Here is a 56,376-nt window from a genome sequence, read left to right on the forward strand (position 1 = left end):
CCGAGAAACTCATCGGCGCGGGCTGCGTATATTACGCTTTTCGCCCTGAGAGTCAACCGTTTATTTCGCTTTCCTCTCGCTGACCCGGCGACTTGTCAGTCGTTGTTCCCGGTCAGTGGAGGCGCATTATAGGGAGTTCTCGGCGGGCCGCAACCCCTATTTTCAATATTTTTTCCGACCGTTGAATGTTTAACCAAAACACCGTTAAAGCGGCAGTTTTTTCAACGATTTAAAGCCGTAGCCCTGCAAAACGGGCAATAAAGCGTCAGTATCTTCATTTAACGCCATGCAATACGCCAGATTCTCTTCCTGGCTTGAGACCAGATTTTCCTGCGTCGAGATGAGCCAGGCGGTACGACGGGCAATCGCCGCACCGGAATCCACCAGCCGGGTGCCTTCCGGCAACACCTGCATCAGCTCTTCAGCTAATAGAGGAAAATGAGTACAGCCCAGCACGACGGTATCCGGCGGCTCGCGCATGCTCAGCCACGGATGCAGGATCTTCTTCAGCACCGGCAGCGGCACGGCTTCGCCGTGCAGCTTGGCCTCCGCCAGCTCCACCAGCTCTGAAGAGCCCAGCAGCTCAATCTTGCAGTCGGTAGCGAAACGGGAAATCAGTTCGTGGGTGTAGCTGCGCTGTACGGTGCCGCGAGTCGCCAACAGGCCGACAATGCCATTGACGGTAAGACGGGCGGCAGGCTTGATGGCGGGTACCACGCCCACGACCGGGAAACTGAAGCGCTCGCGCAGGGCCGGCAAAGAGACGGTGCTGGCAGTGTTACAGGCAATGACGACAATCGCCAGAGGATGCCGCTGCTGCACTGCGCCGACAATCTCCACCACGCGCTCAACGATAAACTCTTCGGACTTCTCGCCGTAGGGGAACGCCACGTTGTCGAAAGCGTATATATAGTGGAGATCCGGCAGCAACTGCCGAATCTCTTGATATACCGACAGCCCGCCGACGCCGGAATCGAAAACCAGCACCGTCGGGCGAGGTGTGGCGGTGCTGTTAGAAGGTATAGCTTCCAGTGAGGTAGTATTCTCTTCCTGGAGTAGCGTAGCCATAGGCCGTCTCATAATCTTTATCAAACAGGTTGGCAATTCTACCACGAACTGTCAGATGAGATGTGACCGGATACGAAACTGCGAGATCCCACAGGCTCACGCCGCCAAGTTTAACCGTCGGGCTTGGATAAACGCCATAATCCTTGTCGTAGCGCTCACCTAAGTATTGATAGGTCACTGCCCAGTCAAAGTCGTACAGCTGCCAATCCAGCTCATATTTCACCTGTTGTTTCGCGCGGCGCAGCAGCACTTCGTTGGTTTTAGCATTGCGCGGGTCGACATAATCGTAACCAATCTGATGCGTCAACGGGCCGGTTTCAAAAGAAGCGGTGGCCTCTACGCCCTTAATGGTCGCCTTACCGATATTGTAATAACGGTAACTCACCGGATCGCTGTCAATCAGGTTATCGATATCGTTGCGATAACCGGAAACGCGCCAGGTCACCGGCCCGGTCAAACCTTCGAAGCCGCCTTCCCACTGTTTGCTTTCTTCCGGCTTCAAGTTGCTATTGCCATAAGTGGTACTAAACAGCTGGTTCATGTTTGGCGCTTTAAACGCGGTGCCATAGGAAGCGATGAAGCGGTATCCTTCGATGAACTCCCAGGCCGCGCTGGTTTGCCACGTGCCGTGCCAGCCGAACTCCGAATTATCGTCGCCGCGCGCGGCAGCCTCAAGCGTCACCGGCCCCACCAGTTGCTGCCCGGTCAGATAGATGCCGGTATTGCGCTGGCTTCTCTCGCGGCTGACGGACGCGGTGCCCGGTTTGATCTGTTGATCCTGCCAGTCGGCACCCGCACTGACGGTGCCTTGAGCCACCTTGAAAGTATTGCCCCACTGCAGATTGTATTGCTCCGAATCATCCAGGCTGGAGGAGATCGCATACTGCCCTTTGCGCGGATCGTAATTGTAGTCTTTGCTGTGGCTATAGCTTCCCACTAACTGCGTGGCGTAAATCCCTTCCTGATAGCGCAACCCGGTGTCCCAAGTTTGACTATACAGTTTGCGCGTATCCGGCAGACCGGTGATATTGAAATTTTTATCGTAAGAATAAAAGCCGTCGTAGCCCGTACGGTTGTCGTAGCCATATCCACGCACAAAGCCGCTGATTTGCTCGTTGAACCGGTGCTGTACCGCCCCATATAGCGATTTGCTCATGAAGCCATCGCGATCGGGCTGCGGAATGCTGGTGTTGCCTTCAGCCACCACATCATACCCTTTGGTATAAGTGTAATTCCCTGCCACCGTCGCCACGGTGCTGTCGCCCAGCTGTTGCTGGGTCGACGCGTCATAGGCCTGATAGCCGTTGGAGCCGACGCCTGCAGAGAGCGTAGTACCGTTCTTTTCACGCGTGGTGATGATGTTGACCACGCCGCCGATGGCGTCGGAACCGTACACCGCCGAGCGCGGGCCGCGAATGTATTCGACTTTCTGCACCAGCGAAATCGGGATTTGGCTGAGATCGGAAGAGCCGCTGACGCCCGCCTGGTTAAGGCGAATGCCGTCGATCAATACCAAGACATGGCTGGAGTTGGTGCCGCGAATAAACAGTGAGCTCTTTTGCCCCAGCCCGCCGTTTTGGCCGATGTCCACGCCCGGCAAACGGCGCATCACGTCGGTCAGGCTCTTGGCCTGCCAACGATCGATATCGTTACGGGTGACGATAGAAGTCGGCGCCAGCACGGAAGAAACCGGCTGCGGGAAGCGGTTGGCGGTCACCACCAGGTTATCGCCATTCGTGGCTGTCGTGTTGTCTTGCGCCCATCCAGAAAAAGCCGTGACGGAGGAGACCACCGCCAGCAGCGTATTTTTTGTAATTGTCATGAGAAAAGCATCCAAACTTAATTGGCGGATGCCGCAGGATCATGGCCGGTAGATCGCGACGGCCACGGACATTGCGACGTAACACCGGCAGGTCTTCGGGCTTGGGATTTGCGGGCCGCGGGGTGCAACCGGCAACGGGCGATGACTTCCCATCCTGCAGTGGACAGTGTCTGCGTCGAAACGCTATCGCCGTGACTTCCCCTTACCGCTGCGCGTCAGCTCCGGATTCACACCGGATTCCCTTTTCACTCGCTGCTTGAGGCCGGACGGCAATGCTACGATCAATGAAAATAGATGTCTAGACTGCTACTAATGTTACAAATAATAAACGCGACAAAACTGGACTTCACGGGCTGATTCCCTACAATCCCCGCTGATCAAATTTGCCTGACGAGAAGACACACATGACGCCCGAGAATTTGCCTATTGAACGTTACGATGACCAACTGGCGGAGAAAGTCGCCCGCCTGAAGACGTTGATGTCACCGTTCGCGGCGCCCGAGCCGGAAGTGTTCCGCTCGCCAGTCGCCCACTACCGCATGCGCGCCGAATTCCGCATCTGGCACGACGCGGACGACATGTACCACATCATGTTCGATCAGCAGACCAAGCAGCGTATTCGCGTCGATCAATTCCCGGCCGCCAGCGAACTGATCAACCGCCTGATGAGCGCCCTGATCGCCGCGCTGAAACCGGAGCCGATCCTGCGCCACAAGCTGTTCCAGATCGATTATCTGTCGACGCAAAGCGGCAAAATCATCGCCTCGCTGCTGTACCACCGCAAGCTGGATGACGTTTGGCAACGGCGCGCCGAGCAGCTGCGTGACGAACTGCGCGCTCAGGGTTTCGATCTGCAGCTGATCGGCCGGGCGTCGAAGACCAAAATCATGCTCGACCAGGATTATGTCGACGAAGTGCTGCCGGTCGCCGGCCGCGACATGATCTACCGCCAGGTGGAAAACAGCTTCACTCAGCCCAACGCGGCCATGAACGTGCAGATGCTGGAATGGGCGCTGGCGGTGACCGCCGGTTCCAAAGGCGATTTGCTGGAGCTGTATTGCGGCAACGGCAACTTCTCGCTGGCGCTGGCGCGCAATTTCGAGCGCGTCCTGGCGACCGAGATCGCCAAACCGTCGGTGGCAGCGGCGCAATACAACATCGCTGCCAACCATATCGACAATGTGCAGATCATCCGCATGGCGGCGGAAGACTTCACCCAGGCGATGAACGGGGTGCGCGAATTCAACCGGTTGAAGGGCATCGATCTGAGCGGCTACAACTGCGAGACGATTTTCGTCGATCCGCCGCGCAGCGGGCTGGACGATGAAACGGTGAAGATGGTGCAGGCCTACCCGCGCATTCTGTATATCTCATGCAACCCGGAAACGCTGTGCGCCAACCTGGAAACGCTGCAGGCCACGCACCGGGTCAGCCGCCTGGCGCTGTTCGATCAGTTCCCGTATACCCATCACATGGAATGCGGCGTGCTGCTGGAAAAGCGCTGCTGATACGACAGGGGCGCCATCATGGCGCCCCGGTGCATTACGACTCTTGAGTCGGCGCATCCGGCGCCTTGCGCGCCTTCAGTTTTACTCCGATCCACAGTACCAGCGCCACGCAGATCACCGACGGCAGGAAGTTGGAACCGATCTGCGGGTATTCGGCGCGCACGATGGCGCTGTACATCAGCAGCCCCAGCAGGAAACAGGCCGCCGCCAGCTTCGGCATGCCGTCCGGCATAGCGCGGTTCAGGTAACGCTGATGCAGGCAGTACACCGCCAGCACCAATGCGATCAGCGGGAAGATCGAAAACGGCACCACCGAGCTGAACAGCGCGGCAAAGGAACCGTTGATCGAAAGGCCGGCAATCAACGCCAGCAGTAAGGTGCCATTTTCACGGCCTGGTTTTTCCATCACTTTTTACCTTTTTTATACGTGGGACACAGAAGCTTTTTCTTGTTCGCGGCGATACCAGTAATACGCCCCTTTGGAGATCATCCGCAGCTGCAGCACCAGCCGTTCTTCCAGCTGCTGCCGCTGCTCGACGTCGATATCCAGCGCTTCCGCGCCGGCGCTGAACACGATGGTGACCATCGCCTCCGCCTGCGCTTCGGTAAAGCTGCGCGGCATGTGGTTTTCCAACTCGAGGTAGTCCGCCAGTTCGGCGATGAAATGCTGGATCTCGCGCGCCACCGCCGCACGGAATGCCGCCGACGTGCCGGAGCGCTCGCGCAGCAGCAGGCGGAAGGCGTTCGGGTTGTTGCCGATAAATTCCATAAAGGTGGACACCGAGGTGCGGATCACGCTGCCGCCCTTGGCGATGCGTTGGCGCGCCTGGCGCATCAACTGACGCAGCATCAGGCCGCTTTCGTCCACCATGGTCAGCCCCAGCTCATCCACATCGCGGAAATGGCGGTAAAACGACGTGGGCGCGATGCCCGCCTCGCGTGAAACTTCCCGCAGGCTCAGGCTGGCGAAGCTGCGTTCGGCGCTCAGCTGGCTGAATGCGGCTTCGATCAGGGAACGACGAGTCCGTTCTTTTTGTTGTGCTCTGACGCCCATATGCATATCCGGATAGGTTCCATTCTCTCAGTCTAACGCCCTAGACTCGGCAATATAGCAAATTTTATTGCAACAGCATTTATACTAACGCGCTCTATCACACTTCCGCCCTGAGCCGATTGTGCTTTGCCTCAAAAAGCCTAATGGTGATTGGGTGAGCAGCGCTATGATGTTAAGATACCGTTGTAATCTTGTATAAAAAAACAGGTCTCTCCTACATGCAACAGCACTATCAATTTGATGCCATTGTGATTGGCTCGGGCCCTGGTGGTGAAGGTGCCGCCATGGGGCTGGTGAAACAGGGCGCCCGCGTGGCCGTTATCGAACGGTACAACAACGTAGGCGGCGGATGTACCCACTGGGGCACCATCCCTTCCAAAGCCCTCCGCCACGCCGTCAGCCGCATTATCGAATTCAACCAGAACCCGCTTTACAACAACTCGCGCACGCTCAGCGCGACCTTCCCTGACATTTTACGCCACGCCGATAACGTCATCAGCCAGCAGACCCGCATGCGCCAAGGCTTCTATGAGCGGAACCAGTGCAAACTGTTCGCCGGCGACGCGCGCTTCATCGACGCCAACACCGTCAGCGTCAGCTACATGGACGGCACCCAGGACACCATCCGCGCCGACCACATCGTGATCGCCTGCGGCTCGCGCCCTTACCATCCGGCCAGCGTCGATTTCAATCACCCGCGCATCTACGACAGCGATTCCATTCTCGAGCTGAGCCATGAACCGCGCCACGTGATCATTTACGGCGCCGGGGTGATCGGCTGCGAATACGCGTCTATCTTCCGCGGCCTGAACGTCAAGGTGGATCTGATCAACACCCGCGATCGCCTGCTGGCGTTCCTCGATCAGGAGATGTCGGATTCGCTCTCTTACCACTTCTGGAACAACGGCGTGGTGATCCGCCACAACGAGGAGTTCGAGAAGATTGAAGGCACCGAAGACGGCGTGATCGTACACCTGAAATCCGGCAAGAAGGTGAAAGCGGACTGCCTGCTGTACGCCAACGGCCGTACCGGCAACACCGATTCGCTGGGGTTGGAAAACGTCGGCCTGGAATCGGACAGCCGCGGGCTGCTGAAGGTGAACAGCATGTACCAAACCGCGCTGTCGCACATCTACGCGGTCGGTGACGTGATCGGCTATCCGAGCCTGGCTTCCGCCGCCTACGATCAGGGCCGCATCGCCGCGCAGGCGATCGCTTCCGGCGAAGCCAGCGGTCACTTAATCGAAGATATCCCGACCGGCATCTACACCATTCCGGAAATCAGCTCCGTCGGCAAAACCGAGCAGGAACTGACGGCGATGAAGGTGCCGTATGAAGTGGGACGCGCCCAGTTCAAACATCTGGCGCGCGCGCAGATCGCCGGGATGAACGTCGGCAGCCTGAAGATCCTGTTCCATCGCGACACCCTGCAGATCCTCGGGATCCACTGCTTCGGCGAGCGTGCGGCGGAGATCATCCACATCGGTCAGGCGATCATGGAACAGAAAGGTGAAGGCAATACTATCGAGTATTTCGTTAATACGACCTTCAACTATCCGACCATGGCCGAAGCCTACCGGGTGGCGGCGCTTAACGGCTTAAACCGCCTGTTTTAACGCGTTGTCGATGTAGCCCTGCATGTGCTCGCGGATCGCTTCGGCCAACTGCTCATAACGGCTGCGCAGTGGGGAACCGGGGCGATACACCAACGCGATGGTGCGCTTCGGTTCCGGCTTGTAGCAATCCAGATAGCAGACGCCGTCGCGTTCGCGCTGCGGCGGCACCGCCAGTGACGGCAGCAGGGTAATGCCGCTGCCGGCCGCGACCATATTGCGCAGCGTTTCCAGACTGGTGGCGCGGAAGTGGGTATCCTCGTCCGCGCCCGCCTGGAAGCAGAAGCCCATCGCCTGATCGCGCAGGCAGTGGCCATCTTCCAGCATCAGCAGCTTCTCTCCCGCCAAATCCGGCATCGCCACGCGCTCGCGCTGCGCCCACGGGTGATCGGAATACACCGCCAGCTTCATCGGTTCATCGAACAGAGGCACTTCGATAAACGCCTCGGTTTCCTTCACCAATGCCAGAATGGCGCAGTCCAATTTGCCGCTGTCGAGTTGCGCCAGCAGTTGCTGGGTTTGCGCTTCGTGCAGGTACATTTCCAGTTTCGGGAAAGTTTTGTGCAGCGTCGGGATGATCTGCGGCAGCAGATAAGGCCCCACGGTCGGGATCAGGCCGATGTGCAGCGGCCCGGACATGGCTTCGCCCTGCTGGCTGGCCATCTCCTTCAATACTTTCACTTCGCGCAGCACGGTACGCGCCTGCTCCACCAGCAACAGACCCGCCTGGGTGAACAGCACCTTGCGGCTGGTGCGCTCGAGCAGCATGACGCCCAACTCGTCTTCCAGCTTGCGGATCTGCCCGCTCAGCGTGGGCTGGCTCACATGGCATGAATCGGCCGCACGGCGGAAGTGCCGGTGCTCGGCCAAGGCGACCAGATACTCTAAATCACGAATATTCATTGTTTCCCTCCATTCCATGATAGCTCATGGCGATAGATAAGATAGCAATGAGCGATTAGATCTATCAAGCCCCAGCGACAATAATGTGTCCCAACGAAGCGATATCGCGCTAAATGCTAAAAATTACTTTTCCTAATTAAGGGGTTAATCAATGTTTACCAGTCAAGAAGGCAAGAAAGTTCCTCAGGTTACTTTCCACACCCGTCAGGGCGACCAATGGATTGATGTGACCACTGATGACCTGTTCAAAAACAAAACGGTCATCGTGTTCTCGCTGCCGGGCGCGTTCACGCCGACCTGCTCTTCGAGCCATCTGCCGCGCTACAACGAGCTGTCCAGCGTATTCAAACAGCACGGTGTCGACGGTATTCTGTGCGTCTCGGTGAACGACACCTTCGTGATGAACGCCTGGAAAGCCGATCAGCATGCGGAAAACATCACCTTCGTGCCGGACGGCAACGGTGAATTCACCAAAGGCATGAACATGCTGGTCGAGAAAGCGGATCTGGGCTTTGGCCCACGTTCATGGCGCTACTCGATGCTGGTGCGCGACGGCGTGGTCGAGAAAATGTTCGTCGAACCGAACAAACCGGGCGACCCGTTTGAGGTGTCCGACGCCGACACCATGCTGAAATACCTGGCGCCGGAATTCAAAGTGCAGGAGTCGGTCTCCCTGTTCACCAAACCAGGCTGCCCATTCTGCGCCAAAGCCAAACAGATGCTGCAAGAACGCGGCATTCAGTATGAAGAGATCGTGCTGGGCAAAGACGCCACCACCGTCAGCCTGCGCGCCGTCAGCGGCCGCGCCACGGTGCCGCAAGTGTTCATCGGCGGCCGTCACATCGGTGGCAGCGACGATCTGGAAACTTTCCTGTCAGCTTAATAAGTAATAACAAAGCCAACGTGAACTTTGGCGGGCTACGGCCCGCCCTTTTTTTACCTTTCAGGAGCGGATATGAAACTGTTGAACGTTGATGTCGCGGTCATCGGCGGCGGCACCGCAGGGCTCGGCGCCTATCGCGCGGCCAAACGGTCTACCCCCAGCGTGGTGATGATCGAAGGCGGGCCTTACGGCACCACCTGTGCGCGCGTTGGCTGTATGCCATCCAAGTTGCTGATCGCCGCTGCCGAAGCGGTGCATCAAATCGAACGCGCGCCGGGCTTTGGCGTGCACCCAACCGGTAAAACGCGTATCGACGGGCGCGAAGTGATGGCGCGCGTCAAGCGCGAACGCGATCGCTTCGTCGGTTTCGTGCTGGAAGGCGTGGATGAGATCCCGGCCGGCGACAAAATTCAGGGCTATGCCCGCTTTATCGACGACAACACGCTGCAGGTCGATGACCATACGCGCATCGTGGCGCAGCGCATTGTGATCGCCACCGGCTCCCGCCCCAGCTGGCCGGCGCCGTGGAGCGAACTGGGCGATCGTCTGATCGTCAACGACGACCTGTTCAACTGGGATGATTTGCCGCAGTCCGTAGCGGTATTCGGCCCCGGCGTCATCGGGCTCGAGCTGGGGCAAGCGCTGCACCGCCTCGGCGTCGACACCAAGGTCTTCGGCATCGGCGGCGCGGTCGGGCCGCTCACCGACAGCGCCGTGCGCGACTACGCCGTCAAAGCACTGGGGGAAGAGTTCTATCTCGACGCCGACGTGAAGGTAGAGATGATGCAGCGCGAAGGCGACAAGGTGTTTATCCGCTATCGGGACCTGCAGGGCCAACCGCAGGAGATCCTGGTGGACTACGTGCTGGCCGCCACCGGCCGCCGCCCCAACGTCGATCGGCTGGGCCTCGAAAACACCGGCTTACAGCTTGACGCCCGAGGCGTACCGCTGGCCGACCGCCTGACGATGCAAACCAGCGTGCCGCATATTTTCATCGCCGGCGACGCCAGCAACCAACTGCCGCTGCTGCATGAGGCCAGCGATCAGGCACGCATCGCCGGTGCCAACGCCGGCAGCTTCCCGGAGATCAATCCGGGCCTGCGCCGCAGCGCGATTTCGGTGGTGTTCTCCGATCCGCAGATCGCCATGGTCGGCTCAACCTTCCGCGAGCTGAGCGAGAAGTTCAGCGCCTGCGGCTGCTTTGAAGTGGGCAACGTCTCGTTTGAGAATCAGGGTCGCTCGCGGGTGATGCTGCGCAACAAAGGCATTCTGCACGTCTACGGCGAGCAAGGCACCGGCCGTTTCCTCGGCGCGGAAATGATCGGCCCGGACGCCGAACACATCGCACACCTGCTGGCCTGGGCGCACCAGCAGCAGATGACCGTCGATCAGATGCTGGACATGCCGTTCTATCATCCGGTGATCGAAGAAGGTTTGCGCACCGCGCTGCGCGATCTGCAGGCGAAGCTCAAACTCGGCACGGCCGAAATCGAGCGCTGCCAGCGCTGCCCGGGCGAATAACCTCTCATTCTCCGTTCATCCCCACCGGGCCTTCAGGCCCGGTTTTCTTGCACAGCACTTCCCTCCCTCCTCTTGCCTCACGGCCCTTCTGCGCTCATTTTTTATGCGCCGACATTGAAATGATACCAATATTGATACTAAAATGAAGAAAGGAGCCAGAATGGAGGAAGAACATGGAAAGGCATGAACACTATACCTATCGCATCACCTGGTCAGCGGAAGATCGTGAATATGTCGGGCTGTGCGCCGAATTCCCCTCGTTGTCCTGGCTGGCGGCCACGCGTACCGGCGCACTGGAGGGTATCGAAAAAGTCGTGAGCGAAACGATCGCCGATATGCTGGCGCAAGGCGAAACGCCGCCGCAGGCGCTGGCGGAAAAGAACTTCAGCGGAAAACTGGTGCTGCGCATGACGCCGGAACAGCATCGCCAGCTGGCGCTCGGCGCGATGGAGGAAGGCGTGAGCCTGAACCGCTATCTGTGTGCACGTCTGGCGGGGTAAAGGTTCAAGGGCGGCGCCGGGCCGCCCTTGTCGTCGTCAGGCCAAACGCTGTTTCGCTGCGGCGATTGCCGCGGCCACCTGCTGCGGTGCGACGCCACCTTTGGCCGCACGCTTGTCCAGGCAGGATTGCAACGCCAGGATCGGGTAAACGTCGTCACCGATCGTCGCGCTAAACTGCTGCAAGTCCGCCAGCGGCAGCGCTTCCAGCGGTTTACCCTGGCGAATCGCTTCTACCACCGCCTCGCCGACGATGTGGTGCGCTTCGCGGAACGGCACGCCCTTGGCGACCAGGTAATCCGCCAGCTCTGTGGCGTTGGCATAGCCCTGCTCCGCCGCTTCCTGGCAGCGCGGGCGTTTCACCTGAATGCCGTCCAGCACCAGCGCCGCCATCTGCAGGCAGTCCATCCAGGTGTCGAGCGCGTCGAACAGCCCTTCTTTGTCTTCCTGCATGTCTTTGTTGTACGCCAGCGGCAGGCCTTTCAGCGTCATCATCATGCCGGTCAGCGCGCCCTGTACGCGGCCGCATTTGCCGCGGATCAGCTCCAGCGCGTCCGGGTTTTTCTTCTGCGGCATCAGCGAAGAGCCGGAGGTCACGCGGTCGGACAGCTCGACAAACGCCGCTTCGCCGCTGTTGAAGAAGATCAGATCTTCGGCAAAGCGCGACAGGTGCACCATGCTGATGGCGGCGTTGAACAGCAGCTCCAGCACGTGATCGCGATCGGATACGCTGTCCAAGCTGTTGCGGGTCGCCGAGGCGAAGCCCAGCCAGCTGGCCAACTGCTCGCGATCGATAGGATAAGCGGTGCCGGCCAGCGCGCCGCTGCCCAGCGGGCTGACGTCCAGCCGTTTCAGGGTATCCTGCAGACGGCTCTCATCGCGCGCCAGCATCTCGACATAGGCCAGGCACCAGTGCGCGAAAGTCACCGGCTGCGCGCGTTGCAGGTGGGTATATCCCGGCATCACCGCATCCTGGTTGGCTTCGGCGGTTTCCACCAGCGCCTGCTGCAGCTGGACGATCGCCTGATGCAGATCGCCGATCTGCTGTTTGCACCACAGCTTCAGATCGGTCGCGACCTGATCGTTGCGGCTGCGGCCGGTGTGCAGCTTCTTGCCCAAATCACCGACCTTCTCGATCAGCTTCTGCTCCACCCAGCTGTGGATGTCTTCGGCATCGCTTTGGACGATAGCCAAAGGATCGGCCTGGACCTCCGTCAGTAGCGCATTCAGCGCTTGCTCCAGCTGCTGTTGCTCCTTTGCCGTCAACACGTTAACGGTCACCAGCGCCTTCGACCAGGCCACCGAGCCCACGATATCCTGCTCCGCCAGGCGATAATCGAACCGCAGCGAATCGTTGAGTTGCTTGAACCGCTGATCCGCCGCCTGAGTGAACCGTCCACCCCAAAGTGCCATACCTTACTCCTGTCCCCGTCATACTTCGAGCCGCAGGTGTGTTGGCTGCGAGCGCTCACCCGAATCACTTACCGATGTAAGCTCATCGGGACTCTCGCCCTTGCCGCCTTCCTGCAACTCGAATTATTTAGGGTATGAATTTTATACGAAAAGGCGCAGCATGCTGCGCCCTTGCAGAGTCACGCCAATCGATTATTTATTCTTTTTCTCGTTCAACGCGCGGATGCGTGAAGACAGAGAGAACAGGCGAATAAAGCCGCCCGCGTGGCTGTGATCGTAAACTTCGTCTTCGCCGAAGGTAGCGAACTCTTCGGAGTACAGGCTGTTGGCCGATTTCTTCTGGGTCGCCGTCACCTGGCCTTTGTACAGCTGCAGCACGACTTCCCCGTTCACCTCTTCAGCCAGCGCTTCGGCAGAAGCCTGCAGCGAGCGGCGCAGCGGCGCAAACCAACGGCCGTCGTACACCACATAGGACATCTCCAGGCCCAGCTGCTCGCGCCATTTGAAGCTGTCGCGATCCAGCACCAACTGCTCGACGGCGCGCAGCGCCGCCACCATGATGGTGCCCCCCGGGGTTTCATAGCAGCCGCGGGATTTGATGCCCACCAGGCGGTTTTCCACGATGTCGATACGGCCGACGCCGTGCTTGGCGCCCAGCGCGTTCAGGGTTTCCAGGCACTGGTACGGCGACAGCGCTTTACCGTTAACCGCCACAACGCGGCCTTTCTCAACGGTGACGGTCACCTGCTCAGGCTGGTCCGGCGCTTCCTGCGGATCGACGGTCCATACCCAGCAATCTTTGTTCGGCGCATTCCACGGGCTTTCCAGCACGCCGCCTTCGGTGGAAATGTGCCAGGCGTTTTCATCGCGGCTGTAGATCTTCTCCAACGACGCGGTAGTCGGGATGTTGCGCTCTTTCAGGTAATCCAGCAGCGCTTCACGGGAACGCAGGTTCCACTCACGCCACGGCGCCACCACTTTCAGCTGCGGTGCCAGCGCGGTGTAGGTGGTCTCGAAGCGCACCTGGTCGTTGCCTTTGCCGGTCGCACCGTGGCACAGCGCGTCGGCGCCCACTTTCAACGCCAGCTCGACCTGCGCCTTGGCGATGATCGGCCGCGCCATCGACGTGCCCAGCAGGTAGCTGCCTTCGTACAGGGCGCCGGTCTGCAGCACCGGATAAACGTAATCGCGGATAAATTCTTCACGCAGATCCACCACGTGACATTCAGAGGCACCGGACTGCAGGGCTTTTTGCTCCACGCCTTCCAGATCGCTGCGCTCCTGACCGATGTCCGCCACGAACGCCACCACTTCACAGCCGCCGTAGTTCTCTTTCAGCCATGGAATGATGGCCGAGGTATCCAGGCCGCCGGAGTACGCCAGAACGATTTTTTTGATGCCTTGGTTTTGCATGATCTATTCCTTTCTAATTCTAAAATTAAGCGAGGATCCGGGTGCCAATCGACACGCCGTTAAACAAAGCAGGAAGCTGATCGGCATGGCGCCAGCTGGCGATATCCACCGGGCGGCCGAGGGTGCGGGCCGCGTCGAGCGCTGCATTCACCTTCACCACCATACCATCGGTGATGATGCCTTGCGCGATCAGTTGTTCCGCTTTTTGCGCCGTCATTTCCGCAATACGTTGCCCCTTGCCGTCGAGGATGCCGCTGACGTCCGACAGCAGGATCAGATCCGCCCCCAGCGTCGCCGCCAGCGCCGTCGCCGCCTGATCGGCGTTCACGTTCATTAACTGCCCATCGGCGGTGATGCCGATGGAGCTGACCACCGGCAGATAGCCGGCACTCAGCAGGGTATTGAGCAGCGCGGGCGAACCGGGCTGCGCGTTGCCGACGTGGCCCAATGCCGGATCGAGCGGGGTCACGACCGCGCTGCCGCCGTCCGCCAGGCTCAGGCCGACGGCGTTGATTTGATGTTTAATCGCCCACGCCAGCAGCGTTTTGTTAGCGGTGCCGGCCAGCGCGCCGGTGATGATGTCGATCTGATCGGCCGGCGTGACCCGCAGGCCGTTCTTTTTCACCACCGGCAAAGAGAGCTGCTTCATCAGTTCGTCTACCACGCAGCCGCCGCCGTGCACGATCACCAGCGGGCGCTGATGCTGCTGGCGGTAGCTGTCCAGCGCGGTAAACAGACGCTCCAGCGCTTCTTCACTGTCTAATAACACGCCACCTAACTTGATAATTAACGGGTTCATTGCTGTTTACTCACGCTGGTTTAAAGGAGTGACTGGGTTTCCGGGAAGCCGAAACGGATATTCAGGCATTGCACCGCCTGCGCCGCCGCGCCTTTCAGCAGGTTGTCTTCCACCGCTACGGCGATCAGATGCTCGCCCTGCACCGCAAAACCGATGTCGCAGAACGGCAGCCCCACCACCGCTTTCAGCGCCGGCACGCCCTGGTCGTACAACCGCACCAGCGGCTTGTCGTCATAGGCGGCGTGATAGGCGGCTGCGACGTCCTGCGCGGTCACGCCGGCTTTCAGGCGGCAGGTGATGGTTTCAAGGATGCCGCGCGGGAAATTGCCCAGGTGCGGCGTAAAGATGACCGGCACGCCCAGGTGCGCGGCGATCTCCGGCTGGTGCCGATGAGTGAAAATACCGTATGGCTGCAGGCTCACTTCGCAGAAGCTGGTGGTCATGCTGGCCTTGCGCCCGGCGCCGCTGACGCCGCTGGTGGCGTTAATCACCGGCCACTGGTCGAGGTTCAGCAGCTGTTTTTCGATCAACGGTTTCAGCGCCAGCTGCGCCGCCGTCGGGTAACAGCCCGGTACGGCAATCAGCTGCGCCTGTTTAATCTTGTCGCTCTGCCATTCCGCCAGGCCGTATACCGCCTGCTCCAGCAGGGCGCCATGCCGATGTTCGAAACCGTAGTACTGGCTATAAAAACCGGCGTCCTGCACGCGGAAGGCGCCCGATAGGTCGAACACCACGCAGCCCGCCGCCAGGAAGGCCGGTGCGATATCGTGGCTGACTTCATGGGCGGTGGCGAGGAACACCACGTCGATGCCCTGCGCCGCCTTGGCAACGTCGGTCAACGGCTGCAGCGGCAGATCGACGATGCCTTTCAACTGGGGATGGAGATCGGAAAGCAACTTTCCTGCATCTGCACTTTGCGCTGAAACCGCTAAAGCGGTTATGTTCATGTGTGGGTGGCGATTCAGGTAAGCCGTGAGCTCCGCTCCGGCGTAACCGCTGGCACCAACGATCAGCGTATTCAACATGTGGCCTTTCACCTTCTAAACTGACGTGCGGTCGCTTGAGACCCAGGTAACAGGGCTAGCCAGCGTTGTTGCGCCGTTCACCCACGGAGCCAGGCGTTGATGCTTTTATAAACATCCGGGTGTCGGGTTCCCTTACGCTTCGGCTTACTGTATTTTTATTCAAAATAAATGCATGAATATTGATACTATCCTAACCAAAGGCTGTCAACAGTGAAGATGAAATTACCTCCATTTATTGAGCTGTACCGGGCGTTGATCGCAACGAAGTCGATCAGCGCCACCGATGCCGGCCTCGATCAGAGCAATGAGGCGTTAATCAACTTGCTGGCCGGATGGTTTGCCGACCTGGGCTTTCGCGTCGACGTGCAGCCGGTGCCGGAATCGCGCCACAAATTCAACCTGCTGGCCAGCATCGGCGAAGGCAGCGGCGGCCTGCTGCTGGCCGGCCATACCGATACGGTGCCTTACGACGAAGGCCGCTGGACGCGCGATCCCTTCACCCTGACCGAGCACGACAACAAGCTCTACGGCCTGGGCACCGCCGACATGAAAGGCTTCTTCGCCTTTATTCTGGATGCGGTGCGCGATATCGACGCGAGCAAACTGACCAAGCCGCTGTACATTCTGGCTACCGCAGATGAAGAAACGACGATGGCCGGCGCACGTTATTTCGCCGCCTCCACCGCCATTCGTCCGGATTTCGCCATCATCGGCGAACCGACCTCACTGCAGCCGGTGCGCGCACACAAGGGCCACATGGCCAACGCCATTCGCATCGTCGGCCAGTCCGGCCATTCCAGCGATCCGGCGCGCGGCGTCAACGCCATCGATCTGATGCACGACTCCATCGGCCGCCTGATGGAGCTGCGCAAAACCCTGCAGGAGCGCTACAACAACCCGGCGTTCGCCGTGCCTTATCCCACCATGAACTTCGGCCATATCAGCGGCGGCGACGCGGCCAACCGCATCTGCGCCTGCTGTGAGCTGCACCTGGATATCCGCCCGCTGCCCGGCATGACGCTCGACAACATCAACGAGCTGATGCATCAGGCATTGGAGCCGGTGAGCCAACGCTGGCCGGGCCGCCTGACCATCGAAGAGCTGCACGCGTCGGTGCCGGGTTACGAATGCCCGACCGACCACCGCATGGTGGCGGTGATCGAGGAACTGCTGGGCACCCGCACGCAGGTGGTCAACTACTGTACCGAAGCGCCGTTCGTACAGCAGGTCTGCCCGACGTTGGTGCTCGGCCCCGGTTCCATCGATCAGGCCCACCAGCCGGACGAATACCTCGACACCGCGTTTATCGAACCGACGCGCAAACTACTGGGCCAACTGGTCAATCACTTTTGCCGGCAATAAACCCGACATTTAACAGGGGAAATGCTTTATGCTTTCCCCTACCTCAAAATAAGTAGAAAACGGCGAAATAAGCCACGCTGATAACCGACGCGGCGTAATTAAATTTCAGAAAATGCGCCGATTTTGATGTTTTTTTGCTAAAAATAGTGTCAATTGACGATTGGACAGGAACGCGATGTGATCAGGCTGGCGGTCTGCGCCTGACGCGTGAAATTTATTTACAAGATAAAAATCATACAGAACTGGGTCAGGGGTTATATGAACGAACAATATTCGGCAATGCGCAGTAATGTCAGTATGCTCGGCAAATTGCTCGGCGATACCATCAAAGAAGCGCTGGGCGAGCATATTCTCGATCGCGTTGAGACCATCCGTAAGCTTTCCAAATCTTCACGCGCCGGCAACGAAGCGCATCGCCAGGAGCTGCTCTCCACCCTGCAGAACCTGTCCAACGACGAGCTGCTGCCGGTGGCGCGCGCCTTCAGCCAGTTCCTCAACCTGACCAACGTCGCCGAGCAGTACCACAGCATTTCGCCCAACGGCGAAGCCGCCAGCAACCCGGAAGCGCTGGCGCAGCTGTTCAGCCGCCTCAAAGACAAAAAGCTCAGCGACAAAGAGCTGCAGCACGCGGTGTCGCAACTTTCCATCGAGCTGGTGCTGACGGCGCACCCGACGGAGATCACCCGCCGCACCCTGATCCACAAGCTGGTGGAGGTGAACACCTGCCTCAGCCAGCTCGATCACAACGATCTGGCCGACTACGAGCGCAACAAGATCATGCGCCGCCTGCGCCAGTTGGTGGCCCAATCGTGGCACACCGATGAAATTCGCAAACATCGCCCCTCCCCGATCGACGAAGCCAAATGGGGCTTCGCGGTGGTGGAAAACAGCCTGTGGGAAGGCGTGCCGGCGTTCCTGCGCGAGTTCAACGAACAGCTGGAAAACTCCATCGATTACAGCCTGCCGGCGGAAGCGGTGCCGGTGCGCTTCACCTCCTGGATGGGCGGCGACCGCGACGGCAACCCGAACGTGACCGCCGAAATTACCCGCCATGTGCTGCTGCTCAGCCGCTGGAAAGCCTGCGATCTGTTCACCCGTGATATTCAGGTGCTGGTCTCCGAGCTGTCGATGACCGAATGCACCCCGGAGCTGCGCGCCCGCGCCGGCGGTGACGAAGTTCAGGAACCGTACCGCGAAATCATGAAACAGCTGCGCAGCCAGCTGATGAGCTCCCAGGCCTATCTGGAAGGTCGCCTGAAAGGCGAGCGCGTGCTGAAACCGCACGACCTGCTGGTGAACAACGAGCAGCTGTGGGAGCCTCTGTATGCCTGCTACCAGTCGCTGCAGGCCTGCGGCATGGGCATCATCGCCAACGGTCAACTGCTGGATACCCTGCGCCGCGTGCGCTGCTTCGGCGTGCCGCTGGTGCGCATCGACGTGCGCCAGGAGAGCACCCGCCATACCGAAGCCATCGCCGAGCTGACCCGCTACCTGGGGCTGGGTGACTATGAAAGCTGGTCGGAAGCCGATAAACAGGCGTTCCTGATCCGCGAACTGAACTCCAAACGCCCGCTGGTGCCGCTGAAATGGCAACCGAGCGCCGATACGCAGGAAGTGCTGGAAACCTGCCGGGTGATCGCCGAAGCGCCGCAGGGCTCGATCGCCGCCTACGTGATTTCGATGGCGCGCACGCCTTCCGACGTGCTGGCGGTGCACCTGCTGCTGAAAGAGGCCGGCTGCCCATTCGCGCTGCCGGTCGCCCCGCTGTTCGAAACCCTCGACGATCTGAACAACGCCGACGACGTGATGACCCAGCTGCTGAACATCGACTGGTATCGCGGCTTTATTCAGGGCAAACAGATGGTAATGATCGGCTACTCCGACTCGGCGAAAGATGCCGGCGTGATGGCCGCCTCCTGGGCGCAGTACCGTGCGCAGGACGCGTTGATCAAAACCTGCGAAAAGGCCGGCGTGGCGCTGACGCTGTTCCACGGGCGCGGCGGCTCCATCGGCCGCGGCGGCGCACCGGCGCATGCGGCGCTGCTGTCGCAACCGCCGGGCAGCCTGAAGGGCGGCCTGCGCGTCACCGAACAGGGCGAGATGATCCGCTTCAAGTTCGGCCTGCCGGAGGTCACCATCAGCAGCCTGGCGCTGTATGCCGGCGCGATCCTCGAGGCCAACCTGCTGCCGCCGCCGGAACCGAAGAAAGAATGGCGGGCGTTGATGGACGACCTGTCCGAGACCTCCTGCCGGATGTATCGCGGCTACGTGCGTGAAAACCCGGACTTCGTGCCTTACTTCCGCGCGGCCACGCCGGAGCTGGAGCTGGGTAAACTGCCGCTGGGCTCACGCCCGGCCAAACGCAAGCCGAACGGCGGCGTGGAGAGCCTGCGCGCCATTCCGTGGATCTTCGCCTGGACGCAGAACCGCCTGATGCTGCCGGCCTGGCTCGGCGCCGGTGCCGGATTGCAGGAAGCGGTGAAAGCCGGTAAGCAAGCGGAACTGGAGGCGATGTGTCGCGACTGGCCGTTCTTCTCTACCCGCATCGCCATGCTGGAAATGGTGTTCGCCAAGGCCGACCTGTGGCTGGCGGAATACTACGATCAGCGCCTGGTGGATAAATCGCTGTGGCCGCTGGGCCAACAGCTGCGCGATCAGTTGGAAAGCGACATCAAGGTGGTGCTGACCATCGCCAACGATGCGCACCTGATGGAAGACCTGCCGTGGATCGCCGAATCCATCGCGCTGCGCAACGTTTATACCGACCCGCTGAACGTCTTGCAGGCCGAACTGCTGCACCGTTCGCGTCAGCAGGAGCAGCCGGACGCCCGCGTCGAGCAAGCGCTGATGGTCACCATCGCCGGCGTCGCCGCCGGGATGCGCAACACCGGCTAGCGAGCCTAATCGCGGCCCCGTTTATCGGGGCCGTTTTTTTATGCCTTCCCCCTACAAAAAAAGGGCGCCGCGATAAAGCGACGCCCTTTATTTGTGGAACAAGCCTGTCAGGCGGCGGCCACCGGGCGCACGCCCAGCGTGTGGCAGATGGCGTAGCTCATCTCGGCGCGGTTCAGCGTATAGAAGTGGAAATCTTTCACCCCTTCGCGGCTGAGGATCTTCACCATGTCCATGGCGATGTTGGCGCCGACCATTTTGCGGGTCTCCGCATCGTCGTCCAGCCCTTCGAACATGCTGGTCATCCAGCTTGGCACCCGCACGTTGGTCATGGTGGCGAAGCGCTGCAGCTGCTTGAAGTTGGACACCGGCAGAATGCCCGGCACGATTTCCACGTCGATACCGGCGGCGACGCAGCGGTCGCGAAAACGCAGGTAGCTCTCGACGTCGAAGAAGAACTGGGTGATGGCGCGGCTGGCGCCGGCGTCGATCTTGCGCTTCAGGTTAATCAAATCGGCCTGGGCGCTCTTCGCCTCCGGGTGCACTTCCGGGTAGGCGGCGACGGAAATGTCGAAGTCGCCCACGTCTTTCAGCAGCGCCACCAGATCGGTCGCATACATTTCCGGCTTGCCGCCGCCCGGCGGCAGATCGCCGCGCAGCGCCACGATATGGCGGATACCGCTGTTCCAGTAATCGGTCGCGATGTCGCGCAGCTGTGCCGGGCTGGCGTCGATGCAGGTCAGGTGCGGCGCCGCCTCCAGCCCGGTGCGCTCCTTGATCCCCTTGATGATGCTGTGGGTGCGATCGCGCTCGCCGGAGTTGGCACCGTAGGTGACGGAAACGAATTTGGGTTTGAGGATGCTCAGACGATCGATCGACTGCCACAGGGTCTCTTCCATCTCGCTGGTGCGCGGCGGGAAGAACTCGAATGATACGTTAATCTGGCCGTTCAACTCCGCCAGACTCTGATTCAGCGCTTCCCGCTGGTTTGCGTGGAAAAAACTCATACCCTGCTCACCTCTTATCGATCACTGTTTTTATTTCATCTTGATGAGCGTCTATACGTTTAGACGTCTAGATAGAAAATGCCGCATGTTGGCTAAAGAGTCAACAGGAAAATAAGGGGAATAAGATGATTAATCTTCACCCGCTCAACGAGGGAATTTCATGACGGCGGCAGGGATAAGTATGGCAGGAAAAGCAAAGGGGCGCGGTGAACCCGCGCCCGCAGAGGATTAAAGCAGCTGTGCCAACCGGTTAAGGTCTGACTGGATCGCGCCGGCGGTCACGTCGCGGCCGGCGCCCGGCCCGCGGATCACCAGCGGATTATCGCGATACCAGCGGCTTTCGATGGCGAACACGTTGTCGCACGGCAGCAGCGAGGCCAGCGGATGCTCAGGACGCACCGCCTCCACGCCGACCCGCGCCTTGCCGTTGGCGTCGAAACGCGCCACGTGACGCAGCACCAGGCCCATTTCGCTGGCGGCCTCAAAGCGCTGCTGCATCTGCTGGTTCAGCGCCTCGCCGTTCTCGAAGAACTGATCGACGGAACCCTGCTCGCAGCCCGCCGGCACCAGCGACTCGACCCGCACCTGGTTCGGTTCGATGTCGTAGCCCGCCTCGCGCGCCAGGATCACCAGCTTGCGCATCACGTCCTGACCGGAGAGATCGACCCGCGGATCAGGTTCGGTCAGCCCCTGCTGCCAGGCCTGATCCACCAGCTCGGTGAACGGCACCGTGCCGTCATACTGCAAGAACAGCCAGGAAAGCGTGCCGGAGAAGATGCCGCTGATCGCCAAAATGCTGTCGCCGCTGTCGCGCAGATCGCGCACCGTATGGTTGACCGGCAGGCCGGCGCCAACGGTGGCGTTATACAGCCAGTGGCGGCCGGTTTTGGCGAAGGCGTCGCGAATTTGGCGATAGGTATCGCTGCATGAGGCACCCGCCAGCTTGTTGGCGCCGATCACATGGAAACCGTAGCTGGCGAAATCCAGATACTGCCCGGCCAGCTCTTCGCTGGCGGTCACGTCGAGCACCACCAGATCGTCGAACGGGTGCGCGCGCATCCACAGGAACAGCGACTCTTCGTCGAGCGCCTGCGCCTCGTCCTCAAAGAACGCCAATGCGCGGCTGGCATCCAGCCCGTCGTAGTTCAGCAGGCTGCGGCGGCTGTCCACCACCCCCGCCAGGATAAATTCGAAACCGCTGCGCGCGGAAATATTGGTCTGCTCGCGGGCAAACAGCTCCAGCCAGCGCGACCCGATGTTGCCCTTGCCGAACAGCACCAGACCGATGCGCTTCTCGGCGCGGAACAGGCTTTGGTGCAGCCCCTGAATCAGCAGCGCGGTCGGCCCCTGACGCAATACCGCCACCAGGCTGATGCCATCTTCCGCCTGCCAGATAAACTCGACCGGCTGATCTTTCAACTGCTGATAGAAACGGTGGCTGTGCAGCGGATTCTTGCAGACCCCGGCGCCGACCATCGCCACCAGCGCCAACCCTTCGCGCAGGTGCAGTTCACCCGGCAGCGCCGAGGCCTGCAGGGTCGCCAGCGCGCTGTTGACCACCTCGGAGGTGTAGCACAACTGCACCCGATTGCGGTCAGGATGGATGCCCACCGCCAGCGGTTTGATCTGCGCGCGCTTGAGCACCAGATCCAACTCTTTCTGCGCCAGTTTGAAGTCATGCTGAGCGGCGACGTGCAACTCAATCAGACACACGTCATCGTGGCTGGTGACAATCTTGGCGCCGGTGCCGGACGCCAATACGCGCTCGATGCGCGTCGAGCCCTGCTCCGGCTGGTAGCTGCAGCGCAGCTGAAGATCGATATCGCTGCCGGAGACCGGCTGCAGGGTGCGGGTATGCAGCACCGGCGCCGCCAGGCGCGCCAGCTCGCTGGCTTCGTCCAGGCGCAGCAGCGGCAGCAGGCAGGCGTCTTTCACCTTGCGCGGGTCGGCGCTGTATACCCCGGCCACGTCGCTCCAGATGGTGACGCGCGCAGCACCGGCCAACGCGCCGACCTGAGTGGCGGAGTAGTCACTGCCGTTACGCCCCAACAGCACGGTTTCCCCGGCGTCGTTGCGCGAAATGAAGCCGGTCACCACCAGGCGTTTGCCCGGATGTTGAGCCAACAATTGCTGCAGCAGCGGATAAGAACGGCCTTCATCCACCTGTGGCTGCGCGGCGCGCTCGGCGCGCAGGAAATCACGCGCGTCCAGCCAGGCCGCCTGCATATCCAGGTGGTTGAGCACCGCCGCCATCAGGCGCGCCGACCAGATCTCGCCGTGCCCGACCACTTCGGCATAGCACACCTCGTCGACTTTGCCGTCCAGCAGCACCGCCAGACGTTCCAGATCCTGAATAAACTCGGCGATCAGCGGCTCGGCGCTTTCCGCCGGCAGCAGGCCGCCGATAAGATCGCTATGATAGCGGCGCAACGTCTGCTGCACCTGGTGCGCAGACAGGCGATCGCTCTGGCTGAGCTTCAGCCAGTTGATCAACTGGTTGGTGGTACTGCCGGCGGCCGATACCACCATCATGTCGCCCGGCTGGCTGTATTCCGCCATAATCCCGGCCACACGCAGATAACACTTCACATCCGCCAGACTGCTGCCGCCAAACTTGTGCAGTTGACGCCCGCTCACCGGCCCTGCTACAGCAATTGCATTCATGCTTACCTCGTTGCCGCCGCCTGGAAAGCGCGTTCCAGATCGGCAATCAAATCTTCACTGTCTTCAATACCCACGGAAATGCGCAGCAGGCTCTCGGAGATGCCGGCCGCTGCCCGCGCCTCCGCCGCCATGCCGGCGTGGGTCATGGTCGCTGCATGCGAGATCAGGCTTTCTACGCCGCCCAGCGATTCTGCCAGAGTAAACAGCTCAAGGGCAGAGAGAAAACGGCGCAGCACCGCTTCATCGCCGTCCAGTTCAAAACTCAGCATCGCGCCGAAGCCGCGCTGCTGCCGGCGGGCGATCTCATGCCCCGGATTTTCCGGCAGGGAGGGATGATACAGCTTTTTCACCAGCGGTTGCTGCTGTAAATAGCCGACAATCGCTTCGGCGTTTTGCTGCGCCGCCTTGATGCGCGGCGACAGCGTGCGCATGCCGCGCAGCAGCAGATAGCTGTCGAACGCGCCGCCGGTCACGCCGATATTGTTCGCCCACCAGGCCAATTCGACCGCCAGCTCGGGATCTTTGGCAATCACCGCGCCGGCCACCACATCCGAATGCCCGTTGAGGTATTTGGTGCAAGAATGGACCACCAGATCGGCACCCAGTTCGATCGGCTGTTGCAGGGCCGGGCTGAGGAAGGTGTTGTCCACCACCGTCAACGCGCCCGCCGCATGCGCGGCGGCGCAGATCGCCGCGATGTCCACCACCCGCAGCAGCGGATTGCTGGGGCTTTCAATCAGCACCAGCTTCGGCTTTTGCGCCAGTGCCTGCTGCAGGGCGGCTTCATTACCCTGATCGACGAACAGCACGCGATAGGCGCCGCGCTTGCTCAGGCTGTCGAACAACCGATAGCTGCCGCCGTAGCAGTCGTGCGGCGCCACCAGCAGATCGCCCGGCTTCAGCAGCACGGTGGTCACCAGATGGATCGCCGACATCCCGCTGCCGGTCATCACCGCGCCGGCGCCGCCCTCCAGCTCCGCCAACGCGCGTTGCACCACGTCGCGCGTCGGGTTGCCGCGGCGCGAGTAATCATGGGCTCGGGGTTGGTTGAAGTCGGTAAAGTTATAGGTGCTGGACAGATGAATCGGCGGGACAACGCAGCCATACTGTTCGTCGTCGTTCAGGCCGCTGCGTACGGCAATCGTGGCTGGTTTACGCGTCATGGGCTCGCTCGGCTCTCGGTTCGGTGAATGAGGCCTAAAGAGTAATCGCAGGATTGATAGACGTCAATACATCTGGACATCTAAACTTCTCTGCGTATAGATTGAGCAATGGAACAATACCCGCTAAAATTATGCCGATATGACATGACGATAAGATGTTAAGCCACAATGTCCGGCCGAGGCGGGGCATTCAGTGACCCTGGTCGCGTAAAATTGACATTTATTTAGTGAGAACAGTGAAGATCGGGCATAATTGGCCGGTTTTTAGAATTTTGTAATTTTTCTGACAAAGTTAAGGTGTCCCATGGCTGAGTGGAACGGCGAGTATGTCAGCCCTTACGCTGAACACGGTAAAAAAAGCGAGCAAGTCAAAAAGATCACGGTATCCATTCCGCTGAAGGTCCTGAAAATCCTCACCGACGAACGGACCCGTCGCCAGGTGAACAACCTGCGCCACGCCACCAACAGCGAACTGCTGTGCGAAGCGTTTCTGCATGCCTTTACCGGCCAGCCGCTGCCGAACGATGAAGACCTGCGCAAAGAGCGCAGCGATGAAATCCCGGAAGCCGCAAAAGTGTTGATGCGCGAACTGGGTGTCGATCCCGATACCTGGGAATATTGAGAACCGCCCGGCGAACGCCGGCGGCAGAAACGAAAAAAGGCGCCAAAGGCGCCTTTTTCATCGGACGATAAGAAATCTTATTTCTTAGCGCCTGGTACGCTGAAACGCTTGTTGAAGCGGTCAACGCGGCCACCGGTAGCAACGTCACGCTGCTTGCCAGTGTAGAACGGGTGGCATGCGCCACAAACGTCCAGGTTCAGATCATGGCCCACGGTGGAGCGGATCTTCATCACGTTACCGCAAGAGCAGTTAGCAGTAACTTCTTCGTATTTTGGGTGGATACCTTGTTTCATGGGAAACCTCAGTTAAGGCCGTGTCGCTATCCAGCCCTGTTTCGCCAGACACCACACGTGGTTGATAATAGAATTTTGGTATCGAATTATACCAAAGGCGGCAAATTATACAGCATTAGTCGGGGCGCGCAATCGGAACCGTACATTTGCCGATGCGCCGTGTAAACTGATGCCCACTTTTTTCAATTTGGATGAGATCATGCCCGTCGTACACGTTGCCTTGCCGGTCCCCCTCGCCCGCACCTTCGACTATCTGCTGCCGCCCGGCATGCAGCCGGTGGCCGGCGCGCGCGTGGGCGTCCCTTGGGGCAGGCAGCATGCGATCGGCATCGTCACCGGCTGCAGCGACACCAGCGAACTGCCGCTGGACAAGCTCAAACCGATCGACAGCGTGATCGACGCCGAGTCGCTGTTCTCCCCCAGCCTGTGGCGCATCCTGCGCTGGGCCAGCGATTACTATCACTACCCCATTGGCGAAGTGCTGTTCCATGCGCTGCCGATCCTGCTGCGGCAAGGCAAACCGGCCGAAGCCGCGCCGCTGTGGCAATGGTTCGCCACTGAAGAGGGGCGCGCCACCCCGCCCGAAAGCCTGAAACGCGCGCCGAAACAGCAGCAGGCGCTGGCGGCGCTGCTGCAACGCCCGGTCTATCGCCACCAGGTCAGCCAGCTGGAACTGACGGAAAGCGCCCTGCAGGCGCTGCGCACCAAAGGGCTGATCGATCTGCGCGCTCAGATCGCGGATACGCACGACTGGCGCCCCAACTTCGCGGTGCTCGGCGAGCGGCTGCGGCTGAACACCGAGCAGGCTACCGCCGTCGGGGCGATCAGAAGCGAGGATGAGCAGTTCGCCGCCTGGCTGCTGGCCGGGGTGACCGGCTCCGGCAAGACCGAGGTCTACCTCAGCGTGCTGGAGAACGTGCTGGCCAAAGGCCGGCAGGCGCTGGTGCTGGTGCCGGAAATCGGCCTGACGCCGCAAACCATCGCCCGCTTTCGCGAGCGCTTCAACGCGCCGGTAGACGTACTGCACTCCGGCCTGAACGACAGCGAGCGGCTTGCGGTTTGGCTGCGCGCGCGCAGCGGCGAAGCCGCCATCGTCATCGGCACCCGCTCGGCGCTGTTCACGCCGTTCCGTCAGTTGGGCGTGATCATCATCGACGAAGAACACGACAGCTCTTATAAACAGCAGGAAGGCTGGCGCTACCACGCCCGCGATCTGGCGGTGTTCCGCGCCCGGGAAGAAGACATCCCGATGGTGATGGGCTCCGCGACCCCGGCATTGGAAACGCTGCACAACGTGCAACTGGGCAAATATCGCCAGCTGAAGCTCACCCAGCGCGCGGGCAACGCCAAACCGGCAGCGCAGCACCTGATCGATCTGAAGGGGCTGCCGCTGAAGGTCGGCCTGTCGCAGCCGCTGCTGAAGAGCATGCAGCACCATTTAAAAGCCGGCAATCAGGTGATGTTGTTCCTCAACCGCCGCGGTTACGCCCCGGCGCTGCTGTGCCACGAATGCGGCTGGATTGCCGAGTGCCAACGCTGCGATCACTACTACACCTTCCACCAGCACCAGCGTCAGCTGCGTTGCCACCACTGCGACAGCCAGCGGCCGGTGCCGCACCAGTGCCCGCAGTGCGGCTCCACCCACCTGGTATCGGTCGGCGTCGGCACCGAACAGCTGGAGCAGGAGCTGGCGCCGCTGTTCCCCGATACACCGATCACCCGCATCGATCGCGACACCACCAGCCGCAAGGGAGCGCTTGAGCAGCACCTGGCGGATATCCATCGCGGCGAAGCGCGCATTCTGATCGGCACACAGATGCTGGCCAAGGGCCACCATTTTCCCGACGTCACCCTGGTGGCGTTGCTGGACGTGGACGGTGCGCTGTTCTCCGCCGACTTCCGCTCCGCCGAGCGTTTCGCCCAGCTGTATACCCAGGTCTCCGGGCGGGCCGGCCGCGCAGGCAAACAGGGGGAAGTGCTGCTGCAAACCCACCATCCGGAGCATCCGCTGCTGCAGGTGCTGCTGCAACAGGGTTACGACGCCTTCGCCAAACAGACGCTGGCGGAGCGCAACAGCGTGTTTCTGCCGCCTTACACCAGCCATATCATCGTGCGCGCCGAAGATCACGATAACCAGCAGGCTCCGCTATTCCTGCAGCAGCTGCGCAACCTGCTGGAAGCCAGCCCGCTGAAGGACGATTCGCTGTGGGTAATGGGACCGGTGCCGGCGCTGCAGTCCAAACGCGGCGGCCGTTTCCGCTGGCAGCTGCTGCTGCAGCACCCGACGCGGCGCGTCCTGCAACAGCTGATGAAAAGCTCGCTGCCGCTGATCGGCACCCTGCCGCAAACGCGCAAGGTGAAATGGACGCTGGATGTCGATCCGATCGACAGCTGATCCCGGAAAAGTCCGATTTAGCTGCCGCAGTGCAAACGTTTACCCTTGAAATTGCGAGCGAACGCTAAAAAACCTTCTCAGGTCACATTTTTTATGCAAATTAGGTAACAAAGGCGGGGCGTATTCTGTTTAGAATGTCTGCGAGGGCAAATTTTGTCGCCACATCGCAGCGCGACGGAGTGCCCGAACGCGAGTGGCGCTCAATGACAACAATCTCGCCGCCGCATGCCGGACATTGTGAGCAAACAGCAGTAGTGGCGTCGGCATGGGGCTGACGCAAGGAGAAAGGCGTTGGAACACAAGAAAGAGTTATCCATGGCGACCATGAAAGACGTCGCCGAAATGGCGGGCGTTTCAACGGCTACCGTATCGCGTGCGCTGATGAACCCGGAAAAGGTGTCAACGCCGACGCGCCAAAAGGTGGAACAGGCCGTTCTGGCCGTGGGTTATTCTCCTCATGCTCTGTCACGCAATATCAAGCGCAACGAATCCCGCACCATCCTGGTGATCGTGCCCGACATCTGCGATCCGTTTTTTGCCGATGTGATCCAGGGGATCGAACAGACCGCTGCCCAGCAAGGCTATCTGGTACTGATCGGCGACTGCGCCCAGCAGAACCAGCAAGAGCGTACCTTCGTCAATCTGATCATCACCAAACAGATCGACGGCATGCTGCTGCTGGGCTCCAACCTGCCGTTCGACGCCAGCAAGGAAGAGCAGCGCAACCTGCCGCCGATGGTGATGGCCAACGAGTTCGCACCCGAGCTGGAACTGCCGACGGTGCATATCGACAACCTGACCGCCGCCTTTGAAGCCGTGCATTATTTGCATCAATTGGGCCACCGGCAGATCGCCTGTATCGCCGGGCCGGAACAGATGCCGCTGAGCCATTATCGGCTGCAGGGTTACGTTCAAGCGCTACGTCGTAATGGCATTACCGTCGAAAGCAGCTATATTACCCGGGGTGATTTTACCTACGAAGCCGGCGCGCAAGCGCTGACGGCGCTGATGGCTCAGCCGAAACCGCCGACGGCGGTGTTCTGCCACAGCGACGTCATGGCGATCGGCGTGCTGTCCCAGGCGAAGAAAATGGGGCTGCGGGTACCGCAGGATCTGTCGATCGTCGGCTTTGACGACCTCAAGCTGGCGCAGTATTGCGATCCGCCGCTGACCACGGTGGCGCAGCCGCGCTTCCAGATCGGCCAGCAGGCGATGTTGTTGCTGTTGGAGCAGTTGAACGGCCAGACGGTGGCCAGCGGCTCCCGGCTATTGGACAGTGAATTGATTATCAGAGGCAGCACCGCTGCCCCGAAACGCTAGTCAAATATTTTAGGGTTCAGTAACATGACGGACTTATCCTCTCATCAGGACACAGCGGAATAATAGTGGCGCAAAAAGACTATGTAAGCCGTGGGCGCGCAGCAGGAGCTAAGCGTAAAACCCCCAGCCGTAAAAAACGCAGTTCTCCGAAGGTTTCCAAAACCGTGCTGGCGTTAGCCGCCGCGTTGCTGGTTGTCTTTGTCGGTGGCCTCTATTTCATTACGCACAACAAGCCGGAAGACGCGCCGTTGTTGCCTGCGCACACCACACGCCCCGGCAACGGCCTGCCGCCGAAGCCGGAAGAGCGCTGGCGCTACATCAAAGAGCTGGAAAATCGGCAGATCGGCGTGCAAACCCCGACCGAACCGACGGCCGGCGGCGAGCTCAATTCCAAAACTCAGCTGACCGCCGAACAGCGGCAGCTGCTGGAGCAAATGCAGGCCGATATGCAACAGCGCCCGACGCAGCTGAACGAAGTGCCGTATAACGATCCGGGCCAGGCCAACGCGCGCAGCAACCGCCAGCAGCAGCAGATGCAACAACAGCAAATGCAGCAGCAACCTGTGCAGCAACAGCAGCAGGTCAGCCAGGCGCCGCGCAACCCGTTCAACAACGGGGCCACTACCGCGCCGGTGCAGCAGCACCAGCAGCCGAAGCCGGTTACCCCACCGCCCGTGCAGGTGAAACAGCCTGAGCCGAAGCCGCAACCGAAGCCCGAGCCGAAACCGGAAGTGAAACAGGAAACGGCCAAGCAGGAAACCAAACCGGAGTCGAAGCAGAAGTGGATGGTGCAATGCGGTTCGTTCCGCGCCACCGATCAGGCTGAATCCGTGCGTGCGCGCCTGGCGTTCGAAGGCATCGAGAGCCGCATCACCGCCGGCGGCGGTTGGAATCGCGTAGTGCTCGGCCCTTACAGCAGCCGCGCCGCCGCGGACAAAACCCTTTCGCGCCTGAAGGGCGTCGGCATGTCGAGTTGCATTCCCCTCTCCGTTGGGGGTTGAAAAGCGTCAATCCCCCCCCATCTATACTCTCAATATGCCTCGTAGCGTCTGCGAAAGCAGGCGCTGCGGGGACTTCTTTCCGTCTTTAACGAGGGTCTGCTCGTGACAACAATTGTAAGCGTACGCCGCAACGGCCAGGTCGTCATCGGTGGTGATGGCCAGGCAACCCTGGGTAATACGGTGATGAAGGGTAACGTCAAGAAAGTGCGTCGCCTGTATAACGACAAAGTGATCGCCGGTTTTGCCGGTGGCACCGCTGACGCCTTCACGCTGTTTGAACTGTTTGAACGCAAACTGGAAATGCATCAGGGCCACCTGGTGAAAGCCGCCGTCGAGCTGGCGAAAGACTGGCGCACCGACCGCATGCTGCGCAAGCTCGAAGCGTTGCTGGCGGTCGCCGATGAAAACGCTTCGCTGATCATCACCGGCAACGGCGATGTGGTGCAGCCGGAAAACGATCTGATCGCCATCGGCTCCGGCGGCCCATACGCACAGGCCGCAGCCCGCGCCATGTTGGAAAATACCGAGCTGAGCGCCCGTGACATCGTTGAGAAATCCCTCAACATCGCCGGCGATATCTGTATTTACACCAACCATTTCCACACCATTGAAGAATTGCCTTCCAAAGCGTAAGGATCGAATACCATGTCTGAAATGACCCCGCGCGAGATCGTCAGCGAACTGGACAGCTATATCATTGGCCAAAACAAGGCCAAACGTGCTGTCGCCATTGCCCTGCGCAACCGCTGGCGCCGGATGCAGCTCAACGAGATGCTGCGTCACGAAGTGACCCCGAAAAACATTCTGATGATCGGCCCGACCGGCGTCGGTAAAACCGAAATCGCCCGTCGTCTGGCGAAGCTGGCCAACGCGCCGTTCATCAAGGTTGAAGCCACCAAGTTCACCGAAGTGGGCTATGTGGGCAAAGAAGTGGATTCCATCATCCGCGATCTGACCGATGCCGCCATCAAAATGGTGCGCATGCAGTCGATCGAGAAGAACCGCACCCGTGCCGAAGAGTTGGCCGAAGAGCGCATTCTCGACGTGCTGATCCCGCCGGCCAAGAACAACTGGGGCCAGCCGGAAGAGCACCAGGAGCCGTCCGCCGCCCGCCAGGCATTCCGCAAGAAACTGCGCGAAGGCCAGCTGGACGACAAAGAGATCGAAATCGATCTGGCCGCCGCGCCGATGGGCGTGGAAATCATGGCACCTCCGGGCATGGAAGAGATGACCAACCAGCTGCAGTCGATGTTCCAGAACCTCGGCGGCCAGAAGCAAAAGCCGCGCAAGGTGAAGATCAAAGAAGCCTTCAAGCTGCTGGTGGAAGAAGAAGCCGCCAAACTGGTGAACCCGGAAGAGCTGAAAGAGCAGGCGATCGAAGCGGTTGAACAGCACGGCATCGTGTTTATCGACGAGATCGACAAAATCTGTAAGCGCGGCGGCCAGAGCTCCGGCCCGGACGTCTCGCGCGAAGGCGTGCAACGCGATCTGCTGCCGCTGGTGGAAGGCTGCACCGTGTCGACCAAGCACGGTATGGTGAAGACCGACCACATCCTGTTCATCGCCTCCGGCGCGTTCCAGACCGCCAATCCGTCGGATCTGATCCCGGAACTGCAGGGCCGTCTGCCGATCCGCGTTGAGCTGCAGGCGCTGACCACCGAAGACTTCGAGCGCATCCTGACCGAGCCGAGCGCGTCACTGACCGAGCAGTATAAAGCGCTGATGGGTACCGAAGGGGTCAACATCGAGTTCACCGCCGACGGCATTCGCCGCATCGCCGAAGCCGCGTGGCAGGTCAACGAAAGCACCGAGAACATCGGCGCTCGTCGTCTGCACACCGTGCTGGAACGTCTGATGGAAGATATTTCCTACGATGCGAGTGAAATTAATGGCCAATCCATTACAATTGATGCGGATTACGTGCGCAGTCATCTGGATGAACTGGTGGCGGATGAAGATTTGAGTCGTTTTATCCTATAATCGCTCAATCATTGTCTTGTCAGTCATCTGTGTGGGAGGCATTGCCTCCCACAATTATTTCTAACGGACACCGCAACTTACTGACAGAAGCGAAACATGAGCTCATCAACCTCCACCACCCCGATCTCCGCCTGGCTGGAAAGTCTACGCCCCCGCACCCTGCCGTTGGCTTTTGCCTCCATCGTGGTCGGCTCGGCCATCGCCGCCTGGCACGGCAGCCTGAAACCTGAAGTGGCGCTGCTGGCGCTGTTGACCGCCGGCCTGCTGCAGATCCTCTCCAACCTGGCGAACGACTACGGCGATGCGGTCAAAGGCAGCGACAAAGAAGATCGCATCGGGCCCTTGCGCGGCATGCAAAAAGGCATGATCACCCAGGCGCAGATGAAACGGGCGCTGGTGGTGACGGTGGTGCTGATCGCCCTCGCCGGCTGTTCGCTGATCGCCGTCGCCTGCGAGCAACCCAGCGACGTAGTGGGCTTCCTGGTGCTGGGCGGGCTGTCTATCGTGGCGGCCATCACCTATACCGTCGGCAACAAGCCCTACGGGTATTTGGGGCTGGGCGACATCTCGGTGCTGGTGTTCTTCGGCTGGCTGAGCGTGGCCGGCACCTACTATCTGCAAACGCACACCTTCGACAGCGTCGTGATGCTGCCGGCCACCGCCTGCGGTCTGCTGGCGACGGCGGTGCTCAACATCAACAATCTGCGCGATATCGAGAGCGATCGCGAAAACGGCAAGAACACGCTGGCGGTGCGTCTCGGCCCGCACAAGGCGCGCATTTACCATGCCCTGCTGCTCGGCGGCGCGGTGCTGTGTTTCGCGCTGTTTACGCTGTTCAATCTCCACAGCCCGTGGGGCTGGCTGTTCGTGCTGGCGATCCCGCTGCTGGTGCGCCACGGCCTGCGCGTGCTGCGCGATCCGACGCCGGTCGGCATGCGGCCGATGCTGGAGCACATGGTCAAGGCGGCGTTGCTGGCCAACCTGCTGTTCGCCATCGGCGTGGCGCTCAGTTAAAAACTGATGATTTTGCCAACAGGGCGAATAAAGGGATATACTGAACATTCCAGCGGCAAACAGACGTAAAATCCTATGAAATACGATACTTCCGAACTTTGCGACATCTATCATGAAGAGGTGAACGTTGTTGAACCTCTGTTCTCCAATTTTGGCGGGCGTACTTCATTTGGCGGGCAAATCACCACGGTGAAATGCTTTGAGGATAACGGCCTGTTGTTCGATCTGCTTGAAGAAAACGGCCGCGGCCGCGTGCTGTTGGTCGACGGCGGCGGTTCGGTACGCCGGGCGCTGATCAACGCCGAACTGGCGCGCCTGGCCGCCCAGAACGAATGGGAAGGCATCGTGGTGTACGGCGCGGTGCGTCAGGTGGACGATCTGGAAGAGCTCGACATCGGCATTCAGGCGATGGCGGCGATCCCGGTGGGTGCCGTGAGCGAAGGCGTGGGCGAAAGCGATATCCGCGTCAACTTCGGTGGCGTCACCTTCTTCTCCGGCGATCACCTGTATGCCGACAACACCGGCATCATCCTCTCCGAAGACCCGCTCGACATCGAGTGATTTTCGGTCATGAAAAAGGGCGCCTGAGGCGCCCTTTTCGTTGCTGCATGGCGTGAGGAATCAGACCTCTTCCATTTTGCCCAGCAGAGCGCGCAGGCGATCTTGCCATACGTGCTGTTCTTCTTTCAGCTGTTGGTTTTCGCGCACCAGCGCTTCGTGGTTGCCGGAGGCAGCCTGAACTTCCTGCGACAGAGAGTTGTTTTTGTCTTTCAGCTCTTCAATTTCCATCTGCAACAAGGTGATGGTATCAATCGCCTGCTGTACTTTTGCTTCCAGTTTCTCAAATACTTCAAATGACATGCTTCAGTCCCCTCATGATAGCAAGGCGTACATCTATAAGTAGCGGCCGCAACATCGGCTGCAGCTACTGCGAATATTGCATCGCGCTCAGTGACGCGCGCCGTTACGGAAGGCGCGCCAGTCTCGATTCGTTAAAAACGATTGTAAGTAGCCAGTCTCCGCCTGTCTAGCAACATACCGGATCATCGCGCAGTCTGTTGCAATTTTCCTGCCCCCGCCATCAGCAAAAACTGAAAATCCCCGCCGCCACCGCCGCGAGTTGTTAACAACCCTCGCCAAACTACTGGTCAGATCACACTTTTATGGCTCAGAAAGAACACTAAACGACGCGAAATCGCTCAATTTTATGACGCGCCACACACATTTTGATTTCGCTATTTCTCGTTTATGTTCGTTAACGATAAATTTACATCACGTCCTTATTCAATAATTGGACGAGATGAAAAAAACTGTGCCCATAGGCCGGATGTATACCCAACTGAGCCTATAAACCAACAACCGCCGTTTTGCAGGACAACAACATTATGAGCCAAACCACCAGTCCGACATTAAAAGGCCAGTGCATCGCCGAGTTCCTCGGCACGGCGCTGCTGATCTTCTTTGGCGTAGGCTGCGTTGCCGCGCTGAAACTGGCGGGCGCCAGCTTCGGCCAGTGGGAAATCAGCATCATTTGGGGCCTGGGCGTCGCCATGGCCATCTATCTGACCGCCGCCATTTCCGGCGCGCATCTCAACCCCGCGGTCACCCTCGCCCTGTGGCTGTTCGCCTGCTTCGACGGGCGCAAAGTGGTGCCTTACATCATTGCGCAGGTCGCCGGTGCCTTCTGCGCCGCCGCCCTGGTCTATGGGCTGTACTACAACCTGTTCTTCGACTTCGAAGCGGCTCACCACATGGTGCGCGGCAGCAACGAAAGCCTCGAACTGGCCAGCATCTTCTCGACTTACCCTAACGCGCACATCTCCGTCGGCCAGGCCTTCCTGGTAGAAATGGTGATCGCCGCCATTCTGATGTGCCTGATCCTGGCGCTGACCGACGACGGCAACGGCATCCCTCGCGGCCCGCTGGCGCCGCTGCTGATCGGTATTCTGATTGCCGTGATTGGCGCCTCCATGGGACCATTGACCGGCTTTGCGTTGAACCCGGCGCGCGACTTCGGGCCGAAACTGTTCGCCTACCTGGCCGGCTGGGGCAAAGTCGCCTTCACCGGCGCACGCGACATCCCGTACTTCCTGGTGCCGATCTTCGCCCCTATCGTCGGCTGTGGCCTGGGCGCTTTCGGTTACCGCGCGCTGATTGGCCGCCACCTGCCGTGCGACGTCTGCGTGACGGAAGAAGAGCCTGATGCCAAGACCCAGCAGCGCAAAGCGTGATGGGTGCAGTTTTACACGGTTAACAACAGCAGGATAATTACCATGACTGTAGAAAAAAAATACATTGTCGCACTCGACCAAGGGACCACCAGTTCACGCGCCGTCGTGCTCGATCACGACGCCAACATCGTTGCGGTATCGCAACGCGAATTCCCGCAGATCTATCCAAAGGCCGGCTGGGTTGAGCACGACCCGATGGAGATCTGGGCGTCGCAAAGCTCGACGCTGGTAGAAGTGCTGGCGAAAGCCGATATCAGTTCCGATCAAATCGCCGGCATCGGCATCACCAACCAGCGCGAAACCACCATCGTCTGGGAAAAAGACACCGGCAAGCCGATTTACAACGCCATCGTCTGGCAGTGCCGCCGCACCGCCGACATCTGCGAGAAGCTCAAGCGCGACGGCCTGGAAGAGTACATCCGTCACAACACCGGCCTGGTGGTTGACCCGTACTTCTCCGGCACCAAGGTGAAGTGGATCCTGGACAACGTCGAAGGCGCCCGCGAGCGCGCCAAGCGCGGCGAACTGCTGTTCGGCACCGTCGATACCTGGCTGGTGTGGAAAATGACCCAGGGGCGCGTACACGTTACCGATTACACCAACGCCTCACGCACCATGATGTTCAACATCCACGAGCTGGACTGGGATGAGCGCATGCTGGAAGTGCTGGATATCCCGCGCGCCATGCTGCCGAAAGTCCGTCCTTCCTCGGAGGTGTACGGCCAGACCAACATCGGCGGTAAAGGCGGCACGCGTATTCCTATCGCCGGTATCGCCGGTGACCAGCAGGCAGCGCTGTACGGCCAGCTGTGCGTTCAACCGGGCATGGCGAAGAACACCTACGGCACCGGCTGCTTCCTGCTGATGAACACCGGCAAAGAAGCGGTGCGCTCGAAAAACGGCCTGCTGACCACCATCGCCTGCGGCCCGCGCGGCGAAGTGAACTATGCGCTGGAAGGCGCGGTGTTCATCGGCGGTGCGTCTATCCAGTGGCTGCGCGACGAGCTGAAACTGATCAGCGACGCCGCCGACTCCGAATACTTCGCCACCAAGGTGAAAGACAGCAACGGCGTCTATGTGGTGCCGGCCTTCACCGGCCTGGGCGCCCCTTACTGGGATCCGTATGCCCGCGGCGCCATCTTCGGCCTGACCCGTGGCGCCAACAGCAACCACATCATCCGCGCCACGCTGGAATCCATCGCCTTCCAGACCCGTGACGTGCTGGACGCCATGCAGGCCGACGCCGACACCCGCCTGCAATCGCTGCGCGTGGACGGCGGCGCGGTCGCCAACAACTTCCTGATGCAGTTCCAGTCCGATATCCTCGGCACGCGCGTGGAACGCCCTGAAGTGCGTGAATCGACGGCGCTGGGCGCCGCGTTCCTGGCGGGCCTGGCCATCGGCTACTGGAACGATCTGGATGAAGTGAAGAGCAAAGCGGTGATTGAGCGCGAATTCCGCCCAAGCATCGAAACCACCGAACGTAACTACCGCTACAGCGGCTGGAAAAAAGCGGTGGCTCGCGCTCAGGCATGGGAAGATCACGACTAAACCCAGCCTTGTCGTTACCCCCCAAATTGCGCTGCCTGCGGGCGGCGCTTTTTTTTGCCCCGCCCCGCCGCCGCTACGCTGTGATAGACTTTGCCGATATTTTCTTCCCTTTCTCACAGACAGGTTTGCCATGAAACGTGAATTAGCCATCGAATTCTCCCGCGTTACCGAAGCCGCCGCGCTGGCGGGCTACAAATGGCTGGGACGCGGCGACAAGAACGCCGCCGACGGCGCGGCGGTCCACGCCATGCGCATCATGCTCAACAAGGTGGATATCGATGGCCGCATCGTGATCGGCGAAGGCGAGATCGACGAAGCGCCGATGCTGTATATCGGCGAACAGGTCGGCACCGGCCAGGGCGACGCAGTCGACATCGCGGTCGATCCGATCGAAGGCACCCGCATGACCGCCATGGGCCAGTCCAATGCGCTGGCGGTATTGGCGGTGGGCGATCGCGGCACCTTCCTGCATGCGCCGGACATGTACATGGAGAAGCTGGTGGTCGGCCCGGCGGCGCGCGGCGCCATCGATCTCAACCTGCCGCTGGCGGAGAACCTGCAGAACGTCGCCGCACGGCTGGGCAAACCGCTGTCGCAGCTGACGGTGATCGTCTTGGCCAAGCCGCGCCACGACGGCGTCATCGCGCAGATGCAGCAGCTGGGCGTGCGGGTATTCGCCATTCCTGACGGCGACGTGGCGGCCTCCATTCTCACCTGCATGCCGGAAAGCGAGGTCGATGTGATGTATGGCATCGGCGGCGCGCCGGAAGGGGTGATCTCAGCCGCGGTGATCCGCGCGCTGGACGGCGACATGCAGGCGCGTTTGCTGCCGCGCCATGAGGTGAAAGGCGACAGCGCCGAGAACCGCCGCATCGGCGAACAAGAGCTGGCGCGCTGCCGGGAAATGGGTATCGAGGCCGGTCAGGTGCTGCGCATGGACCAGATGGCGCGCAACGACAACGTGATCTTCTCCGCCACCGGCATCACCAAGGGCGATCTGCTGGAGGGTATCAGCCGCCAGAGCAACATGGCCACGACCGAAACCCTGCTGATCCGCGGCAAGTCGCGCACCATCCGCCGCATCCGTTCGACCCACTATCTGGATCGCAAGGACCCGGCGCTGCACGAGTTTTTGCTGTAAGCCGGCAAGAGACCGCCTCCGGCAGCCGCTGAGGGCGGGTTCATCCCGCCACCGGCGTTTTGGCGGGCAGCAGTTTCCCGCGCAACAGCAGCCACAGCGTCTTCACCATCAGGCCGATGAGCAGCAGGTTGGCCAACGCGAACAGCCCCCAGGCCAGCACTTGCATATCTGCCCCGCGCTGGCTCTGCAACAACCGCAGCGACGCGTTCGCCATCGCCGATAAGCCGAACGAGAAAGCCCACATGCCCGGGCTGAAGCCACCGGCAAAAAACCAACGCACCAACCTGAACATAAAAAACAGCTGCAGCAGGCCGTAGCCCAACAGGATTAAGGCGAACGTATCGAAGTCGTTGCCATTGACGCATAACCACGCGTAGCAGGCGACAAAGGCCGGAGCCAGCTGGATGCCGATAACGCCGCGGGCGGCGGCCGGCAGCGCGGCCTTGGTGCGTAGACGGTGGATGATGGCGGGTTCGAGGGTCAGCCATGAAATCAAACCGGCGCCAAGAAACATCATGCCGATATCAGGATGGCCGGCGGTGCCAAACGCCATCGCGCAGATAAAGTTAGCGGCCACCGTCGGCAGGTAGAATCCCGGCGTCGTGGCCTCCGACGCGAACTCGCCGCGCCACAACGGCGCACAGCGCCAGGCCGAGAAGATGAGCTGGCCGACAGAGCCCGCGACCATCAGCCCATTCGCCAGCGGCAGGCTGTAAGGGTGCAGGCCGATGGACACCAGCACGCCGCCCGCCGGAAGCAGGCTGATAAAGCTGAACTGAGTATTGCTGCGAAACTCGTCACGCACCGCGCGTGAGTCTATCAGGCAGCGGCAGAGATAGATCAGCGCCAGCGTCAGCCAGATGGCGCTGCCGAGAAAGATGAGCGACTCGCCCAGCCAGCCGGGGCCATAGCCGAGCGTGGCGGCGTATCGCCAGGCGCTGCCGAGGCCGAAAACCCCCAGAACCATCCCAAAGAAGCCGACGGGAACACGTTGAATGAACTGCAGTGATGACATAGCGAATAACCCGGAAAAACACTGTCGGTAAAGTGTATACCGATCGCCACAGCGCAGTAATAACCTGGGTCAAAACCGGCGGCATGACCTTAGCCGTCTTGCAGGACTAAGGTCAGCGCCGGCTCGGGAAGGGCGTTATGCGGTATGCCCCTGATGTTGCATCCGGTTGGACAGCGGCCACCAGCACAGCAGGATCAGCAGCGCCATCGCGAACATCAGCAATCCAAGGCTAAACTGCCCGGTTTGCGGCAGCATGGCGGAAAGCCAGGTCGCGAGCCCCGATCCCATATTCTGCATGCCGCCCACCAGCGCGCCCGCTGCGCCGGCCAGGTAAGGGAACGGCTCCATCGCCCCGGTGGTCGCCAGCGGGAACAGCATGCCGGCGCCGAAGAAGAACAGCGCGGCCGGCACGATCAGCGTCCAGATGTTCATCACGCCGAACCAGCCCGGGATCCACATCATCGCCCCCGCCAGCAGGCAGCTAATCACCGAATGCCACATCAGCGTGTGGAAGGTCTTGCCGTCACGCCCGGCGTACCAGGCGCCGAAAAACGCCGCCGGGATCGGCAGAATAAACAGGATGCTGACGGTCAGGCCACTCAGCCCCAACACGCCACCCATCAACACGCCGCAGCTGGCCTCGAATACCGCAATCCCCGCCAGCGCGCCGATCAGCATCACCAGATAGCAGCTGAAGGTGCTGTCACCCAGCAGCTGGCGGAAACTGGCCAGCATGCGGCGTTTTTCCGTCTGCACCGGGCGGGTCTCCGGCAACCAGCGGAACATGGCGAAGGCAACGCAGGCGCACAGCGCCAGCAGGAAGGCGTAACAGGCGCGCCAGCCGAACACCATCGCCAATGCGCCGCCGATCACCGGCGCCAGCAACGGGCTGACCAAAATCCCCATGTTCAACAGGCTGTTGGCGTAGCGCAGCGCGGTGCCGGCATACAGATCGCGTGGCATGGTGCGCGCCATCACGCCCGCCACGCCGGTGCCCATCCCCTGGATGGCGCTGGCGGCGACCAGCATCGTCAGGTTGGTGGACAGCAACGCGCCCAGCGCACCGAGCAGGAAGATCATCATGCCGGTCAGGATCACCGGACGACGCCCGATGCGATCCGATATCGGCCCATAAATCAGCTGGGAGAAGCCGTAGGTCAGCAGATACGCCGCCATCACCCGTTGCACGGCGCCGGTGCGAACCGACAGATCGTGGGCGATATCAGCAATAACGGGAACATAAATGGTTTGCGCCATCTGGCCGACGGCGACCAACAGGATAAGCATCACCAGCAGGTGAAAGTTCTCTAGTTTTCTCATTATCTTCGTTAACGTTTCAACTCGTCACAGCGTCCCGGTATGGCCGTTGCAGCAGCCAGAACGGCGAGCAGCCCTCTATGGCGGCATAAACTAATCAAATCTGATTTTTTTAGCGAGTTTCAGGCAGATATTGATCCAGGTCACACTGGCAGCAAACCCGACCAGGCTCGTAAATTAAACTGTACGTCTAACGCTTTGGAGTTAAAAATAGCGCCCTTGCAGTAGCCGGGCTTTAGCATTTAATCGATAATTATTTTCATCAACTTGAAATAAAATAACACCATAGGGATTTGGTTCATGAAAACACCTGAGCTGATTTTATTGCAGTTAAAGGCTCTCGGCCCGCACTCGGCCAAAATGCTGGCGGAGCGTCTGGACATCACGCCGATGGGCATCCGACAACATCTGCAATCCCTGGAAAAACGTGAGTTGGTTTGTTACGAAGAAGCGCGCAGCAAGGTCGGCCGCCCGACGCGCTACTGGTCGCTGACCGAACGGGGGCATGCCTATGCCGCCGACGATCAGGCGCGACTGCGGGAATCCGCGCTGCAGCTGTTTGGCGGCGCCGGGGTGGAACCGTTGCTCAGCGCGCGCGAAGATCAGCTTTATCTGCGTTATGCCGAAGAGCTGTCCGCCGAGCGCAGCCATCAGGACCGGTTAGCCCGCCTGGTGCGCCTGCGGCAACACGACGGTTACATGGCAGAATTGCTCGATCATCCACACGGTACGCTGCTGGTGGAAAACCACTGTCCGGTCGGTGTGGCCGGCTCCAGCTGCAGCAGCCTGTGCAATTCCGAGCTGCAGCTGTTTCACCGCCTGTTCGGCAACGACTACCGGGTAGAGCGCACCGCGCACGCCATTTCCGGCTCACGACATTGTGCTTATTTGATTCGACCACGGGAGCTTTAGAGTATGGCTGAATGGGTAAACGGCAAGGTTACGCAGGTAAAACAATGGACCGACGGGCTATTCAGCCTGGTGGTCAATGCCCCTATCGATCCTTTCACCGCCGGGCAATTCGCCAAACTGGCGCTGGAGATCGACGGCGAACGGGTGCAGCGCGCCTATTCCTACGTCAATGCTCCCGATGACGCCAACCTGGAGTTCTATCTGGTCACCGTGCCGGAAGGCAAGCTGAGCCCGCGCCTCAGTCAGCTGCAGCCGGGCTCGGACGTGATGGTAACCAAAGAAGCGGCCGGCTTCTTCGTACTGGACGAGGTGCCCGACTGCGACACGCTGTGGATGCTGGCGACCGGCACCGCCATCGGCCCCTATTTATCGATTCTGCAGCAGGGCATCGGCCTGGAGCGCTTCAACAACCTGGTGCTGGTGCACGCCGCGCGCTTTGCGCGTGACCTCAGCTACCTGCCGCTGATGCAGCAACTGCAGCAGCGCTACAACGGCAAGCTGCGCATCCAGACCGTCGTCAGCCGCGAAGAAACGCCCGGTTCACTGACCGGCCGCGTACCGGCGCTGATCGAGGACGGCCGGCTGGAAGCGGCGATCGGCTTGACCATCGACGCCGAAACCAGCCACGTGATGCTGTGCGGCAACCCGCAAATGGTGCGGGACACACAGCAAACGCTGAAAGATCACCGCGATATGCGCAAGCATCTGCGCCGCAAGCCGGGCCACATCACCAGCGAACACTACTGGTAACCCGGCGAGGGTCAGCGAAACTTCACCGGTTCGGCTTCCGGGCCGAACCGGTTATCTCCCGGCGTGCCGACGAAGGCACCCAGATCGATCATCATCATCACGATAATCAGCGTCGGAATGAAACGCCCGACGCCCCATTGCCAGATCGGCGCCAGCATCTGCCAGTTCCCCGCCGCCAGCATCCACGCCAGGATCAGCAGCAGCGCCCACCAGCCAGCCTTGTTGCGATCGTGCAGGCGTTTGACCAGCACCGCCGCCGTCGGCCACAGCAGCGCCACGATAAAGAAGGCGATGGATTGGATGGCGATCAGCTGATAATTGGCCAGCGTAAACGCCGCCGCCATCAGCGCCAACCACAGCCCCATCCAGATCCAGAAGTCGCGCCGCCCGATGCGGCCCTTAAAAGAAAAACACCACTGTTGTAACGTCATCGATTCCTGCGCTCTAAGCCTGCCCATATTCTGCGCCGCAGTGTAACATAGGCGCTGCCGGGCCGAGTTTTCCGCCTCGCATAACGCGGTGCGCCGCACAGCTTTCTCGTCAGCGAACCGATAATGGCGTGGGATCTTTGACAAGGCCCGCGGGTTATCGCTTTAATCGGAGCCATCTTTGTCCTTGATGCCATACGCCATGCTGAGAAAAACCCTCGTCATCGCCTGCCTGTTGCAGGCCGCCGCCAACGCCTGGGCCGATCCGCCGCCCGCCGATGCAACGCCCGCCGCACCTTACCTGCTGGCCGGGGCGCCGACGTTCGATCTGACGGTGGTCAAATTCCGCGAAAAATACAATCGCGACAACCCGAAGCTGCCGATTGGCGAATTCCGCGCCATTCCCGCCGCCGAAGACGATTCGCCGCTGCTGACGCGCGCCGCCAGCAAACTCAACGAAAACCTGTACGCCTCCACCGCACTGGAGAAAGGCACAGGTAAAATCAAAACATTGCAGATCACTCACCTGCCGCTGCAGCAGGCCAATGAAGAAAAAGCCGCGCGCGCCATCGCCATCAGCTACATGGCGGCGCTGATGCGCCAGTTCGAACCGGCGTTGACGGTGGAACAGAGCCAGAACAAGGTAAACAGCCTGCTGGAAAAAGGCAAAGGATCGCGCTTTTACCAACAGCAGGTCGGCGCCATTCGCTATGTCGTCTCGGACAACGGCGATAAAGGCGTAACCTTCGCGGTTGAACCGATTAAGCTGGCGCTTTCCGAGCCGTAACGGCGCGGCATTTAATGACGAAAAGCAAAGCCTTCGCGCTTAATGATCTCTATACTGTTGGGCAGGTAAACTGCCGGTCCGGCAGTTGTCATTTCGACTCTCGCGTTTTCTAGTTGGAGGAAAAAACATGCGTCATCCATTAGTTATGGGTAACTGGAAGCTTAACGGCAGCACCCACATGGTCAACGAACTGATCGCCGGCCTGCGCAATGAGCTGAGCAGCGTTGACGGCTGTGGCGTCGCCATCGCCCCGCCGGTGATGTATCTGGATCAGGCCAAGCACGCGCTGGCCGGCAGCCGCATCGCGCTGGGCGCGCAGAACGTGGACGTTAACCTGTCCGGCGCCTTCACCGGTGAAGTTTCCGCCAACATGCTGAAAGACGTCGGCGCCCAGTACATCATCATCGGCCACTCCGAGCGTCGCACCTACCACAAAGAAAGCGACGAAGTCATTGCCGAGAAATTCGCCGTACTGAAAGAAGCCGGCCTGATCCCGGTGCTGTGCATCGGTGAAACCGAAGCGGAAAACGCTGCGGGCAAAACTGAAGAAGTGTGCGCGCGCCAGATCGACGCCGTGCTGAAAACGCTGGGCGCACCGGCGATGAAAGGCACCGTGATCGCCTATGAGCCGGTCTGGGCCATCGGTACCGGCAAGTCCGCTACCCCTGCGCAAGCGCAGGCCGTGCACAAATTTATCCGTGACCACATCGCCAAACACGATGCCGCGGTTGCCGCTGAAATCATCATCCAGTACGGCGGTTCGGTGAACGACAAGAACGCCGCAGAGCTGTTCTCTCAGCCGGACATCGACGGCGCGCTGGTTGGCGGCGCCTCGCTGAAAGCCGACGCTTTCGCCGTGATCGTCAAAGCCGCTGCCGCAGCGAAAAAAGCCTGATTGTCTTAGGCTTGCCATAAAAAAACCCCGGCTTGCCGGGGTTTTTTATTACCGCTCAGCCGGCATCAGCGTTTGCTGATCTCATCGAACACGCCACCGGTGGCGAAGTGCACCTTCTGCGCTTCGGTCCAGCCGCCGAAGGTGTCATCCACGGTGAATAGCTTCAGCTGCGGGAACTGCCCGGCAAACTTGGCCGCCACCGCCGCATCGCGCGGACGGTAATAGTGCTGTGCCGCGATGGTCTGCCCTTCCGGCGAATACAGATACTTCAGGTAGGCGGTCGCCACGTCGCGGGTACCGCGTTTATCGACCACCTTATCCACTACCGACACCGTCGGTTCGGCCAGGATCGATTCGCTCGGGGTGATAATCTCGAACTTGTCTTTACCCAGCTCTTTCTCCGCCAGCAGCGCTTCGTTTTCCCAGGCGATCAGTACGTCGCCGATGCCGCGCTCAACGAAGGTGTTGGTCGCGCCGCGCGCGCCGGAATCCAGCACTTCGACGTTCTTGTACAGGTTTTTGACGAACTCCTGCGCCTTGGCTTTATCGTTGTTGTTGTGGTGCAACGCGTAGCCCCAGGCGGCCAGGTAGTTCCAGCGGGCGCCGCCGGAGGTTTTCGGGTTCGGGGTGATCACCGACACGCCCGGCTTGAGCAAATCGGGCCAGTCGTGAATTTGTTTCGGGTTGCCTTTACGCACCAGGAAGACGATGGTCGAGGTGTAAGGCGCCGAGTTGTCCGGCAGGCGTTTGATCCAGTCTTTCTCGATACGCCCGCGTTCGGCGATGGCGTCGACGTCATAGGCCAACGCCAGCGTCACCACGTCGGCCTCGATGCCGTTGATCACCGAGGTCGCCTGTTTGCCGGAGCCGCCGTGCGACTGGCGCACCGTCACCTTGTCGCCGGTTTCCGCCTGATAGTGCTTGCTGAATGCCGTGTTATAAGCCTGATAGAACTCACGCGTCGGATCGTATGACACGTTCAGCAACTGAATATCCTTCGCCATGGCGCCGGACGCCAACAGCACCAATGTCAGACCTACACCCCATTTACGCATCGACAGGCTCTCCCAGAAAATTAAGCGCAACCTCAATCGGTTGATTTAGCATCAGAGCCTGCCAGAAACTCTCCCGGCAATTAAAGAATAAAAAATTTTGGGATAGATGATTCCGGAATATATCGCCAGCGGGCATAAAAAAACCCCCGCGAGCAGAGGCTTTCTTATCGTGCGGTGAGCGGCGTATCAGTACAGCTTTTTCGCCGTTTCCAGCCAGTCGCCCTTGAACGGACGCTTCATGTTTTCGATCGCGTCGATGATGTCGTGGTGCACCATTTTTTCGTTCTGGATACCGACGCAGCGGCCGCCGTAGCCCTGCAGCAGCAGCTCGATGGCGTAGGCGCCCATGCGCGAGGCCAGGATGCGGTCGTAGGCAACCGGTGAACCGCCGCGTTGAATGTGGCCCAGCACGGTGGCGCGGGTTTCACGCTTGGTTTCCTGCTCGATGTGGCGCGCCAGCTCATCGATGTCGCAGATGTGCTCGGTGATCGCCACGATGGCGTGTTTTTTACCCTTGGCGATACCGGCCTTGATTTCGCACACCAGATCTTCGCGGTTGAATTCGATTTCAGGCAGCACGATGAATTCGCAACCGCCGGCAATCGCCGCCGCCAGCGTCAGATCGCCGCAGTAACGGCCCATCACTTCCACGATGGAGATACGCTGGTGCGAAGAGGAGGTATCGCGCAGGCGGTCGATCGCTTCCACCACGGTTTCCAGCGCGGTGAAGTAACCGATGGTGTAGTCGGTGCCGGCAACGTCGTTATCGATGGTGCCCGGCAGACCGATGCACGGGAAGCCTTCTTCCGTCAGGCGTTTGGCGCCCATGTAGGAACCGTCGCCGCCGATCACCACCAGCGCGTCGATGCCGCGATTCTTCAGGTTTTCAATCGCCTTGGCGCGCACGTTTTCATCCCTGAACTCCGGGAAGCGGGCCGAGCCGAGGAAGGTGCCGCCGCGGTTGATCATGTCGGACACGCTATAGCGGTCCAGCTGCTCCATGCGATCTTCGTACAAGCCAAGGTAGCCATCGTAAATACCAAAAACTTCCAGACCTTCTGAAAGCGCAGAACGCACAACGCCGCGGATTGCAGCGTTCATACCCGGCGAATCACCGCCGCTCGTCAGTACACCGATTTTCTTGATCATGACTACCTCTGAACTGTGTAGATGCAATTTCTTAAGAATTCTGTCTCCGCCGATCGTCTTGAAACCTCTCCGGCTGCAGAAAACCAGCTTTACGGCTTATTGCTGGATATTATATCAAAAACACCCAGCTGAATTGATTCAAGTCACGCAATATAACGGTAAAAACACCGCATGGCACGCTGAGCTAACTCAGATATTCATGATAATACTTCGATCTATGCCTCTATCTGATTATAGCTCCCAATGCCCCTGCCTACCCGGCGGCACCACGGAGCACGGATCCAGGTGAATGATGACGTCCGCCCCCGCAAAACGGTGCCGCAACGCCTGTTCCACCTGATCGGCCAACCGATGCGCCTCGCGCAGCGGCAGCGTGTCTTCCATCTCCAGATGCAGCTGGATGAAACGCGTCGGCCCCGACTGCCGCGTGCGCAGATCGTGCGCGCCTTTCACCCCGGGCCAGGAGGAAACCACCTCGATAATCGCCTGGCGTTCGTCATCCGGCAACGCCCGATCCAGCAGCGACTGCACCGCTTCGTAGCCCATGCGCAGCGCGCTATACAGGATGTAAACGCCGATGCCCAGCGCGAACAGCGCGTCCGCCCGCCGGAAGCCGTACCAGCTTAGCCCAAGAGCGATAAGAATAGCACCATTCATCATGACATCTGACTGATAATGCAGCATATCTGCGCGCACCGCCTGGCTGCGGGTTTTTCTGACCACCCAACGTTGATAGGTGACCAGAATCAGGGTGCTGATCAACGCGATTACCGTCACGACGACCCCAACGCCGGGATCGCGCAGCGTTTGCGGCGCATACAGATACTGGAAGCCGGTGAGAAACAGAAACAGGGCGGAACCGGAAATAAACATGCTTTGCGCCAGCGCCGCCAGCGACTCCGCTTTGCCGTGGCCAAAGGTGTGCTCGGCATCGGCCGGCTGCAGCGAATAGCGCACTACCAGAAGGTTGGTCAGCGAGGCGGCGATATCGACCAGCGAATCCACCAGCGCCGCTAGCAGGCTGACCGAACCGGTGTGGTACCAGGCGACGATTTTGATCAACAGCAGCGACGACGCCAGCGCGGTAGCGGCCAACGCAGCGGACTTTACCAGGCGTGCATAGCGCTGTTCCATTAAGGGATCCCGGTCAAAAGGTATGGCGCTCAATATAGCGAAATGTCGGATAAAAAAAACCCCGCCATCATGGCGGGGAAGACAGGGATGGTGTCTATGGCAAGGAAAAACAGGGGACTACTCAGTCGTACTTCACTTCTGGGCAGAAGCTTGCTGCAAACCAGAAATTTGTTGCTCCATCTGCTGCATACGCTGCTGATGTTTCTGGTCTAAAACACTTTTTTGCTCTGGCGTCAGCAGGTTATACATTTGGTTGCGCACCCGGGCCATTTCGACCTGGCGCTTGACCTGCTGTTGGGCCATCTTTTCCGCCTGGGCATACACGGCGGCTTCGTCAAATTTCTCTGCGGTCACCAGTTTATGCATGGCTTCCATTTCAGCTACATTGACACCAGGCAGATCGTGCCGGGCCTGGCGCATCAAATCGCGCATTTGCTGGCGCTGCTGTTCGCTGAGGCTGACACCGTCGAACATATGGTGCTGGCCGGGTATTCGGGTCATCGCGTCATTGCCAGGAGGTTGGGCTGTGTCCGGTATAGTGTCGGCAGCGAAGGCAGCGGTCGAACCAATTGCCAGCAGTGATGCCATAACTAATGCGGTCACCTTACGCATTTCAACTCCTCAAGCTTTCTCACTTTGCGAATCAACGAGGAGCAGTGTACCGCTACACCTGAAAACCTGCGTCAGTGCATGTAAAACTACGTAAAGTCATGGAATGGCAACAGTTGATGACGTATTTTGCGTCTGGAGGTAAATCATAATGAACAAGATTCTGTTAGTTGACGACGACCGCGAGTTGACCTCGCTGTTAAAAGAACTGCTTGAAATGGAAGGTTTTAATATCGTCGTCGCGCACGATGGCGAGCAGGCGTTGTCGCTGCTGGACAGCTCCATCGATCTGCTGCTGCTCGACATCATGATGCCGAAGAAAAACGGCATCGATACGCTGAAAGAACTGCGCCAACATCACCAGACGCCGGTCATCATGCTGACCGCCCGCGGCAGCGAACTGGACCGCGTGCTGGGCCTGGAGCTGGGCGCCGATGATTATCTGCCGAAACCCTTCAACGATCGCGAGCTGGTCGCGCGCATTCGCGCCATTCTGCGCCGTTCCAACTGGAGCGAACAGCAGCAGGTCGACAGCGGCGCCCCGACGCTGGATGTCGATGGCCTGCAGCTCAACCCCGGCCGCCAGGAGGCCAGTTTCGACGGCCAGGTACTGGATCTGACCGGCACCGAATTCACCCTGCTTTACCTGCTGGCACAGCATCTCGGCCAGGTGGTATCACGCGAACTGCTGAGCCAGGAAGTGCTGGGCAAACGCCTGACCCCGTTCGATCGCGCCATTGACATGCATATCTCCAACCTGCGGCGTAAGCTGCCGGACCGCAAAGACGGGCATCCGTGGTTCAAAACCCTGCGCGGGCGTGGTTATTTGATGGTATCTGCAACATGATCAACAGTTTGACGGCACGTATCTTCGCCATTTTCTGGTTCACGTTAGCCCTGGTGCTAATGCTGGTGCTGATGGTGCCCAAGCTCGACTCCCGCCAAATGACCTCTCTGCTCGACAGCGAGCAGCGGCAGGGGTTGATGCTGGAACAGCACGTCGAGGCCGAGTTGCAAAACGATCCGGCCAACGATCTGATGTGGTGGCGCCGCCTGTTCCGCGCCATCGACAAATGGGCGCCGCCGGGCCAACGCCTGCTGCTGGTCACCAGCGAAGGCCGGGTGATCGGCGCGCAGCGTAACGAAATGCAGATCGTCCGCAACTTCATCGGTCAATCCGATAATTCGGATCATCCCAAGAAGAAAAAGTACGGCCGCGTTGAGCTGGTCGGGCCGTTCGCCGTGCGCGACGGCGAAGACAACTACCAGCTGTACCTGATCCGTCCCGCCAACAGCCCGCAATCCGATTTCATCAACCTGATGTTCGATCGGCCGCTGCTGCTGCTGATCGTCACCATGCTGATCAGCGCCCCGCTGCTGCTGTGGCTGGCCTGGAGCCTGGCGAAACCGGCGCGCAAACTGAAAAACGCCGCCGATGACGTGGCGCGCGGTAACCTGAAGCAGCATCCGGAACTGGAGGCCGGCCCGCAGGAGTTTCTGGCCACCGGCGCCAGCTTCAACCAGATGGTCAGCGCGCTGGAGCGCATGATGAACGCGCAGCAACGGCTGATCTCGGACATCTCGCACGAGCTGCGCACGCCGCTGACGCGTCTGCAGCTGGCCACCGCGCTGATGCGCCGCCGCCACGGCGAAGGGCACGAGCTGGCGCGCATCGAAACCGAAGCGCAGCGGCTGGATTCGATGATCAACGATCTGCTGGCGCTGTCGCGCGGACAGCAAAAAGGCGAGCTGGCGCGCGAGCAGTTGAAGGCCAACGACCTGTGGGCCGACGTGCTGGACAACGCCCGTTTCGAAGCGGAACAAATGGGCAAACAGTTGGAGATCACCGCGCCGCCAGGACCGTGGACGCTGTTCGGCAACGCGAGTGCGCTGGACAGCGCGTTGGAAAACATCGTGCGCAACGCCCTGCGTTATTCGCACACCCGCATTGCCGTGGCGTTCAGCGCCGACAATCAGGGCGTGACCATCCAGGTTGACGATGACGGCCCCGGCGTCAGCGCCGAAGATCGCGAACAGATCTTCCGTCCGTTCTACCGCACCGATGAAGCGCGCGACCGCGAATCCGGCGGCACCGGCCTCGGCCTGGCGATCGTCGAAGCGGCGGTCAATCAACATCGCGGCTGGGTGAAGGCCGAAGACAGCCCGCTTGGCGGCCTGCGATTGGTGCTGTGGCTGCCGCTGCATCATCAGCGTTTGTCGACTAAGACAGAACAGTAAGAGTTTGCTATCCTGCGCCCCTCGTTCACGAGGGGCCTGCAACATGCTGAACATCGTTTTATTTGAACCCGAAATTCCACCCAACACCGGCAATATCATCCGCCTGTGCGCCAATACCGGCTTTAACCTGCACCTGATCGAACCGCTGGGATTCCCGTGGGACGACAAGCGCCTGCGCCGCGCCGGGCTGGACTACCATGAGTTCACCCGCGTCAGCCGTCATGCCGATTACGCCGCCTTTCTCGCCGCCGAAAACCCACAGCGGCTGTTTGCCCTCACCACCAAGGGCACGCCGGCGCACAGTGCCGTCAGCTACCAGGCCGGCGACTACCTGCTGTTCGGCCCGGAAACGCGTGGATTGCCTGCCGTCATCCTCGATGCGCTGCCCGCGCAGCAAAAAATCCGCATCCCGATGCAGGCGCAAAGCCGCAGCATGAACCTGTCGAATGCCGTATCGGTGGTAGTGTATGAAGCCTGGCGGCAACTGGACTATGCCGGCGCGCTGATCAAGGCGTAATCCGCGACGACGCGCCATACTTGGAAGGGTTAACCTCTCCAGGCACGGCACATGGCTTTCGTCACAGATATTGTCACCCAGCTTCGCCGGCTCGAACCGGCGCTGAACGAGGCGCTGTTGCGGCTGCAACAGGCGCAAGACACCGAAGCGTTGCACGACTTGCGCGTCTGTCTGCGCCGCATTCGCAGCCTGCTGCGCCCGTTGCGCGGCTGCCCTGGCGCAACGCGGCTCGATCGGGCCGCCGCCGAGTTGGGCCGGCTCACGACGCCGCTGCGCGATCTCGAGGTGCTGATCGCCGAGCTGGCGCGCCATCGCCTCGATTGGCAGGCCAACGTGCGCCGGAGCGATCTTCAGGCTCGCTGCCGTCAACTGCTCGCTTATCCGCAGCTCATCGACTTTCCCTCGCTGTTGCACGCCTGGCCACGTCACTTTCGCCGCACGGCGCGGCGCGTCGCCAAACACCGCCTGAACCGGCGCCTGCAGCGCCAGCAGCGGCAACTGCGCCGGGCATTGGCCGATACCGGCTACGATCGCCACCGCCTGCGGCTACTGATAAAACGCCTGCGTTACGCGGCCGAAGCCTATCCGCAACGCCTCCCCCTCTCTCCCGCCGCGATGGCGGGCCTCAAGGCGGCGCAAAACGCCCTCGGCGATTGGCACGATCGGGAGATCTGGTGTCTGCAGGCCGAGCATCAGGCGGATCTCTGGCCGTTGTTGCCCCTATGGCAAGTTGAGCAACGCCAGGCGCTGGCCAGCGCGAACGCCTTACTCGCCGCCTTATCGTCGGCGCTGGCGGCGAAAACCAGCGGCGCATCACGATCCTGAAAAAAGGCCACGGCAGGGCACGCCCGGCCCCGAAAATGCCCGATGAGGCGCAGATAATGCGCTATGTTTTGTAAGGGTAACCACCACTCATCATAGGAAACCATATGAAGAAACAACGCTTGAGCGTTGCCATGGCGGTTCTGGCAGCGGGCCTGTTGCTGGCAGGCTGTTCGTCCAAAGTCACCCAAACGTCGCAGTATTCGGGCTTCTTGTCCGATTACAGCAAGCTGCAGGAAACCAACTCGCCAAGCGGCCATAAAACGCTGCGCTGGGTAGATCCAAGCTACAAGGAATCCAACTATCGCGGCATCTATTTCCAACCGGTGGTCTATTTCCCGGCGGAGAAGCCCACGGCGCGCGTCAGCCAGGACACGCTGAACAAGATTAAGGCCTACGCGACCCAGCGGATCAAAACCGCGCTGCAGAATCGCTTTACCATTCTGCCAAGCCCGACGGGCTCACGCGTGCTGGTGGCCAAGCTCGCCATCACCGCCGTTTCCGCCGAAAATGAAGACATGAAGTTCTATGAGGTGGTGCCGGTCGCCGCCGTAGTCGCCAGCACCATGGCGGCGACCGGGCACCGGACGCAAAATACCGCGCTGTATATCGAAGGTGAGCTGATCGACCAGGATACCGGTAAAACGGTGATGGAAGTGGTACGCAAGGCCTACGGTAAAACCGTCAACAACGACAGCACGCCGGTCACGGCGGATGACGTCAAGGCGGCGATCGACGACATCGTTACCGATATCACCAACTTCCCGAAACAGGGCTGACCGCCGCCGGAAAAACGCAGGGGGAGCCGAAGCTCCCCCTGAATGGCTACGCAAACGGCACTCAAATACCGTCGCCGTACTCGAAGCCGTGATTGCTACCGTTGAAGTATTGGTCCATATCCATCGACGGCGTGTCGCTCTCCGGCCGCCCGACGATGCGCGCCGGCACGCCGGCGGCGGTGGTGTGCGGCGGTATCGCCTGCAAGACCACCGAGCCCGCGCCGATCTTCGCGCCCTTGCCCACTTCGATATTGCCGAGAATTTTGGCGCCGGCGCCAATCATCACCCCTTCGCGGATTTTCGGGTGACGGTCGCCGCTGGTTTTACCGGTACCGCCCAGGGTAACCGACTGCAGGATAGAAACGTTGTTCTCCACCACCGCCGTTTCACCGATCACGATGCCGGTGGCGTGGTCGAGCATGATGCCGCAGCCGATGGTCGCCGCCGGGTGGATGTCCACGCCGAAGGCGACGGAAATTTGATTTTGCAGGTAGATAGCCAGCGCTTGCCGCCCTTGCTGCCACAGCCAGTGACCGATGCGGTAAGCCTGCAGCGCATGGAACCCTTTCAGGTAAAGCAGCGGCGTGGAGTATTTATCGACCGCCGGGTCGCGCAACCGCACCGCGAGAATATCGCGCGCCGCCGAAACGATCATCTGGTTGTCGGACTTGTAGGCCTCTTCCACCACCTCGCGCACCGCGATGGCGGGCATGATCGGCGTCGCCAGCTTGTTGGCCAGCATATAGCTGAGCGCGCTGCCCAGGTTCTCGTGCTTGAGCAACGTCGCATGGAAAAAGCTGGCCAGCATCGGTTCACAATCAGCCAGTGCTCGCGCTTCTGATTTAATGCTGTTCCAGACCTGTTCCAACTCTTCTGACGACATCACATACCCCTTTACCTTGCCAAACGGGCCGCTTCGCACGGTAGCGCGAAGCGGCCCAGGTCATTTGCGGGGTCAGCATTCTGCTGCCCCGGCATATCGTTTTATGTCACGCGCTGGGTTTTTCGTCCTTTCGGGCTCGCCCCAGCAGGCTCAGCGCCGCTTCGCGGGCGTCCTTGTGGCAGTAAAGCACCTGATAAATCTGTTCGGTAATCGGCATTTCCACGCCGTGCCGCTGCGCCAGCGCCAACACCTCTTTGGTATTGCGGTAGCCCTCGACCACCTGGCCGATGCTGTCCTGCGCTTCCTGCACGCCTTTGCCTTGCCCCAGCATAATGCCGAAGCGGCGGTTGCGCGATTGGTTATCCGTACAGGTTAGCACCAGATCCCCCAGCCCCGCCATGCCCATGAACGTCGAAGGATCGGCGCCCAGCGCAGAACCCAGACGGCTCATTTCCGCCAGCCCACGTGTAATCAACGCGGTGCGGGCGTTGGCGCCGAAACCGATGCCGTCGGACATGCCGGCGCCAATGGCGATCACGTTCTTCACCGCGCCGCCAAGCTGCACGCCGATGAAGTCGGGATTGCTGTAGACGCGGAAGCTCTTGCCGCAGTGCAACAGCTGTTGCAGATCGTCGGCGAACTGCGCATCGGTCGCCGCCAGCGCGATCGCCGTCGGCAGGCCGGCGGCCAGCTCTTTGGCGAACGTCGGCCCGGAGAGCACCGCCAGCGGGATCGTCTCGCCCAGCGCCTCACGCGCCACGTCCTGCAGCAACCGGCCGGTTTCCGCTTCCAGCCCCTTGGTAGCCCACACGATGCGGGCGTCCGCGCGCAGATGCGGCTTCAGCTGGCGCAGCACGTCGCCGAACACGTGGCTCGGCACCACCACCAGCACGTCGCGGCTGGCCGCCAGCACACGCGCCAAATCGGCTTCAAGCAGCAGGGTATCGGGGAAGGGAACGTCGGGCAGAAATGCCTGATTGCAGCGATCTTGCTGCAACGTTTGAATTTGCGCGGGGTTGTGCCCCCACAGCACCACGGTGTGGCCGTTACGCGCCAGCGTAATGGCCAATGCGGTGCCGTACGAGCCGGCACCGATGACAGTCATTGAAGCATTGACGGTGTTCATCAGGCATCCTGATGTGGTGCGGCACCTTCGCCTTCCGCCTGCTGCTGCAGATAGTTCATGAACAGCGCGTCAAAGTTGACCGGTGCCAGGTTCAGCTGCGGGAATGTACCGCGGGAAACCAGGCTGGTGATGCACTCGCGCGCATACGGGAACAGGATGTTCGGGCAGTATGCACCCAGGCAATGCGCCAGCTGCGTGCCTTCGATGCCTGCTACCGAGAAGATGCCCGCCTGTTGCACTTCGCACAGGAACGCAGTTTCTTCGCCCAGGCTCGCCGTCACGGTTACGCGCAGTACCACTTCATACACTTCGTCAGCCAGCTGGCTGGACGCGGTATCCAGATCAAGTTTAACTTCCGGCTGCCATTCCTGCTGGAAAACCTGCGGCGCGTTCGGCGCTTCGAAGGAGATGTCCTTGGTATAAATACGTTGGATCTGGAAAGCCATTTCGGTGCTGTTTTGTTCTGACATGTGAGTAATACCCTTGGTTAAACGTCCTTATTGACACTCGGTGAACCGGCAAGCTGCTTAAAGCAGCGGATCCAGGCCGCCGCGAGCATCGAGTTCATATAAATCATCGCAGCCGCCGATATGCCGGCCATCGATGAAAATCTGCGGCACCGTGGTGCGCCCGCTGCGCTCGATCATCACTTCGCGCTTGGCGTTATCGCCGTCGATGGCGATCTCGTTAAACGCCGCGCCCTTGCTGTTCAACAGCGCCTTGGCGCGATGGCAGAACGGACAGGTCGCTTTGGTGTAGATATCAATGTTAGCCATGGATTGCCACCTCAAATAGGTTAAACGGTTACTTACCGCGCACCAGCGGCAGGTTTTCTCCGCTCCAGCCGGAAATGCCGTCTTTCAGCATCGTCACCTTTTCAAAACCGGCCTTGCTCAGGTTCTCCGCCGGCTCGCGGGAGGCGGTGCCGTTGGCGCACACGACGATGATCGGCTGCGCTTTGTGTTTTTCCAGCTCGCCCAGGCTGCCGCTTTTGATTTCGCTGGCGGTCAGGTTGATGGCGCTGGCCAGGTGACCACGGCGGAAATCGTCGCGGCTGCGGGTGTCGACCACCACAGCTTCTTCTTTGTTGATCAGGCGAATAGCTTCACCGCGGGCGATCTCTTTGACCTTGGAGAAACGGCTTTTGAAGGTCATGACGATCACGGCAACCAGCAGAGCGATCCAAGCCAGGCTCAGAATAGGGTGTCTGCTTACGAATGGCATAATTTCTTGCAGCATGGGGTGTAACAACTCCCGTCAGTTAAGGGATAAATAAGTCAAGGTTCCAGAGTATACCTGCCGAGTGCGGCAAATACAGCCAATAAGCAAGCGCGATTGTAGAAACTGCGGGCTGCGCTGAGAAATTCCCGACGTCAGAGCATAAAAGCCCGCGCGATTCGCCGCAACCTTGATCTCTTTGGGCTATTTATCGCCGCCGGCGGTGTAAAATCAGCCGGTTTTTCGAGGGTGAATAGCCATGCCTGCGGCGGGCGCATGGCTATTCGCAGCTTAAAAAGTTCATAAGAGGTCAATGCAATGTCGAGCAACAAAAAACCGATGGTACTGGTGATCCTGGACGGTTACGGCCATCGTGAAGAGCGGCAGGACAACGCGATCCTGAACGCCGGCACCCCGGTGATGGACCGTCTGTGGCGGGAGCAGCCGCATACGCTGATCGCCGCTTCCGGGCTGGATGTCGGCCTGCCCGATGGGCAAATGGGCAACTCCGAAGTCGGCCACGTCAACCTGGGCGCCGGGCGCATCGTGTACCAGGATCTGACCCGGCTGGACAAAGCGATCGCCGA

Annotated in this window: 54 protein-coding genes and 1 riboswitch (1 of these 55 only partly in view); of the genes, 28 read left to right on the forward strand and 26 right to left on the reverse strand. The window is 60.2% G+C overall.

What is annotated here, in order from left to right; translation table 11 throughout:
- Positions 1–204 precede the first annotated feature (204 nt).
- Both murI and btuB read right to left on the reverse strand, forming a co-directional pair.
- Positions 205–1,068, reverse strand: coding sequence for a glutamate racemase (gene murI / locus ACUTSC_RS21760; RefSeq protein ID WP_060424947.1), 864 nt, complete (start codon positions 1,066–1,068; stop codon positions 205–207).
- Positions 1,013–2,890: a TonB-dependent vitamin B12 receptor BtuB gene (btuB, locus tag ACUTSC_RS21765; RefSeq protein ID WP_060424950.1), complete on the reverse strand. Its 1,878-nt coding sequence runs from the start codon at positions 2,888–2,890 to the stop codon at positions 1,013–1,015. Before btuB ends, murI begins: the two co-directional genes overlap by 56 nt.
- A 69-nt stretch (positions 2,891–2,959) precedes the next feature.
- A riboswitch (cobalamin riboswitch) is annotated at positions 2,960–3,179 on the reverse strand.
- A gap of 115 nt (positions 3,180–3,294) precedes the next feature.
- Here btuB and trmA point away from each other — a divergent pair.
- Positions 3,295–4,398 (forward strand): tRNA (uridine(54)-C5)-methyltransferase TrmA, encoded by a 1,104-nt coding sequence (gene trmA, locus ACUTSC_RS21770; protein ID WP_197768758.1) that lies wholly within the window; start codon positions 3,295–3,297, stop codon positions 4,396–4,398.
- Positions 4,399–4,432: 34 nt separating this feature from the next.
- Here the strand turns inward: trmA and ACUTSC_RS21775 are convergent, their stop codons facing one another.
- Both ACUTSC_RS21775 and fabR read right to left on the reverse strand, forming a co-directional pair.
- Positions 4,433–4,804, reverse strand: coding sequence for a YijD family membrane protein (locus ACUTSC_RS21775; protein WP_049201879.1), 372 nt, complete (start codon positions 4,802–4,804; stop codon positions 4,433–4,435).
- A 15-nt stretch (positions 4,805–4,819) separates the two neighbouring features.
- A complete protein-coding gene (gene fabR / locus ACUTSC_RS21780) occupies positions 4,820–5,452 on the reverse strand; it encodes an HTH-type transcriptional repressor FabR (protein ID WP_004931044.1) in 633 nt (210 codons plus the stop codon).
- 218 nt (positions 5,453–5,670) lie between these two features.
- Here fabR and sthA point away from each other — a divergent pair, with 218 nt between their 5' ends.
- The gene (gene sthA / locus ACUTSC_RS21785) at positions 5,671–7,068 is read left to right on the forward strand and encodes a Si-specific NAD(P)(+) transhydrogenase (protein WP_004931047.1); all 1,398 of its coding nucleotides are present in this window, start codon (positions 5,671–5,673) and stop codon (positions 7,066–7,068) included.
- Here sthA and oxyR read toward each other — a convergent pair.
- Entirely contained in the window at positions 7,051–7,968 is a 918-nt protein-coding gene (oxyR, locus tag ACUTSC_RS21790; RefSeq protein WP_033636422.1) for a DNA-binding transcriptional regulator OxyR, read from the reverse strand. The two genes, sthA and oxyR, sit on opposite strands and share 18 nt — an antisense overlap.
- A 151-nt stretch (positions 7,969–8,119) precedes the next feature.
- Here oxyR and ACUTSC_RS21795 point away from each other — a divergent pair, with 151 nt between their 5' ends.
- From ACUTSC_RS21795 to ACUTSC_RS21805, 3 genes are all read left to right on the forward strand, one after another.
- Positions 8,120–8,851 carry a glutathione peroxidase gene (locus ACUTSC_RS21795; protein WP_019452251.1) on the forward strand — a complete coding sequence of 244 codons (732 nt, stop codon included), beginning with the start codon at positions 8,120–8,122 and terminating at the stop codon, positions 8,849–8,851.
- Between the two features lie 72 nt (positions 8,852–8,923).
- Entirely contained in the window at positions 8,924–10,372 is a 1,449-nt protein-coding gene (locus tag ACUTSC_RS21800) for a dihydrolipoyl dehydrogenase (protein WP_197768760.1), read from the forward strand.
- A 173-nt stretch (positions 10,373–10,545) separates the two neighbouring features.
- On the forward strand, positions 10,546–10,872 hold the full coding sequence (locus tag ACUTSC_RS21805) for a toxin-antitoxin system HicB family antitoxin (RefSeq protein ID WP_197768761.1): 327 nt from the start codon (positions 10,546–10,548) through the stop codon (positions 10,870–10,872).
- A 36-nt stretch (positions 10,873–10,908) separates the two neighbouring features.
- Here the strand turns inward: ACUTSC_RS21805 and argH are convergent, their stop codons facing one another.
- The 4 genes from argH to argC all read right to left on the reverse strand — a co-directional run bounded on the left by argH (position 10,909) and on the right by argC (position 15,519).
- The gene (argH, locus tag ACUTSC_RS21810) at positions 10,909–12,282 is read right to left on the reverse strand and encodes an argininosuccinate lyase (RefSeq protein ID WP_197768762.1); all 1,374 of its coding nucleotides are present in this window, start codon (positions 12,280–12,282) and stop codon (positions 10,909–10,911) included.
- Positions 12,283–12,474: 192 nt separating this feature from the next.
- On the reverse strand, positions 12,475–13,695 hold the full coding sequence (locus tag ACUTSC_RS21815) for an argininosuccinate synthase (RefSeq protein ID WP_019452247.1): 1,221 nt from the start codon (positions 13,693–13,695) through the stop codon (positions 12,475–12,477).
- 25 nt (positions 13,696–13,720) lie between these two features.
- Positions 13,721–14,494 carry an acetylglutamate kinase gene (argB, locus tag ACUTSC_RS21820; RefSeq protein WP_033636427.1) on the reverse strand — a complete coding sequence of 258 codons (774 nt, stop codon included), beginning with the start codon at positions 14,492–14,494 and terminating at the stop codon, positions 13,721–13,723.
- Positions 14,495–14,514: 20 nt separating this feature from the next.
- Complete coding sequence (gene argC, locus ACUTSC_RS21825; RefSeq protein WP_047729622.1) at positions 14,515–15,519, reverse strand: N-acetyl-gamma-glutamyl-phosphate reductase; 1,005 nt, start codon at positions 15,517–15,519, stop codon at positions 14,515–14,517.
- Positions 15,520–15,735: 216 nt separating this feature from the next.
- Between argC and argE the strand changes: the two genes are divergently transcribed.
- Both argE and ppc read left to right on the forward strand, forming a co-directional pair.
- Entirely contained in the window at positions 15,736–16,881 is a 1,146-nt protein-coding gene (gene argE, locus ACUTSC_RS21830) for an acetylornithine deacetylase (RefSeq protein ID WP_197768763.1), read from the forward strand.
- A gap of 258 nt (positions 16,882–17,139) precedes the next feature.
- Entirely contained in the window at positions 17,140–19,776 is a 2,637-nt protein-coding gene (gene ppc / locus ACUTSC_RS21835; protein WP_049234154.1) for a phosphoenolpyruvate carboxylase, read from the forward strand.
- A gap of 107 nt (positions 19,777–19,883) precedes the next feature.
- Here ppc and metF read toward each other — a convergent pair whose 3' ends face one another.
- From metF to metB, 3 genes are all read right to left on the reverse strand, one after another.
- Complete coding sequence (gene metF, locus ACUTSC_RS21840; RefSeq protein ID WP_033645217.1) at positions 19,884–20,780, reverse strand: methylenetetrahydrofolate reductase; 897 nt, start codon at positions 20,778–20,780, stop codon at positions 19,884–19,886.
- Positions 20,781–21,008: 228 nt separating this feature from the next.
- On the reverse strand, positions 21,009–23,444 hold the full coding sequence (locus tag ACUTSC_RS21845) for a bifunctional aspartate kinase/homoserine dehydrogenase II (protein ID WP_107228026.1): 2,436 nt from the start codon (positions 23,442–23,444) through the stop codon (positions 21,009–21,011).
- A gap of 2 nt (positions 23,445–23,446) precedes the next feature.
- Positions 23,447–24,607 (reverse strand): cystathionine gamma-synthase, encoded by a 1,161-nt coding sequence (gene metB / locus ACUTSC_RS21850; protein WP_025304659.1) that lies wholly within the window; start codon positions 24,605–24,607, stop codon positions 23,447–23,449.
- 304 nt (positions 24,608–24,911) lie between these two features.
- Between metB and metJ the strand changes: the two genes are divergently transcribed.
- Positions 24,912–25,229, forward strand: coding sequence for a met regulon transcriptional regulator MetJ (gene metJ, locus ACUTSC_RS21855; protein ID WP_006317756.1), 318 nt, complete (start codon positions 24,912–24,914; stop codon positions 25,227–25,229).
- Between the two features lie 77 nt (positions 25,230–25,306).
- On the opposite strand, the gene rpmE is transcribed toward metJ, so the two are convergent.
- A complete protein-coding gene (gene rpmE / locus ACUTSC_RS21860; protein ID WP_004931078.1) occupies positions 25,307–25,522 on the reverse strand; it encodes a 50S ribosomal protein L31 in 216 nt (71 codons plus the stop codon).
- A 199-nt stretch (positions 25,523–25,721) separates the two neighbouring features.
- On the opposite strand from rpmE, the gene priA reads away from it, so the two are divergent.
- The 7 genes from priA to rraA all read left to right on the forward strand — a co-directional run bounded on the left by priA (position 25,722) and on the right by rraA (position 33,793).
- Entirely contained in the window at positions 25,722–27,917 is a 2,196-nt protein-coding gene (gene priA / locus ACUTSC_RS21865) for a primosomal protein N' (RefSeq protein ID WP_197768764.1), read from the forward strand.
- A gap of 291 nt (positions 27,918–28,208) precedes the next feature.
- The gene (cytR, locus tag ACUTSC_RS21870; protein WP_063991329.1) at positions 28,209–29,237 is read left to right on the forward strand and encodes a DNA-binding transcriptional regulator CytR; all 1,029 of its coding nucleotides are present in this window, start codon (positions 28,209–28,211) and stop codon (positions 29,235–29,237) included.
- 65 nt (positions 29,238–29,302) lie between these two features.
- Positions 29,303–30,238, forward strand: a complete 936-nt coding sequence (ftsN, locus tag ACUTSC_RS21875) for a cell division protein FtsN (protein WP_197768765.1) — start codon at positions 29,303–29,305, stop codon at positions 30,236–30,238.
- Positions 30,239–30,340: 102 nt separating this feature from the next.
- Positions 30,341–30,871, forward strand: a complete 531-nt coding sequence (gene hslV / locus ACUTSC_RS21880; protein WP_033649891.1) for an ATP-dependent protease subunit HslV — start codon at positions 30,341–30,343, stop codon at positions 30,869–30,871.
- A gap of 12 nt (positions 30,872–30,883) precedes the next feature.
- The gene (gene hslU, locus ACUTSC_RS21885; RefSeq protein WP_025304663.1) at positions 30,884–32,218 is read left to right on the forward strand and encodes an HslU--HslV peptidase ATPase subunit; all 1,335 of its coding nucleotides are present in this window, start codon (positions 30,884–30,886) and stop codon (positions 32,216–32,218) included.
- A 96-nt stretch (positions 32,219–32,314) separates the two neighbouring features.
- Positions 32,315–33,232, forward strand: a complete 918-nt coding sequence (locus tag ACUTSC_RS21890) for a 1,4-dihydroxy-2-naphthoate polyprenyltransferase (protein WP_015379416.1) — start codon at positions 32,315–32,317, stop codon at positions 33,230–33,232.
- Positions 33,233–33,307: 75 nt separating this feature from the next.
- On the forward strand, positions 33,308–33,793 hold the full coding sequence (gene rraA / locus ACUTSC_RS21895) for a ribonuclease E activity regulator RraA (protein WP_038872664.1): 486 nt from the start codon (positions 33,308–33,310) through the stop codon (positions 33,791–33,793).
- 60 nt (positions 33,794–33,853) lie between these two features.
- On the opposite strand, the gene zapB is transcribed toward rraA, so the two are convergent.
- Positions 33,854–34,093, reverse strand: coding sequence for a septal ring assembly protein ZapB (gene zapB / locus ACUTSC_RS21900; RefSeq protein WP_004931092.1), 240 nt, complete (start codon positions 34,091–34,093; stop codon positions 33,854–33,856).
- Between the two features lie 524 nt (positions 34,094–34,617).
- Between zapB and ACUTSC_RS21905 the strand changes: the two genes are divergently transcribed.
- The 3 genes from ACUTSC_RS21905 (at position 34,618) to glpX (ending at position 38,155) form a co-directional block, all read left to right on the forward strand.
- The gene (locus ACUTSC_RS21905) at positions 34,618–35,463 is read left to right on the forward strand and encodes an MIP/aquaporin family protein (protein WP_039569603.1); all 846 of its coding nucleotides are present in this window, start codon (positions 34,618–34,620) and stop codon (positions 35,461–35,463) included.
- 42 nt (positions 35,464–35,505) lie between these two features.
- A complete protein-coding gene (gene glpK, locus ACUTSC_RS21910; RefSeq protein WP_197768766.1) occupies positions 35,506–37,014 on the forward strand; it encodes a glycerol kinase GlpK in 1,509 nt (502 codons plus the stop codon).
- Between the two features lie 130 nt (positions 37,015–37,144).
- Positions 37,145–38,155, forward strand: a complete 1,011-nt coding sequence (gene glpX / locus ACUTSC_RS21915; protein WP_197768767.1) for a class II fructose-bisphosphatase — start codon at positions 37,145–37,147, stop codon at positions 38,153–38,155.
- A 40-nt stretch (positions 38,156–38,195) separates the two neighbouring features.
- On the opposite strand, the gene tehA is transcribed toward glpX, so the two are convergent.
- Together tehA and emrD are read right to left on the reverse strand one after the other, a co-directional pair.
- Positions 38,196–39,170 carry a dicarboxylate transporter/tellurite-resistance protein TehA gene (gene tehA, locus ACUTSC_RS21920; protein ID WP_197768768.1) on the reverse strand — a complete coding sequence of 325 codons (975 nt, stop codon included), beginning with the start codon at positions 39,168–39,170 and terminating at the stop codon, positions 38,196–38,198.
- Between the two features lie 135 nt (positions 39,171–39,305).
- On the reverse strand, positions 39,306–40,490 hold the full coding sequence (gene emrD / locus ACUTSC_RS21925) for a multidrug efflux MFS transporter EmrD (RefSeq protein ID WP_060442774.1): 1,185 nt from the start codon (positions 40,488–40,490) through the stop codon (positions 39,306–39,308).
- A 297-nt stretch (positions 40,491–40,787) separates the two neighbouring features.
- Here emrD and ACUTSC_RS21930 point away from each other — a divergent pair, with 297 nt between their 5' ends.
- Both ACUTSC_RS21930 and fpr read left to right on the forward strand, forming a co-directional pair.
- Positions 40,788–41,399 carry a helix-turn-helix transcriptional regulator gene (locus tag ACUTSC_RS21930; RefSeq protein WP_141971941.1) on the forward strand — a complete coding sequence of 204 codons (612 nt, stop codon included), beginning with the start codon at positions 40,788–40,790 and terminating at the stop codon, positions 41,397–41,399.
- A gap of 3 nt (positions 41,400–41,402) precedes the next feature.
- Positions 41,403–42,149: a ferredoxin--NADP(+) reductase gene (gene fpr / locus ACUTSC_RS21935; protein ID WP_197768769.1), complete on the forward strand. Its 747-nt coding sequence runs from the start codon at positions 41,403–41,405 to the stop codon at positions 42,147–42,149.
- Positions 42,150–42,160: 11 nt separating this feature from the next.
- On the opposite strand, the gene ACUTSC_RS21940 is transcribed toward fpr, so the two are convergent.
- Positions 42,161–42,580 (reverse strand): DUF805 domain-containing protein, encoded by a 420-nt coding sequence (locus ACUTSC_RS21940; protein ID WP_033639143.1) that lies wholly within the window; start codon positions 42,578–42,580, stop codon positions 42,161–42,163.
- Positions 42,581–42,779: 199 nt separating this feature from the next.
- Here ACUTSC_RS21940 and ACUTSC_RS21945 point away from each other — a divergent pair, with 199 nt between their 5' ends.
- Positions 42,780–43,364 (forward strand): DUF1454 family protein, encoded by a 585-nt coding sequence (locus ACUTSC_RS21945; protein ID WP_063991320.1) that lies wholly within the window; start codon positions 42,780–42,782, stop codon positions 43,362–43,364.
- Positions 43,365–43,491: 127 nt separating this feature from the next.
- Complete coding sequence (gene tpiA, locus ACUTSC_RS21950; protein WP_004931113.1) at positions 43,492–44,259, forward strand: triose-phosphate isomerase; 768 nt, start codon at positions 43,492–43,494, stop codon at positions 44,257–44,259.
- Positions 44,260–44,324: 65 nt separating this feature from the next.
- On the opposite strand, the gene ACUTSC_RS21955 is transcribed toward tpiA, so the two are convergent.
- From ACUTSC_RS21955 to cpxP, 4 genes are all read right to left on the reverse strand, one after another.
- Positions 44,325–45,314 (reverse strand): sulfate ABC transporter substrate-binding protein, encoded by a 990-nt coding sequence (locus tag ACUTSC_RS21955; protein WP_197766324.1) that lies wholly within the window; start codon positions 45,312–45,314, stop codon positions 44,325–44,327.
- A gap of 186 nt (positions 45,315–45,500) precedes the next feature.
- A complete protein-coding gene (pfkA, locus tag ACUTSC_RS21960; RefSeq protein WP_004931116.1) occupies positions 45,501–46,463 on the reverse strand; it encodes a 6-phosphofructokinase in 963 nt (320 codons plus the stop codon).
- Positions 46,464–46,694: 231 nt separating this feature from the next.
- Positions 46,695–47,597, reverse strand: a complete 903-nt coding sequence (fieF, locus tag ACUTSC_RS21965; protein ID WP_197768770.1) for a CDF family cation-efflux transporter FieF — start codon at positions 47,595–47,597, stop codon at positions 46,695–46,697.
- 132 nt (positions 47,598–47,729) lie between these two features.
- Positions 47,730–48,209, reverse strand: coding sequence for a cell-envelope stress modulator CpxP (gene cpxP, locus ACUTSC_RS21970; protein WP_004931122.1), 480 nt, complete (start codon positions 48,207–48,209; stop codon positions 47,730–47,732).
- Positions 48,210–48,357: 148 nt separating this feature from the next.
- Here cpxP and cpxR point away from each other — a divergent pair, with 148 nt between their 5' ends.
- The 5 genes from cpxR (at position 48,358) to ACUTSC_RS21995 (ending at position 52,562) form a co-directional block, all read left to right on the forward strand.
- Entirely contained in the window at positions 48,358–49,053 is a 696-nt protein-coding gene (gene cpxR, locus ACUTSC_RS21975) for an envelope stress response regulator transcription factor CpxR (protein ID WP_063991316.1), read from the forward strand.
- Positions 49,050–50,444 carry an envelope stress sensor histidine kinase CpxA gene (gene cpxA / locus ACUTSC_RS21980; protein ID WP_048232185.1) on the forward strand — a complete coding sequence of 465 codons (1,395 nt, stop codon included), beginning with the start codon at positions 49,050–49,052 and terminating at the stop codon, positions 50,442–50,444. The genes cpxR and cpxA overlap by 4 nt, the downstream gene beginning before the upstream one ends.
- A gap of 43 nt (positions 50,445–50,487) precedes the next feature.
- Positions 50,488–50,961 (forward strand): tRNA (uridine(34)/cytosine(34)/5-carboxymethylaminomethyluridine(34)-2'-O)-methyltransferase TrmL, encoded by a 474-nt coding sequence (trmL, locus tag ACUTSC_RS21985; RefSeq protein ID WP_197768771.1) that lies wholly within the window; start codon positions 50,488–50,490, stop codon positions 50,959–50,961.
- Between the two features lie 51 nt (positions 50,962–51,012).
- Positions 51,013–51,786 (forward strand): CHAD domain-containing protein, encoded by a 774-nt coding sequence (locus tag ACUTSC_RS21990; RefSeq protein WP_197768772.1) that lies wholly within the window; start codon positions 51,013–51,015, stop codon positions 51,784–51,786.
- Positions 51,787–51,890: 104 nt separating this feature from the next.
- Positions 51,891–52,562: a DUF3313 family protein gene (locus tag ACUTSC_RS21995; RefSeq protein WP_197768773.1), complete on the forward strand. Its 672-nt coding sequence runs from the start codon at positions 51,891–51,893 to the stop codon at positions 52,560–52,562.
- Positions 52,563–52,623: 61 nt separating this feature from the next.
- Here the strand turns inward: ACUTSC_RS21995 and cysE are convergent, their stop codons facing one another.
- The 5 genes from cysE to ACUTSC_RS22020 form a co-directional block, all read right to left on the reverse strand.
- Positions 52,624–53,445, reverse strand: a complete 822-nt coding sequence (cysE, locus tag ACUTSC_RS22000) for a serine O-acetyltransferase (RefSeq protein ID WP_063991312.1) — start codon at positions 53,443–53,445, stop codon at positions 52,624–52,626.
- 106 nt (positions 53,446–53,551) lie between these two features.
- Positions 53,552–54,571, reverse strand: coding sequence for an NAD(P)H-dependent glycerol-3-phosphate dehydrogenase (gene gpsA, locus ACUTSC_RS22005; RefSeq protein ID WP_197768774.1), 1,020 nt, complete (start codon positions 54,569–54,571; stop codon positions 53,552–53,554).
- Complete coding sequence (gene secB / locus ACUTSC_RS22010; protein WP_025304678.1) at positions 54,571–55,041, reverse strand: protein-export chaperone SecB; 471 nt, start codon at positions 55,039–55,041, stop codon at positions 54,571–54,573. The genes gpsA and secB overlap by 1 nt, the downstream gene beginning before the upstream one ends.
- Positions 55,042–55,098: 57 nt before the next feature.
- A complete protein-coding gene (gene grxC, locus ACUTSC_RS22015) occupies positions 55,099–55,347 on the reverse strand; it encodes a glutaredoxin 3 (protein ID WP_004931142.1) in 249 nt (82 codons plus the stop codon).
- 28 nt (positions 55,348–55,375) lie between these two features.
- On the reverse strand, positions 55,376–55,810 hold the full coding sequence (locus tag ACUTSC_RS22020; protein ID WP_063991310.1) for a rhodanese-like domain-containing protein: 435 nt from the start codon (positions 55,808–55,810) through the stop codon (positions 55,376–55,378).
- Between the two features lie 297 nt (positions 55,811–56,107).
- On the opposite strand from ACUTSC_RS22020, the gene gpmM reads away from it, so the two are divergent.
- On the forward strand, positions 56,108–56,376 hold the 5' portion of the coding sequence (gpmM, locus tag ACUTSC_RS22025) for a 2,3-bisphosphoglycerate-independent phosphoglycerate mutase (protein WP_197768775.1). Its footprint extends 1,276 nt past the window's final position; the window shows 269 of its 1,545 coding nt (coding positions 1–269); it begins with the start codon at positions 56,108–56,110; the stop codon falls past the right edge of the window.

This window comes from Serratia sp. TSA_105.2 (assembly GCF_052692115.1).

Bases quoted from the DNA above. Each gene is read 5' to 3' on its own strand.
- fabR (WP_004931044.1), bottom strand. From the start codon at position 5,452: ATGGGCGTCAGAGCACAACAAAAAGAACGGACTCGTCGTTCCCTGATC.
- tehA (WP_197768768.1), bottom strand. From the start codon at position 39,170: ATGTCATCACTGCAGTTCATTCAACGTGTTCCCGTCGGCTTCTTTGGG.
- ACUTSC_RS21990 (WP_197768772.1), top strand. From the start codon at position 51,013: ATGGCTTTCGTCACAGATATTGTCACCCAGCTTCGCCGGCTCGAACCG.
- cpxR (WP_063991316.1), top strand. From the start codon at position 48,358: ATGAACAAGATTCTGTTAGTTGACGACGACCGCGAGTTGACCTCGCTG.
- glpX (WP_197768767.1), top strand. From the start codon at position 37,145: ATGAAACGTGAATTAGCCATCGAATTCTCCCGCGTTACCGAAGCCGCC.
- priA (WP_197768764.1), top strand. From the start codon at position 25,722: ATGCCCGTCGTACACGTTGCCTTGCCGGTCCCCCTCGCCCGCACCTTC.
- grxC (WP_004931142.1), bottom strand. From the start codon at position 55,347: ATGGCTAACATTGATATCTACACCAAAGCGACCTGTCCGTTCTGCCAT.
- ACUTSC_RS21945 (WP_063991320.1), top strand. From the start codon at position 42,780: ATGCTGAGAAAAACCCTCGTCATCGCCTGCCTGTTGCAGGCCGCCGCC.
- ACUTSC_RS21815 (WP_019452247.1), bottom strand. From the start codon at position 13,695: ATGCAAAACCAAGGCATCAAAAAAATCGTTCTGGCGTACTCCGGCGGC.
- cysE (WP_063991312.1), bottom strand. From the start codon at position 53,445: ATGTCGTCAGAAGAGTTGGAACAGGTCTGGAACAGCATTAAATCAGAA.
- btuB (WP_060424950.1), bottom strand. From the start codon at position 2,890: ATGACAATTACAAAAAATACGCTGCTGGCGGTGGTCTCCTCCGTCACG.
- tpiA (WP_004931113.1), top strand. From the start codon at position 43,492: ATGCGTCATCCATTAGTTATGGGTAACTGGAAGCTTAACGGCAGCACC.
- zapB (WP_004931092.1), bottom strand. From the start codon at position 34,093: ATGTCATTTGAAGTATTTGAGAAACTGGAAGCAAAAGTACAGCAGGCG.
- metB (WP_025304659.1), bottom strand. From the start codon at position 24,607: ATGACGCGTAAACCAGCCACGATTGCCGTACGCAGCGGCCTGAACGAC.
- murI (WP_060424947.1), bottom strand. From the start codon at position 1,068: ATGGCTACGCTACTCCAGGAAGAGAATACTACCTCACTGGAAGCTATA.
- ACUTSC_RS21955 (WP_197766324.1), bottom strand. From the start codon at position 45,314: ATGCGTAAATGGGGTGTAGGTCTGACATTGGTGCTGTTGGCGTCCGGC.
- ACUTSC_RS21795 (WP_019452251.1), top strand. From the start codon at position 8,120: ATGTTTACCAGTCAAGAAGGCAAGAAAGTTCCTCAGGTTACTTTCCAC.
- ACUTSC_RS21890 (WP_015379416.1), top strand. From the start codon at position 32,315: ATGAGCTCATCAACCTCCACCACCCCGATCTCCGCCTGGCTGGAAAGT.
- ACUTSC_RS21805 (WP_197768761.1), top strand. From the start codon at position 10,546: ATGGAAAGGCATGAACACTATACCTATCGCATCACCTGGTCAGCGGAA.
- rpmE (WP_004931078.1), bottom strand. From the start codon at position 25,522: ATGAAACAAGGTATCCACCCAAAATACGAAGAAGTTACTGCTAACTGC.
- ACUTSC_RS21775 (WP_049201879.1), bottom strand. From the start codon at position 4,804: ATGGAAAAACCAGGCCGTGAAAATGGCACCTTACTGCTGGCGTTGATT.
- ACUTSC_RS21845 (WP_107228026.1), bottom strand. From the start codon at position 23,444: ATGAATGCAATTGCTGTAGCAGGGCCGGTGAGCGGGCGTCAACTGCAC.
- metJ (WP_006317756.1), top strand. From the start codon at position 24,912: ATGGCTGAGTGGAACGGCGAGTATGTCAGCCCTTACGCTGAACACGGT.
- metF (WP_033645217.1), bottom strand. From the start codon at position 20,780: ATGAGTTTTTTCCACGCAAACCAGCGGGAAGCGCTGAATCAGAGTCTG.
- sthA (WP_004931047.1), top strand. From the start codon at position 5,671: ATGCAACAGCACTATCAATTTGATGCCATTGTGATTGGCTCGGGCCCT.
- rraA (WP_038872664.1), top strand. From the start codon at position 33,308: ATGAAATACGATACTTCCGAACTTTGCGACATCTATCATGAAGAGGTG.
- argB (WP_033636427.1), bottom strand. From the start codon at position 14,494: ATGAACCCGTTAATTATCAAGTTAGGTGGCGTGTTATTAGACAGTGAA.
- emrD (WP_060442774.1), bottom strand. From the start codon at position 40,490: ATGAGAAAACTAGAGAACTTTCACCTGCTGGTGATGCTTATCCTGTTG.
- argE (WP_197768763.1), top strand. From the start codon at position 15,736: ATGAAATTACCTCCATTTATTGAGCTGTACCGGGCGTTGATCGCAACG.
- trmA (WP_197768758.1), top strand. From the start codon at position 3,295: ATGACGCCCGAGAATTTGCCTATTGAACGTTACGATGACCAACTGGCG.
- argC (WP_047729622.1), bottom strand. From the start codon at position 15,519: ATGTTGAATACGCTGATCGTTGGTGCCAGCGGTTACGCCGGAGCGGAG.
- trmL (WP_197768771.1), top strand. From the start codon at position 50,488: ATGCTGAACATCGTTTTATTTGAACCCGAAATTCCACCCAACACCGGC.
- fieF (WP_197768770.1), bottom strand. From the start codon at position 47,597: ATGGAACAGCGCTATGCACGCCTGGTAAAGTCCGCTGCGTTGGCCGCT.
- ACUTSC_RS21905 (WP_039569603.1), top strand. From the start codon at position 34,618: ATGAGCCAAACCACCAGTCCGACATTAAAAGGCCAGTGCATCGCCGAG.
- cpxP (WP_004931122.1), bottom strand. From the start codon at position 48,209: ATGCGTAAGGTGACCGCATTAGTTATGGCATCACTGCTGGCAATTGGT.
- fpr (WP_197768769.1), top strand. From the start codon at position 41,403: ATGGCTGAATGGGTAAACGGCAAGGTTACGCAGGTAAAACAATGGACC.
- ACUTSC_RS21995 (WP_197768773.1), top strand. From the start codon at position 51,891: ATGAAGAAACAACGCTTGAGCGTTGCCATGGCGGTTCTGGCAGCGGGC.
- secB (WP_025304678.1), bottom strand. From the start codon at position 55,041: ATGTCAGAACAAAACAGCACCGAAATGGCTTTCCAGATCCAACGTATT.
- glpK (WP_197768766.1), top strand. From the start codon at position 35,506: ATGACTGTAGAAAAAAAATACATTGTCGCACTCGACCAAGGGACCACC.
- gpsA (WP_197768774.1), bottom strand. From the start codon at position 54,571: ATGAACACCGTCAATGCTTCAATGACTGTCATCGGTGCCGGCTCGTAC.
- ACUTSC_RS22020 (WP_063991310.1), bottom strand. From the start codon at position 55,810: ATGCTGCAAGAAATTATGCCATTCGTAAGCAGACACCCTATTCTGAGC.
- cpxA (WP_048232185.1), top strand. From the start codon at position 49,050: ATGATCAACAGTTTGACGGCACGTATCTTCGCCATTTTCTGGTTCACG.
- argH (WP_197768762.1), bottom strand. From the start codon at position 12,282: ATGGCACTTTGGGGTGGACGGTTCACTCAGGCGGCGGATCAGCGGTTC.
- ACUTSC_RS21930 (WP_141971941.1), top strand. From the start codon at position 40,788: ATGAAAACACCTGAGCTGATTTTATTGCAGTTAAAGGCTCTCGGCCCG.
- oxyR (WP_033636422.1), bottom strand. From the start codon at position 7,968: ATGAATATTCGTGATTTAGAGTATCTGGTCGCCTTGGCCGAGCACCGG.
- ppc (WP_049234154.1), top strand. From the start codon at position 17,140: ATGAACGAACAATATTCGGCAATGCGCAGTAATGTCAGTATGCTCGGC.
- hslU (WP_025304663.1), top strand. From the start codon at position 30,884: ATGTCTGAAATGACCCCGCGCGAGATCGTCAGCGAACTGGACAGCTAT.
- pfkA (WP_004931116.1), bottom strand. From the start codon at position 46,463: ATGATCAAGAAAATCGGTGTACTGACGAGCGGCGGTGATTCGCCGGGT.
- ACUTSC_RS21940 (WP_033639143.1), bottom strand. From the start codon at position 42,580: ATGACGTTACAACAGTGGTGTTTTTCTTTTAAGGGCCGCATCGGGCGG.
- ACUTSC_RS21800 (WP_197768760.1), top strand. From the start codon at position 8,924: ATGAAACTGTTGAACGTTGATGTCGCGGTCATCGGCGGCGGCACCGCA.